At 67.8% G+C, this 55,119-nt stretch carries 57 protein-coding genes (1 of these 57 only partly in view); 35 read left to right on the top strand and 22 right to left on the bottom strand.

Annotated features, from left to right (window positions below; all coding sequences use genetic code 11):
* The 6 genes in view from FHP25_RS22345 to FHP25_RS22320 are tightly spaced (at most 19 nt apart) and all read left to right on the top strand, a layout consistent with a single transcriptional unit that may run on beyond the window.
* Positions 1 to 1,353 carry the 3' portion of an FAD-dependent oxidoreductase gene (locus FHP25_RS22345; RefSeq protein WP_218578515.1) on the top strand. Its footprint begins 147 nt before the window's first position, so only the last 1,353 of its 1,500 coding nucleotides appear in the window; its start codon lies off the left edge, out of view; its stop codon occupies positions 1,351 to 1,353.
* Between the two features lie 19 nt (positions 1,354 to 1,372).
* Positions 1,373 to 3,013, top strand: coding sequence for an AMP-binding protein (locus FHP25_RS22340; protein WP_147849182.1), 1,641 nt, complete (start codon positions 1,373 to 1,375; stop codon positions 3,011 to 3,013).
* Entirely contained in the window at positions 3,010 to 4,188 is a 1,179-nt protein-coding gene (locus FHP25_RS22335) for a thiolase C-terminal domain-containing protein (RefSeq protein ID WP_147849181.1), read from the top strand. The genes FHP25_RS22340 and FHP25_RS22335 overlap by 4 nt, the downstream gene beginning before the upstream one ends.
* Before the next feature lie 3 nt (positions 4,189 to 4,191).
* Positions 4,192 to 4,608, top strand: a complete 417-nt coding sequence (locus tag FHP25_RS22330) for a Zn-ribbon domain-containing OB-fold protein (RefSeq protein ID WP_147849180.1) — start codon at positions 4,192 to 4,194, stop codon at positions 4,606 to 4,608.
* Positions 4,605 to 5,363, top strand: coding sequence for an SDR family oxidoreductase (locus FHP25_RS22325; protein ID WP_178133700.1), 759 nt, complete (start codon positions 4,605 to 4,607; stop codon positions 5,361 to 5,363). The genes FHP25_RS22330 and FHP25_RS22325 overlap by 4 nt, the downstream gene beginning before the upstream one ends.
* A gap of 5 nt (positions 5,364 to 5,368) precedes the next feature.
* Positions 5,369 to 6,427 carry an SDR family oxidoreductase gene (locus tag FHP25_RS22320; protein ID WP_147849178.1) on the top strand — a complete coding sequence of 353 codons (1,059 nt, stop codon included), beginning with the start codon at positions 5,369 to 5,371 and terminating at the stop codon, positions 6,425 to 6,427.
* Positions 6,428 to 6,677: 250 nt separating this feature from the next.
* On the opposite strand, the gene FHP25_RS22315 is transcribed toward FHP25_RS22320, so the two are convergent.
* Together FHP25_RS22315 and FHP25_RS22310 are read right to left on the bottom strand one after the other, a co-directional pair.
* Positions 6,678 to 7,775: a Zn-dependent alcohol dehydrogenase gene (locus FHP25_RS22315; RefSeq protein ID WP_147849177.1), complete on the bottom strand. Its 1,098-nt coding sequence runs from the start codon at positions 7,773 to 7,775 to the stop codon at positions 6,678 to 6,680.
* A gap of 115 nt (positions 7,776 to 7,890) precedes the next feature.
* Complete coding sequence (locus tag FHP25_RS22310) at positions 7,891 to 8,334, bottom strand: MarR family winged helix-turn-helix transcriptional regulator (protein ID WP_178133699.1); 444 nt, start codon at positions 8,332 to 8,334, stop codon at positions 7,891 to 7,893.
* 184 nt (positions 8,335 to 8,518) lie between these two features.
* On the opposite strand from FHP25_RS22310, the gene FHP25_RS22305 reads away from it, so the two are divergent.
* Positions 8,519 to 9,328 (top strand): alpha/beta fold hydrolase, encoded by an 810-nt coding sequence (locus FHP25_RS22305; protein ID WP_178133698.1) that lies wholly within the window; start codon positions 8,519 to 8,521, stop codon positions 9,326 to 9,328.
* A gap of 16 nt (positions 9,329 to 9,344) precedes the next feature.
* On the opposite strand, the gene FHP25_RS22300 is transcribed toward FHP25_RS22305, so the two are convergent.
* The 3 genes from FHP25_RS22300 to FHP25_RS22290 form a co-directional block, all read right to left on the bottom strand.
* The gene (locus FHP25_RS22300) at positions 9,345 to 10,106 is read right to left on the bottom strand and encodes a VOC family protein (RefSeq protein WP_147849174.1); all 762 of its coding nucleotides are present in this window, start codon (positions 10,104 to 10,106) and stop codon (positions 9,345 to 9,347) included.
* 164 nt (positions 10,107 to 10,270) lie between these two features.
* Positions 10,271 to 11,065 (bottom strand): enoyl-CoA hydratase-related protein, encoded by a 795-nt coding sequence (locus FHP25_RS22295; protein ID WP_147849173.1) that lies wholly within the window; start codon positions 11,063 to 11,065, stop codon positions 10,271 to 10,273.
* 98 nt (positions 11,066 to 11,163) lie between these two features.
* Positions 11,164 to 11,763, bottom strand: a complete 600-nt coding sequence (locus FHP25_RS22290) for a TetR/AcrR family transcriptional regulator (RefSeq protein WP_147849172.1) — start codon at positions 11,761 to 11,763, stop codon at positions 11,164 to 11,166.
* A 76-nt stretch (positions 11,764 to 11,839) separates the two neighbouring features.
* Between FHP25_RS22290 and FHP25_RS22285 the strand changes: the two genes are divergently transcribed.
* Together FHP25_RS22285 and FHP25_RS22280 are read left to right on the top strand one after the other, a co-directional pair.
* Entirely contained in the window at positions 11,840 to 13,072 is a 1,233-nt protein-coding gene (locus FHP25_RS22285) for a cytochrome P450 (RefSeq protein ID WP_231712428.1), read from the top strand.
* 12 nt (positions 13,073 to 13,084) lie between these two features.
* Positions 13,085 to 14,089, top strand: a complete 1,005-nt coding sequence (locus tag FHP25_RS22280) for an NADPH:quinone oxidoreductase family protein (protein ID WP_147849171.1) — start codon at positions 13,085 to 13,087, stop codon at positions 14,087 to 14,089.
* A 172-nt stretch (positions 14,090 to 14,261) separates the two neighbouring features.
* Here the strand turns inward: FHP25_RS22280 and FHP25_RS22275 are convergent, their stop codons facing one another.
* On the bottom strand, positions 14,262 to 15,128 hold the full coding sequence (locus FHP25_RS22275; RefSeq protein ID WP_147849170.1) for a LysR family transcriptional regulator: 867 nt from the start codon (positions 15,126 to 15,128) through the stop codon (positions 14,262 to 14,264).
* 109 nt (positions 15,129 to 15,237) lie between these two features.
* On the opposite strand from FHP25_RS22275, the gene FHP25_RS22270 reads away from it, so the two are divergent.
* From FHP25_RS22270 to FHP25_RS22230, 9 genes are all read left to right on the top strand, one after another.
* Positions 15,238 to 15,894, top strand: a complete 657-nt coding sequence (locus FHP25_RS22270; RefSeq protein ID WP_178133697.1) for a VOC family protein — start codon at positions 15,238 to 15,240, stop codon at positions 15,892 to 15,894.
* A gap of 128 nt (positions 15,895 to 16,022) precedes the next feature.
* Entirely contained in the window at positions 16,023 to 16,358 is a 336-nt protein-coding gene (locus tag FHP25_RS22265; protein ID WP_147849168.1) for a RebB family R body protein, read from the top strand.
* A 172-nt stretch (positions 16,359 to 16,530) separates the two neighbouring features.
* Positions 16,531 to 16,866, top strand: a complete 336-nt coding sequence (locus FHP25_RS22260; protein WP_147849167.1) for a RebB family R body protein — start codon at positions 16,531 to 16,533, stop codon at positions 16,864 to 16,866.
* Positions 16,867 to 16,962: 96 nt separating this feature from the next.
* On the top strand, positions 16,963 to 17,367 hold the full coding sequence (locus FHP25_RS22255) for a RebB family R body protein (RefSeq protein WP_147849166.1): 405 nt from the start codon (positions 16,963 to 16,965) through the stop codon (positions 17,365 to 17,367).
* 42 nt (positions 17,368 to 17,409) lie between these two features.
* Positions 17,410 to 17,718 carry a hypothetical protein gene (locus FHP25_RS22250; RefSeq protein WP_147849165.1) on the top strand — a complete coding sequence of 103 codons (309 nt, stop codon included), beginning with the start codon at positions 17,410 to 17,412 and terminating at the stop codon, positions 17,716 to 17,718.
* A 33-nt stretch (positions 17,719 to 17,751) separates the two neighbouring features.
* Positions 17,752 to 17,982, top strand: coding sequence for a RebB family R body protein (locus FHP25_RS22245; protein WP_147849164.1), 231 nt, complete (start codon positions 17,752 to 17,754; stop codon positions 17,980 to 17,982).
* Positions 17,983 to 18,091: 109 nt separating this feature from the next.
* Positions 18,092 to 18,412: a RebB family R body protein gene (locus tag FHP25_RS22240; protein ID WP_147849163.1), complete on the top strand. Its 321-nt coding sequence runs from the start codon at positions 18,092 to 18,094 to the stop codon at positions 18,410 to 18,412.
* Positions 18,413 to 18,473: 61 nt separating this feature from the next.
* A complete protein-coding gene (locus FHP25_RS22235) occupies positions 18,474 to 18,719 on the top strand; it encodes a RebB family R body protein (RefSeq protein WP_147849162.1) in 246 nt (81 codons plus the stop codon).
* Positions 18,720 to 18,780: 61 nt separating this feature from the next.
* Complete coding sequence (locus FHP25_RS22230; RefSeq protein ID WP_147849161.1) at positions 18,781 to 19,239, top strand: hypothetical protein; 459 nt, start codon at positions 18,781 to 18,783, stop codon at positions 19,237 to 19,239.
* A 29-nt stretch (positions 19,240 to 19,268) separates the two neighbouring features.
* Here the strand turns inward: FHP25_RS22230 and FHP25_RS22225 are convergent, their stop codons facing one another.
* The 7 genes from FHP25_RS22225 to FHP25_RS22195 form a co-directional block, all read right to left on the bottom strand.
* A complete protein-coding gene (locus FHP25_RS22225) occupies positions 19,269 to 20,255 on the bottom strand; it encodes an RNA polymerase sigma factor (RefSeq protein WP_147849160.1) in 987 nt (328 codons plus the stop codon).
* A gap of 268 nt (positions 20,256 to 20,523) precedes the next feature.
* Positions 20,524 to 21,012 (bottom strand): hypothetical protein, encoded by a 489-nt coding sequence (locus FHP25_RS22220; protein WP_147849159.1) that lies wholly within the window; start codon positions 21,010 to 21,012, stop codon positions 20,524 to 20,526.
* Entirely contained in the window at positions 21,009 to 21,326 is a 318-nt protein-coding gene (locus tag FHP25_RS22215; RefSeq protein WP_147849158.1) for a hypothetical protein, read from the bottom strand. Before FHP25_RS22215 ends, FHP25_RS22220 begins: the two co-directional genes overlap by 4 nt.
* Before the next feature lie 76 nt (positions 21,327 to 21,402).
* Entirely contained in the window at positions 21,403 to 21,783 is a 381-nt protein-coding gene (locus tag FHP25_RS22210) for a hypothetical protein (protein WP_147849157.1), read from the bottom strand.
* Positions 21,784 to 22,007: 224 nt separating this feature from the next.
* Entirely contained in the window at positions 22,008 to 22,991 is a 984-nt protein-coding gene (locus FHP25_RS22205) for a hypothetical protein (protein WP_147849156.1), read from the bottom strand.
* Positions 22,992 to 23,012: 21 nt separating this feature from the next.
* A complete protein-coding gene (locus FHP25_RS22200; protein WP_178133696.1) occupies positions 23,013 to 26,114 on the bottom strand; it encodes a hypothetical protein in 3,102 nt (1,033 codons plus the stop codon).
* A 256-nt stretch (positions 26,115 to 26,370) separates the two neighbouring features.
* Positions 26,371 to 27,279, bottom strand: coding sequence for a LysR family transcriptional regulator (locus FHP25_RS22195; RefSeq protein WP_147849154.1), 909 nt, complete (start codon positions 27,277 to 27,279; stop codon positions 26,371 to 26,373).
* 93 nt (positions 27,280 to 27,372) lie between these two features.
* On the opposite strand from FHP25_RS22195, the gene FHP25_RS22190 reads away from it, so the two are divergent.
* A complete protein-coding gene (locus FHP25_RS22190; RefSeq protein WP_147849153.1) occupies positions 27,373 to 28,677 on the top strand; it encodes an acyl-CoA dehydrogenase family protein in 1,305 nt (434 codons plus the stop codon).
* Between the two features lie 236 nt (positions 28,678 to 28,913).
* Here the strand turns inward: FHP25_RS22190 and FHP25_RS22185 are convergent, their stop codons facing one another.
* From FHP25_RS22185 to FHP25_RS22155, 5 genes are all read right to left on the bottom strand, one after another.
* Entirely contained in the window at positions 28,914 to 30,614 is a 1,701-nt protein-coding gene (locus FHP25_RS22185) for a Na/Pi cotransporter family protein (protein ID WP_147849152.1), read from the bottom strand.
* 498 nt (positions 30,615 to 31,112) lie between these two features.
* Positions 31,113 to 31,439, bottom strand: coding sequence for a DUF5676 family membrane protein (locus FHP25_RS22170; RefSeq protein WP_231712427.1), 327 nt, complete (start codon positions 31,437 to 31,439; stop codon positions 31,113 to 31,115).
* An 84-nt stretch (positions 31,440 to 31,523) separates the two neighbouring features.
* Complete coding sequence (locus FHP25_RS42655; RefSeq protein WP_218578514.1) at positions 31,524 to 31,691, bottom strand: YHS domain-containing protein; 168 nt, start codon at positions 31,689 to 31,691, stop codon at positions 31,524 to 31,526.
* Between the two features lie 297 nt (positions 31,692 to 31,988).
* The gene (locus tag FHP25_RS22160; protein ID WP_147849149.1) at positions 31,989 to 32,834 is read right to left on the bottom strand and encodes a methyltransferase domain-containing protein; all 846 of its coding nucleotides are present in this window, start codon (positions 32,832 to 32,834) and stop codon (positions 31,989 to 31,991) included.
* Positions 32,831 to 35,101, bottom strand: coding sequence for a heavy metal translocating P-type ATPase (locus FHP25_RS22155; RefSeq protein WP_218578513.1), 2,271 nt, complete (start codon positions 35,099 to 35,101; stop codon positions 32,831 to 32,833). The genes FHP25_RS22160 and FHP25_RS22155 overlap by 4 nt, the downstream gene beginning before the upstream one ends.
* 287 nt (positions 35,102 to 35,388) lie before the next feature.
* On the opposite strand from FHP25_RS22155, the gene FHP25_RS41945 reads away from it, so the two are divergent.
* From FHP25_RS41945 to FHP25_RS22120, 8 genes are all read left to right on the top strand, one after another.
* Positions 35,389 to 35,538, top strand: coding sequence for a hypothetical protein (locus FHP25_RS41945; protein ID WP_231712433.1), 150 nt, complete (start codon positions 35,389 to 35,391; stop codon positions 35,536 to 35,538).
* A complete protein-coding gene (locus FHP25_RS22145; protein ID WP_147849146.1) occupies positions 35,535 to 36,209 on the top strand; it encodes a methyltransferase family protein in 675 nt (224 codons plus the stop codon). The genes FHP25_RS41945 and FHP25_RS22145 overlap by 4 nt, the downstream gene beginning before the upstream one ends.
* Before the next feature lie 168 nt (positions 36,210 to 36,377).
* Positions 36,378 to 37,088 (top strand): ABC transporter ATP-binding protein, encoded by a 711-nt coding sequence (locus FHP25_RS22140; RefSeq protein ID WP_147849145.1) that lies wholly within the window; start codon positions 36,378 to 36,380, stop codon positions 37,086 to 37,088.
* Positions 37,089 to 37,092: 4 nt separating this feature from the next.
* Positions 37,093 to 39,456, top strand: coding sequence for an ABC transporter permease (locus FHP25_RS22135; protein ID WP_147849144.1), 2,364 nt, complete (start codon positions 37,093 to 37,095; stop codon positions 39,454 to 39,456).
* A 3-nt stretch (positions 39,457 to 39,459) separates the two neighbouring features.
* Positions 39,460 to 40,671, top strand: a complete 1,212-nt coding sequence (locus tag FHP25_RS22130; protein WP_147849143.1) for an efflux RND transporter periplasmic adaptor subunit — start codon at positions 39,460 to 39,462, stop codon at positions 40,669 to 40,671.
* Between the two features lie 235 nt (positions 40,672 to 40,906).
* Positions 40,907 to 41,059, top strand: coding sequence for a hypothetical protein (locus tag FHP25_RS40890; RefSeq protein WP_178133695.1), 153 nt, complete (start codon positions 40,907 to 40,909; stop codon positions 41,057 to 41,059).
* Positions 41,056 to 42,510, top strand: a complete 1,455-nt coding sequence (locus tag FHP25_RS22125; protein ID WP_147849142.1) for an amidase — start codon at positions 41,056 to 41,058, stop codon at positions 42,508 to 42,510. The genes FHP25_RS40890 and FHP25_RS22125 overlap by 4 nt, the downstream gene beginning before the upstream one ends.
* Positions 42,511 to 42,581: 71 nt before the next feature.
* Positions 42,582 to 43,490, top strand: a complete 909-nt coding sequence (locus tag FHP25_RS22120; protein ID WP_178133694.1) for a dihydrodipicolinate synthase family protein — start codon at positions 42,582 to 42,584, stop codon at positions 43,488 to 43,490.
* 602 nt (positions 43,491 to 44,092) lie between these two features.
* Here the strand turns inward: FHP25_RS22120 and FHP25_RS22115 are convergent.
* Positions 44,093 to 45,244: an iron-containing alcohol dehydrogenase gene (locus FHP25_RS22115; protein ID WP_147849141.1), complete on the bottom strand. Its 1,152-nt coding sequence runs from the start codon at positions 45,242 to 45,244 to the stop codon at positions 44,093 to 44,095.
* A 153-nt stretch (positions 45,245 to 45,397) separates the two neighbouring features.
* Here FHP25_RS22115 and FHP25_RS22110 point away from each other — a divergent pair, with 153 nt between their 5' ends.
* The 6 genes from FHP25_RS22110 (at position 45,398) to FHP25_RS22085 (ending at position 51,017) form a co-directional block, all read left to right on the top strand.
* Positions 45,398 to 46,852, top strand: a complete 1,455-nt coding sequence (locus FHP25_RS22110) for an alkaline phosphatase family protein (RefSeq protein WP_147849140.1) — start codon at positions 45,398 to 45,400, stop codon at positions 46,850 to 46,852.
* Complete coding sequence (locus tag FHP25_RS22105) at positions 46,845 to 47,354, top strand: GNAT family N-acetyltransferase (RefSeq protein WP_178133693.1); 510 nt, start codon at positions 46,845 to 46,847, stop codon at positions 47,352 to 47,354. The genes FHP25_RS22110 and FHP25_RS22105 overlap by 8 nt, the downstream gene beginning before the upstream one ends.
* Before the next feature lie 63 nt (positions 47,355 to 47,417).
* Positions 47,418 to 47,912 carry a hypothetical protein gene (locus FHP25_RS22100; RefSeq protein WP_147849138.1) on the top strand — a complete coding sequence of 165 codons (495 nt, stop codon included), beginning with the start codon at positions 47,418 to 47,420 and terminating at the stop codon, positions 47,910 to 47,912.
* A gap of 120 nt (positions 47,913 to 48,032) precedes the next feature.
* Complete coding sequence (locus FHP25_RS22095; RefSeq protein ID WP_147849137.1) at positions 48,033 to 48,905, top strand: GNAT family N-acetyltransferase; 873 nt, start codon at positions 48,033 to 48,035, stop codon at positions 48,903 to 48,905.
* A 294-nt stretch (positions 48,906 to 49,199) separates the two neighbouring features.
* Positions 49,200 to 49,655, top strand: a complete 456-nt coding sequence (locus tag FHP25_RS22090; RefSeq protein WP_147849136.1) for an Hsp20 family protein — start codon at positions 49,200 to 49,202, stop codon at positions 49,653 to 49,655.
* Between the two features lie 309 nt (positions 49,656 to 49,964).
* A complete protein-coding gene (locus tag FHP25_RS22085; RefSeq protein ID WP_147849135.1) occupies positions 49,965 to 51,017 on the top strand; it encodes an alcohol dehydrogenase in 1,053 nt (350 codons plus the stop codon).
* 75 nt (positions 51,018 to 51,092) lie between these two features.
* Here FHP25_RS22085 and FHP25_RS22080 read toward each other — a convergent pair whose 3' ends face one another.
* The 3 genes from FHP25_RS22080 to FHP25_RS22070 form a co-directional block, all read right to left on the bottom strand.
* The gene (locus tag FHP25_RS22080; RefSeq protein ID WP_218578512.1) at positions 51,093 to 51,509 is read right to left on the bottom strand and encodes a PaaI family thioesterase; all 417 of its coding nucleotides are present in this window, start codon (positions 51,507 to 51,509) and stop codon (positions 51,093 to 51,095) included.
* Positions 51,510 to 51,667: 158 nt separating this feature from the next.
* A complete protein-coding gene (locus FHP25_RS22075) occupies positions 51,668 to 52,264 on the bottom strand; it encodes a superoxide dismutase (protein ID WP_147849134.1) in 597 nt (198 codons plus the stop codon).
* A 221-nt stretch (positions 52,265 to 52,485) separates the two neighbouring features.
* Positions 52,486 to 53,079: a urate hydroxylase PuuD gene (locus FHP25_RS22070; RefSeq protein WP_147849133.1), complete on the bottom strand. Its 594-nt coding sequence runs from the start codon at positions 53,077 to 53,079 to the stop codon at positions 52,486 to 52,488.
* Between the two features lie 151 nt (positions 53,080 to 53,230).
* On the opposite strand from FHP25_RS22070, the gene FHP25_RS22065 reads away from it, so the two are divergent.
* Positions 53,231 to 54,100, top strand: coding sequence for a phytoene/squalene synthase family protein (locus FHP25_RS22065; protein WP_147849132.1), 870 nt, complete (start codon positions 53,231 to 53,233; stop codon positions 54,098 to 54,100).
* A gap of 52 nt (positions 54,101 to 54,152) precedes the next feature.
* A complete protein-coding gene (locus FHP25_RS22060) occupies positions 54,153 to 55,070 on the top strand; it encodes an alpha/beta fold hydrolase (RefSeq protein WP_147849131.1) in 918 nt (305 codons plus the stop codon).
* The last annotated feature ends 49 nt before the right edge of the window (positions 55,071 to 55,119 follow it).

The following is a 55,119-nucleotide window of genomic DNA, read 5'->3' as shown; positions in this document are numbered from 1 at the left end:
GCCACGCGCACGCCCGATCAGAAGCGGCGCGGAATCGACGACAACGCGGACGATCATTTCACCGACCTGGGATTGCTGGCAGGCCGCCTGGTCGACAAGGACAACCTGGCGCTACGCCGCCTGTTGACGCAGAACGTGACCGAGACCGTCGCCTGGCTGCGCCGGCACGGCGTCGAGTTCTTTGGCCCGATGCCCGAGCAGCCGCATCGCCAGCCGCGCATGCACAACGTCCTGCCGACATCGCGCGCCTATATCTATCACCTCACGCGTGCGGCACGGCGCGCCGGCGTCGACATCCGCCTCAACACGCGCGCCCGGCGCATCCTGCTCGACGGCCCGGCGGCGACCGGCATCGACGCCGACACGCCCGCCGGCTGCCGGCGCTTCCTGGCCCGCCAGGCCGTGATCCTGGCCGGCGGCGACTACAGCGGCAGCAGCCACTTCAAGGCGCTGTACGGCAACCCAGCCCTGGCCGCCGTTCCGGCGATCAATCGCACGAACACCGGCGATTGCCAGCAGATGGTGCTCGACATCGGCGGCGAGGTCCTCAACGGCGACCTGATCCTGGGACCGGTGCTGCGCTTCGTCACGCCCAGGCGCCGGCGCCTCTTCCAGGTCGTGCCGCCCTGGCGCAGCCTCACCTTCCTGATGCGGATGGCCTTGCACCATCTTCCCGCGGCCGCGATCCGGCCGCTGATCATGCGCTTCATGACGACGGTGATGGCGCCGGAGGCGTCATTGCTGCGCGACGGCGCGCTGCTCGTCGGCACGACCGGCGCCGGCATCGACATCGGCGGCGGGCCTCCCGGCCTGGCGGTGGCCGCCCAGCCCGACAACACGGCCTATCTCGTCTTCGATCAGGCCATCGCCGAGCGCTATTCGCGCTGGCCTCATCCGGTCTCGACCGCGCCCGGCGTGGCCTACGCCTATTTCCCGGATTATCGCCGCACCCGCCCCGACCTCGTCCACAGCGCGCAGTCGCTCGCCGCCCTGGCGGCGCGGACCGGCATGAACGGCGACGTGCTGGAGGCCGCGGCCGGCGCCCATCGGCTGGCCCGCGCGTCGGGCGGCAGCGATCTGCCGCCACCTCTGGCACGCCCGCCCTTCCATGCGCTGGGCCCGATCCAGAGCTTCATCGTGCTGACGGATGGCGGCGTGAAGGTGAGCGATGACCTGCGCGTGGTTGTCCACGGGGAGCGACCCGTGGAACGCTTGTTCGCGGCCGGCTCGACGGGACAGGGTGGCGTCCTGCTGGAGGGACATGGGCATCACCTCGGATGGGCTTTCACCTCGGGACGCATCGCTGCCCGCAATGCCACCGCGCTCGCGCGGCGCGTCCCGGCGGACGCCTGAGGCTTGAGGAGGGACGCAGATGATGATTCCCGACATCTCGGCGCAGACGACGCCGGCGGTCCTTGCGATGCAGGCCGACAGGCGCGCCGATCGGCCGTTCGTGCGCATGATGGGGGAGCCGTTCATCTCCTTCGGCGAGATGGAGCTGCGCACGCGCCGGCTTGCCAATGCGCTCGCCGAGCTGGGCGTGGGCCATGGCGACCGCGTCCTGGTCATGATGCGCAACAGCACCGCCTTCGTCGAGACCTGGCTCGCGGTCAATCGGCTGGGCGCGGTGCTGGTCACCGTCAACACCGCCTATAGCGGCGTGTTCCTGGTGCATGTCGCCAACAATTCGGCCGCACGCGTGATGATCATCGACGCGTCGTTCCTGCCGCGACTGCAGGAGGTCGAGGAAAAATGCGGCCATCTGCACACGGTCATCGTGGCACCCCAGGTATCAGGGAGGCACGACAGCCGCCTGACCTTGCTGGCGTTCGACGACGTGCGCCATGGGCGCGAGACCAGCATCGACGTCAAGGTCACCGGCAGCGACATCGGCGCGATCATCTACACGTCGGGCACGACGGGCCCCTCGAAGGGCGTGCTGATCCCCCACGCGCAGATCTACTTCAATCCCCTGATCTATATCGAACAGCTCGGACTGACCGCCGACGATCGCGTGTACACCTGCCTGCCGCTGTTCCATACCAATGCCCTGATCGTGCAGGTGTTCGGCGCCCTCCTGCTGGGCGCGCCGGTCAGCATGGCGGAAACCTTCAGCGCCAGCGGCTGGGTCGATGACATCCGCGCCAGCGACGCCACCGTGACCAACCTGCTGGGGGTGATGACCGAGTTCATCTTCAAGCAGCCCGAGACAACGCGCGACCGCGAGCACAATCTGCAGATCGCGACGGCCGTACCGATATCGCCTATCTTCGGCGAGGCTTTCGAGCAGCGCTTCGGGGTGCAGCTGATCGAGCTCTACGGATCGACCGAGGCCAACTGTCCGCTTTACATGCCGCGCGACATCCCTCGCCGCGACGGCAGCTGCGGCAAGATCGTGGGCGACTGGTTCGAGTGCCGCATCGCCGATCCCGAGACCGATGTCGAGCTGCCGGCCGACTGCGTCGGTGAGCTGCAGATCCGGCCGCGCGCGCCGCACGCCTTCATGGCCGGCTACAACGCCATGCCCGAGGAGACGGTCAAGGCGTGGCGCAACCTCTGGTTCCACACCGGCGACGCCATGAAGCGCGACGCGGACGGGTTCTACTACTTCATCGACCGCCTGAAGGACTGCATCCGCCGCCGCAGCGAGAACATCTCGTCGTACGAGATCGAGCAGGTCATCCTCACCCATCCGGCCGTGCTGGAGGCGGCGGTGGTCGGCATCGCGTCGCCGACCGAGGCCGGCGAGCAGGAGGTGAAGGCCTGCGTCGTGCTGCGGCCCGACAGCGTGCTGTCGCCGCAGGCGCTATTCGCGTTCTGCGAGCCGCTCGTGCCGCGCTTTGCCGTTCCCCGCTTCATCGAGATCTACGGCGAGCTGCCCAAGACCCCGACCCAGAAGGTGCGCAAGCAGGAGCTGCGCGCGCACGGCGTGCGCCAGCAGACATGGCAGGCCCCCGCGCCGCAGCGATCGCGGCCGGACAGCCGGCCGCCGCAAGCAGGAGAGAGGCGATGAACCCGAAACCCATGGCCGCGATCGCCGGCATCGGCTGGACCGAGTACTCGCGCAAGTCAGGGCGCACGGTGGAGGCCCTGGCGCTGGAGGCGTGCTGGAACGCGATCAACGATGCCGGCCTGGATGCGGCGGATATCGACGGGCTGGTAAGCTACAGCCTGGGTGATTCGGTCACCACGGCCGTCATCGCGACCGACCTGGCGCTGCCGCAGCTCAATCACTTCGCGGACTTCGCCGCCGGCGGCAACATGGCGTGCGGCGCCGTGCTGCAAGCGGCCATGGCGGTGGCCACCGGGCAAGCCAGCCACGTCCTCGTCTACCGCGCGCTCAACGGCGCCTCGGGCGTGCGCTACGGCGGCGCCGAGTTCAGCCGGCTGCTGGCCGAGCACGGCGTTCATTCCGACAGCGAGCCGCAGTTCCTGGACACCGCCGGCATCACCATGCCGGCGCAGCATTTCGCGCTGCTCTGCCGGCGCCACATGATCAAGCACGGCACGACCAACCGCGACCTCGCGGCTGTCGCCATGACCTGCCGCCAGCACGCCATCGACAATCCGCGCGCCATGATGCGCAAGCCGATGACCGAGAGCGACTATGACAAGTCGCCCTGGATCGCCGAGCCGTTCCATGTCGTCGATTGCTGCCTGCAGTCGGACGGCGCCTGCGCGCTGTTGATCACCAGTCCCGAACGCGCCCGCGACCTTGCCAAGCCGCCGGTATCGATCCTCGCCGGCATCCTCGGCGCCAGTCCCAGCAACCGCGGCGCGATGTGGGGGAACTTCTCGCCCGACCACGCCGAATGCTACGGCCGGTATCTCGGCGACCGCCTGTTCCGGCAGGCCGGCATCGAGCGCGCCGACCTGAGCTTCGCCCAGATCTACGACTGCTTCACCTACAGCGTGATCGGGCAGATGGAAGGCTTCGGCCTGATTGAGCCGGGCGAGGCCGGCGATTTCTTCCGCTCCGGCCATGGCAGCATCGGCGGCCGGCTGCCGATCAACACCGCCGGCGGCCTGCTTTCCGAGGCCTATATCCACGGCCTGAACCATGTCGTGGAGGCCACAAGCCAGCTGCGCGGCGAAGCCGGCAAGCGCCAGATCCGCGACGCCGAGCTGGGCCTGGTCACGGCGGGCGGCGCGACGTCGACCGGCAGCGCCCTCATCCTGGGACGATAAGCCATGCAGCACGCCACCCTGCCCCACCCTGTCCCGACGCCGCTGAGCCAACCCTTCTGGGACGGCTGCCGGCGCCGGCAGATCACGCTGCAGCGCTGCGACGACTGCGGCCGCTTCCGCTTCTATCCCTGCGAGGCCTGCCCCTATTGCCGGTCGCGCGACTGCACCTGGACCGAAATCGACGCCCGCGGCACGGTCTACAGCTGGATCATCGTGCGCCGCTCGGTCGATGCCGTCTGGCAGGCGCGGGCGCCCTATATCGCCGGCATCATCGAGCTCGATATCCAGAAGGGCCTGCTGATACCGGCCATCGTGATCGACTGCCCGGTCGACAGCGTCCGTGCCGGCATGCCGGTCGAGGTCACCTTCGAGCAGACGGATGCATCGACGGTCGTGCCGCGCTGGCGGCCGGTATCGTGAGCGACACCGGCACCGCGGAGCCATTGACCGGCCGTGTCGCGCTGGTGACCGGCGCGACCAGCGGCATCGGCCGGGCGATCGCAACCGGACTGCTCGCGTACGGCGCGCGGGTGGTGGCGATCGGCCGCCGCCCCGACCGCCTGGCCGCGCTCGCGCAGGTCGGCGGCGGCGACGTGCTCGGCCTGGCGGTCGATCTCGCCGCGCCGGACGCCGCGTCGCAGATCGGCGCGGCGCTGGCCGGCCCGTTCGCCGACGTCGATATCCTGATCAACAATGCCGGTCACGACAGCGGCGGCAATGTCCCTTTCCACGACAGCGATGCCGCGAAGTGGGAAGCGGTCGTGCAGGTGAACTTCCTGGCCTTGATGCGGCTGACCCGGGCCCTGTTGCCCGCCATGGTGCGGCGCGGCCGGGGCGACATCGTCAACATCTCCTCGATCACGACACGGCGCGCGGCCGCGGGCCTGGCCGCCTACGGCGCCACCAAGCACGCGGTCCACGGCTTCTCCGAAGCGCTGCGCGCCGAGTGCGGGCCGCTGGGCATCCGCGTCGTCGAGATCGTTCCCGGCGTGGTGCGCACGGAGTTCGCGGCCACGCGGTGGGCCGGCGACGACGCGCGAGCCGAGGCGTTCTACCGGTCCTTTCCCAGCCACCTCACGGCCGAGGACGTAGCGCGTGCCGTCATCTATGCCCTGCAGCAGCCGGCCGGGGTCACCGTCGCCGAGCTGACCCTGGTGCCGACAAAGGGAGCCTGAGCAGCATGGCCTCCGCCAAGGTCGCCCTCGTGGCCGGCGCACGCGGCATCGTCGGCAGCAATCTCGTCGAGGCGCTCCTGAGCCGCGGCGACTGGAGCGTGATCGGCATCGCCCGCACGGCCGGCTCCGGATCGAGCGGCGGCTACCGTCACCTCGCGGTGGACCTGCTCGATGCCGGGCAATGCCGCGACGCCGCCGATGCCTGCCGCGACGTCACGCATCTCTTCTACGCGGCACGGGCCGGCCGCGCCGACCCGGCCGACGAGGCGCACGTCAACGTCGCCATGCTGCGCAATGTGCTGGAAGGCACCTTGTCGCGCGCGACCGGTCTGATGCATGTCTCGCTGGTCCATGGCACCAAATGGTACGGCAGCCATCTCGGGCGCTATCGCACACCCGCGCGGGAAGACGATCCCCGCCTGCCCCAGGTCAATTTCTACTACGACCAGCATGACTACATCGTGCAGCGACAGCAGGGCCACGCATGGCGCTGGTCCACGGTGCGCCCGCATATCGTCTGCGGCATATCCGTGGGCTATCCCTTCAACTTCATCACGTCGCTGGCCGCCTATGGCAGCCTCTGCCGCGCCCTGGGCAAGCCGTTCGACTTCCCCGGCACCGATGCTTGCTTCAACTCGGTATCGCAGGCCACGGATGCCGGCCTGCTGGCGGATGCCCTGATCTGGACGGCCGAGGACCCGCGTTGCGACGATCAGGACTTCAACATCATCAACGGCGACTATTTCCGCTGGTGCAATGTCTGGCCGCTTCTTGCCGCGTTCTTCGATGTGCCGGCGGGAGGCCCGACCGGCACACCGATCGCCACCGCGATGCCGGATGCGGACGCGACCTGGTCGGCGCTGGTGCGCCGGCACGCGCTGCAGGACCTGCCGCTGGGCGCGCTCGCCAACTGGCCGTTCCTCGACTTCCTGTTCCGCGCCGGCTGGGACGATATGTCCTCGACCGTGAAATCACGCCAGGCCGGCTTCCACGCCGCCCTCGACACCGAGGCCGTGTTTCTGGGCTACCTGCGCCGGCTGCGGGACCAGCGCTTCATTCCCTGACCGTACGCATGACGGCGTTCACCCCTCTCCCCGCGGCAGCGGGGAGAGGGAGGGGCCCATCGCGAAGCGATGGGAAGGTGAGGGGTACGAGCGATCAGTCCCTATTTTTGCTGCATGGCTTGATCGTTCCTACCCCTCACCTTCCCATGCCTTCGGCATGGGCCCCTTCCTCTCCCCGCTCCGCGGGGAGAGGAGATGGCATCGTGGCGTCCGTATGCGATCGCCCTCCCGCTCGCGGGAGAGGGAACACTCAATCGAACACCACGACGCCGCGTGCCACCTCGCCGGCCATCATCGCCTTGAAGCCGTCGTTGATCTCGCCGAGCTTGTAGGTGCGGCTGATCAGGCCGTCGAGGTTGAGCCGCTTGTTCATGTAGTGGTCGACCAGGACGGGGAAATCGACGCTGGGCCGCACCGAGCCGTAGAACGTGCCGCTCACCACCTTCTCGCCGAACACCATGGCGAACGGCGAATAGGTGGCCCGCATGGTGATCGGCGGCACGCCCACCGTCACGGCATGGCCGCCCGGGCAGATCGCATCGATCGCCAGCGCCTGGGTCTTGTCGATGCTGACCGCGTCGAAGGCGTAGTCGACGCCCAGGCCGCCGGTCAGCGCCTTGATCTGGTCGACCACCTTCTCGGTCGTGGTGTTGATGGTGTCGGTGGCGCCGAACTTGCGCGCGATCTCCAGCTTCCGGTCGAGCAGGTCGCAGGCGATGATCTTGCGCGCGCCCGACAGCGCCGCGCCCTGCACGATGTTCAGCCCGACGCCGCCGCAGCCGATCACCAGCACGGTCGAGCCGGCCTCGATCTTGGCGTGCCGGGTGACGGCGCCGACGCCGGTCGCCACGCAGCAGCCGACCAGCGCCGCCTGCGGCCACGGCATGTCCTTGCGGATCGGCACCACCATCTCGGCGGGCACCACGACCTGCTCCGAGAAGGTGCCGATGCGCGCCATCTGGTACAGGCCGGTGCCCTGGTGCTTGAGCCGCAGCGTGCCGTCGAACAATGTCGCGCCCGGCGAATTGTTGCGGCCGATGCACAGCACCGGCCGGCCGGCCGAGCAGTAGCGGCACTGGCCGCACTGCGGCCGGAACGAGAAGATCACGTGATCGCCCGCCTTCACGGACGTGACCCCGGCGCCGACCTCCTCGACGATGCCGGCCGCCTCGTGGCCCGGCACCAGCGGCAGCTGCGTGGGCCAGTCGCCGTTGATCATGTGCCAGTCGCTCTGGCACACGCCGGCCGCCTTCATCTTCACCCGCACCTCGCCCGCCTTGGGCGGATCGAGCTCGACGTCCACGACCTGCAGCGGCTCGTTGACCTTGAACAGAACAGCGGCCTTCATCGGGGCTTCCTCCTTGGGATCGGCATGCACCAGCCATGATACCGCGTGGCGAGTTGGTGTTCACGCCGCGTGGTGCCGCAGTTCCGGCAGCCGGCATTGCTGCCGTGGTGGCGTGTCAGGTCTCGGCGATGGCGCCGGCGGCTTCCGCCAGCTGACGGGCCTTGTCGACGGGAAAGACCGCGGCCAGGGCGTCGTGGGCTGCCCGCCACGTGCCCATCGCCTGCTCCAGCCGACGTGCCCCGCTCTCCGTCAACCACACCATGCGACGGCGCAAATCACCGTTTACGACGGCGATTTCCACCAGGCCGCTGTCGCTCAAGGTCCTGAGATTGCGCGACAGGGTCGATGGATCCAGGTCCATGCGTGCCGCCAGGCCGCTCAACGTGTCGTCCGTCGTCACCGCGATCTGCGCCATCAGACCGAACTGCGCCAGGGTCAGCCCGGTGCCGGCCATCCGGGCCTCGAGAAACTGCGAGATGCGCCGCGCCGCCAGCCGACTGGTCCAGCCGGCACAGGACGCCAGCATGATGCCCGCGTCCGTGCGCAGCGTCTTTTTCATCGCTCGCTTGCTTTCCACCATTTCATGTATATACAATATTTGTAGATACACGAAAAGATCGCTGATCCAGGCGAGAGAGACGGCTGGGCCCACGACAACGCGGTCGCCCTCTCGAGGCCTGACTGGAGAGAGCCCCGTCGCCGCGACCCAATAGATCCCGACTTCGCTCATGGGAGACTCGACGATGCCCGACCTGACGCTGCCCTCCGGGGCTACGGTAGCCTACAGCGAGACCGGTCGCGGCACGCCGGTGATCCTGGTGCACGGCTCGCCGGGAGAGGGTCGATCGTGGAGCCGCGTCATGCGTCACCTCGGCGATGGCCTGCGCGTCGTGACCATCGATCTGCCGGGATACGGCCGCTCGACGCCGCTGCGGCACGCGACGGAGCCGGCAGCGCACACCAGGGCGATGGCCGATGCCGTCGGTGCGGTGATGCAGGCCTATGGCGAGCCCGGCTTCATCTGCGGTCATTCCTACGGCGGCAACGTCGCGCTGCATGCCGCTGCCGCCCATGCCGATCGGATACGGGGCTGCCTGCTGCTCGAACCGGTTTTCTTCCGGGCGCTCGCGCTGAACGGAGACACGGCCACGTTGCAATCAGCAACAGCCTATTTCAGCGGCTACGTGGCCCGAGTCCGCGCCGGCGAACCGGAGGTCATCCGTCACATGGTCGATTTCTGGTTCGGTGATGGCGCCTACGCGCGCCTGCCGCCGCCGGTGCAGCAGTTCCTCGCCGCGGCTGCCGGCAGCAACGCCCGTGATGTCGCGGGCTCCATGGCGGAAACTGTGTCACGCGAGGCGCTGGCCGCGCTCACGGCACCGGTCGTCATCGGCTACGGCAGCGCCAGCCCGGCCGTGGTGCCGGCGATCGCCCGCGCCCTGGCCGCCATCGTGCCCAACGGCCGAATCGAGGCGATCGACCGGGCGACACACGGCATGCTCGATAGTCACCCCGAGCAGGTTGCCGGCCTGATCCGGCAGCTCTGCGCCTGAGCTGCCTCGGGGGTGCCTAGACGAGGTTGATGCGGCAGCCGCACACCTCGACCTGGGTATCCGAGCGCCGCTTGCCATGCTTCTCCGCCGCCGCCAGCACGCGCGCCCTGTCGGCCGCCTTCACATCGTAGGCTGACACACCCGGTCCACGGCCATCCGCGATCGCGACAAACCGGATCTCGCCGCCGTCGATCGCCAAGCGGTGGGCGCCGCCTGACGTGGTGACCGGACGCGCCAGGATGCGTCCCCACAGCGCGGCCGCCTCGACGGGATCGTTGGCCTGGATCTCGACCGCGGCCAGTCCCGAGGTCACGTCGCTGCGGCGGTGCTCGATCCAGCCGGTGCTGGCCGGCGGCCAGAAGAGGGCCGCGTCGGCGTCGGCCGGCGCCACCACCGAGTCGATCGACAGCAGCACACCGGCCGTGTCGCTGGGATGGAAGTGCGTATAGCGGTACTCCGGCATGTTCTTCTGCTCGACGGCGCGGATGCCGAGCCCCGTCACGCGCTCGCGCTCGGCAATGGCATCGGGCACCTGCAGGATCACCATGTAGCCGCCGTCGCCGCCGCGACGATCGATGTAGCGGCCGGCCGACGTGCCCGGCTTCTCGGGCGCCACGATCTCCAGGAAGTCGTTGCCGACAGGGCACACGACGTTGGCCAGGCCCCACTTGCCCACGGCCGGGTCGCGATACGCCACCTCGATGCCCAGGATGTCGCAAAGCTCGGCGCGCGACGCCTCGAGATCGCGCGCCACGAAGACGCATTGCCGCAGCCGCATGGTTTCCTCCTGTCTTCACCTCTCCCGCAAGCGGGAGAGGTCGACGCGCGCACAGCGCGCAGCGGGTGAGGGCCCCAGGACTCGGCCTCGTCCTTGGCCCCTCACCCTCTCATTGCGCTTCGCGCAATGGGCCCCTCCCTCTCCCGCCTGGCGGGAGAGGGCCGCTACCGTCCCACGAACACCGGGGCGCGCTTCTCCACGAAGGCACGCGCCGCTTCCTTGTGGTCCTCGGTCTCGCCGGTGCGGATCATGCGCGCCGCCTCGCTGTCCAGCGCCGCCGACAGGGTGCCCTCTTCCGCCACCTTCATGTTGTGCTTCACATGCCACCATGCCACGCGCGGACCGGCCGCCAGCTTCTTGGCAAGGGCCATGGCCTCGGCCTGCAGCTTGTCGTCATCGACGATCCAGTTGGCCAGCCCCAGCTTCTCGATTTTCTCGGCGTTCAGGATCTCGGCGGTGAAATAGAGCTCGCGCGCCTTGGCTGTGCCGACCAGCTTGTGCAGGAAGAAGTGCGAGCCGAAATCGCCGGAGAAGCCGACCTTCGCGAAGGCCGTCGTCATGCGCGCGCTGCGGGCGGCGAAGCGCATGTCCGCGGCCAGCGCCAGCGACAGGCCGGCGCCGGCAGCCACGCCGTTGACGACCGCGATGGTCGGCTTGGGCATGTCGTGCAGCACTTCCGACACCCGCATGCGGGCGCGCAGGTCGGCGATCTTGGTCTCGTGCGAGGCGCCCTGCATGCGGCCGCCGGCCGCCATCGCCTTCACGTCGCCGCCGGCGCAGAACGCCTTGTCGCCGGCGCCGCGCAGCACGACGCAGCCGACCTCGGGATCCTCGGCGCCGCGGCGCAGGCCCTTCAGCAGGCCATCCATCATGTTCGACGACAGCGCGTTCATCGCTTCCGGCCGGTTCATCACCAGCAGCAGCACGCCGTCTTCCAGCGTCTCGATCAGCTCGGACATCGCCTCTCCTCCAGGGCATCCAAAAGGTGGCCGGCATGGTGCGCCGAAGCAGCATGCAGGCGCAACCCGAGACCGGCGTCGCGCTGCGAAACACCACCTCAGCGGCGCCGCAGTGCGCGCACCAGCGCGCGGGCGATGTCGGCCGGCGTGGCCCCGCCGGGACGATACCAGGTCGGCGTCCAGTTCAGCGCGCCCAGCACATGCAGGCGCAGCAGGCGCCGGTCGGCGCCGTCCGGCAGCTTCAGGTCGGCGATGAGCGCCACGAAAAGCTGCTCATAGGCGTCGCGCTGCGCCACCAGCCGCCGGCGCAGCCGGGCCGGCAGATGCGACAGGTCGGCCGTCATCACCCGCGCGAACGGGCTATGGGCCAGCAGCGCCTCGAGGTGCCCGACACAGGCCGCCTCCAGCCGCGGCCAGGGGCCGCGTGCGTCCTGCAGCGCCCGTTCGACCGAAGCCGTCACCTGGCCGACGCCAAGCGCGTACAGCTCCTCGATCAGCGCGTCCTTGGATGCGAAGTGATAGTACATCGAGCCGGCCAGCATGCCGACCTCCTGCGCGATGTCGCGCATCGATGCCGCCACGAACCCGCCCTGCGCAAACCGTCGCGCCGCCGCCGCCAGCAGGGCGGTGCGGCGGTTGTCGGGACGACGGCCGTTGCTGGCGGCCGCGGCGGCGCGGTGGGAGCGGGAGCCGGACATGGCGCCTGTGTAGCAAACAAACACTTGTTTGGTAAGTGGCATGACGGTAGCCTTTTCCATCCCACTGCGAGCGGTCATGGCCATGTCCTACGTGTTCGACCTCGGCAATCCGGCCACCAACGCCGATCCCTTCCCCGAATTCGCGCGGCTGCGCGAGGTAGATCCCGTGCACTGGTCGCCGGCGATGAAGGCCTGGATCATCACGCGCTACGACGACGTGCGGCGTATCACGCTCAACAACCGCGAGATCTCGGCCGACCGCCTGACGCCTTTCTTCAAGGCCAACGCCGAGTTCCAGCGTGGCGGCATCGAGAACCTCGTGCGCTACCTGAACCACTGGATGGTGTTCCGCGATCCGCCCGACCACACGAGGCTGCGGCGGCTGTTCAACAAGGTGTTCACGCCCACGGCGGTCGAGAACCTGCGCCCCAATATCGAAAGCATCGTGGGCATGCTGTTGGACGGCATGGCGGACAAGGCGGCGCGCGGCGAGGCCGTCGACTATATCGCCGACTTCGCCTACCCGCTGCCGGCGACGGTGATCATGGACATGCTGGGTGTGCCGCGCGCCGATTTGCGCGACGTCAAGGTCTGGTCCGACGACATCGCGCTGTTCATCGGCACTGCCCAGGTCGCCGGCAACAAGTACCTGCGCGCCGAGCAGGGGGCGCGGTCGATGTCCGCCTATTTCCGCGGCCTGGTCGAGGCGCGCACGGCGGTGCCGGCCGACGACATGATCAGCCGGCTGGTGCTGGCCCGCGACGAGAACGATGCGCTCACGACCGACGAGATCATCGGCACCTGCATCCTGCTGCTGTTCGCCGGCCACGAGACGACCACGAACCTGATCGGCAACGGCTTCCTGTATTGCATGCGCAACCGCGACCAGTGGGAGCGGCTGTGCGCGGCGCCGTCGCTGGCGCCGTCCGCGGTCGAGGAGTGGCTGCGCTACGATGGCCCTTCCGGCGCGGTGGCGCGGGTCGCGGCAGCCGATGTCGCGATGCATGGCCATACGATCCGGGCCGGCCAGCGGGTCTTTGCCTTCGTCAACGCCGCCAACCGCGATCCCGACGCCTTCGCCGACGCCGAGGCGTTCGACCTGGCGCGCGATCCCAACCCGCATCTCACCTTCGGGCACGGCATCCATTTCTGCCTCGGCGCGCCGCTGGCGCGGCTGGAGGCGCAGATCGCGGCGGTACGCCTGACGGAACGCTTCCCCAACATTCGCGTGACAAGCGCCGTGCCGGACTGGCACGACTCCCTCATCCTGCGTGGCGTGAAGGCTCTGCCGGTGGCGCTGGCATCATAGGGAAGACAAGACATGCGTGCGATGATCTGCCGCCAGTGGGGCCCACCGGAGTCGCTGCGGCTCGAGGACATGGAGCGGCCGCCGCTGAAGCCGGGCCAGGTGCGCATCGCCGTGCGCGCGGCCGGCGTCAGCTTCGGCACCTCGCTGGTGATCGCCGGCAAGTATCAGCGCAAGCCGCCCTTTCCCTTCGCGCCCGGGACGGAGATCAGCGGCACCGTGATCGAGGCCGCCGCCGATGCCAAGGCCTTCAAGGTGGGCGATGCCGTCTATGCCGTGCTCGACTGGGGCGGCTTCGCCGAGGAGGCCGTGGCGCATGAGGTGAACGTCTTCCCCAAGCCGCCGTCGCTCGACTGGGCGCACGCCGTGCCGCTGTCGACCTCCTATCCGACCGCCGGCGCCGCCCTGCTCTGGCCCCGGTTCATGGACCTGCAGGCCGGCGAATGGCTGCTGGTGCATGCCGCGGCCGGCGGTGTCGGGATGGCAGCGGTCGAGATCGGCAAGATGATGGGTGCCCGGGTCATCGCCACCGCCGGCGGCCCCGACAAATGTGCCTTCGCGCGTGCCCATGGCGCCGACCACGTCATCGACTACCGCGCCGGCGATTTCCGCGACCAGGTGCTGCAGATCACCGGCGGAAGCGGCGCCGACGTGGTCTTCGACCCTGTCGGCGGCGACGTCTTCAACCAGTCGCTGCGCTGCATGGCGCCGGAGGCACGCATCTGTCCGATCGGCTTCGCCGGCGGCACCATCCCGTCGATCCCGGCCAACATCCTGCTGGTCAAGAACCTCACCGTCGTCGGACTGAACCTCGGCTACTATCTCGGCTGGAGTCCGCACGATGCCCGCTTCGAGCAGGCGGCCCGCATGGCCGACCTGCACCGGCGCCTGCATGACGCCGTCGAGGCCGGTGCGCTGCGCCCGCATGTCGACCGCACCTTCGCGCTCGAGGATGTGGCGTCCGCCTTCCGCGCCCTGCTCGACCGCCAGGTGATGGGCCGGATCGTGCTCGCGATGTGATCGCCGGCCATCCGCTATGATCCCGCTGTCATCCCGAGCGCAGCGAGGGATCTCCCGCGTGAGACGCACAGTGCGCCACTCGCAGGAGATCCCTCGCTGCGCTCGGGATGACAGGTGATGCTACAGCACCATCGCACGCCATATCCGAATCCTCCGCCGCGAGCGGGGAGCCTCAGGGCAGGCGCTTCTTCCACATCGCGTCGAACAGGCGGCAGAAGCGTTCCGCCGTGCGCGACAGCGGCCGCGCCGCGTGACGCAGCACGAGCACCTCGATCGCCGGGCTGGGCTGGAACGGCCGCGCCACCAGGCTGGCGTCGCTCTCACCGGCCATGGTGGCGGCATCGACCAGCGCCACGCCGACACCGGCCTGCACGAACCAGCACGCGATCGGCCCCGAGCGCAGCTCCATGCTGACCTCCAGGCCGGCGAAGGCCTGCTCCAGGACGCCCGACGTACGCTCGATCGTGATCAGGCGGTGGCTGTCGAGGTCCGCCTTGCGCACCACGCGACGGCGCGCCAGCTTGTGCCCCGCCGGCATCACGCACACCAGTCCGCACTGGTAGCGCGCCACCTCGATCAGCCCGGGATGCGCCGGTGGCGCCAGCGCGATGCCGATATCGGTGCCGCCCTCGGCGACTTCGGCCACCAGCTCGGACGGCGCCGTCACGGTGACGCGGCAGTTCAATGCCGGGATCTGCGCGTACAGCTCGTTCACGACCGGCGGCACCAGCCGCACGAGGCTGGGCGACACGCTGAGCGACAGGCTGGAAGATGTCGGGTTGGCCAGCGCCTGCAGCGTGTCGCGCACACGCTCCACGCGCTGCCACAGGAAGCCGACCTCCCGGTGCAGGGCACGCGCCTCGGGCGTCGGCACCAGCCGCCCTTTCACGCGGTCGAACAGCCGGATGCCGGCCCGCCGCTCGGCCAGCGCCAGCAGCTTGCTGACCGCCGGCTCAGAGATGCGCAGCAGCTCGGCGGCGCCGCGCACGGTGCCGGCCGTCATCACGGCCCGGAACGCCTCGATCTGACGCAGGTTCATGGCCAAGGATTAACCAAAGGTTAATCCCGGCCCAAGCCTTTTCCGTTGCCGTACCGACGCCGCGGCGCGAAGGCTGGCAACCGCAACAGAGGAGGCGTCCATGTCCGTCATGCACAGACCATCTGCGCCCTTGCTGGCGACGTCGCCAGCCGCCGACCGCCCCGCGGTGGGTCCGCAGCGCCTGCACCACCTGGCCTATGTCACCTGCGACACCGAGGCCACGGCAGACTTCTACACCCGGGTGCTGGGCCTGCCCCTGGTCAATGCCATCCTCGATGGCGAGGTGCCGTCCACCGGCGAGAAGCTCCCGTACTTCCACAGCTTCTTCCGGCTGGGCAGCGGTGAGACCATCGCGTTCTTCGAGTGTCCCGGCACGCCGCCGCCGGCCGCCAAGCCGCATCCCGCCTACCGCACCTTCGAGCACCTGGCCCTGGAGGTGCCGACCCGCAACGACGTCGAGGCCTGGCGCACCTGGCTCACGGCCAACGGCCTGGACGTGAAGAGCGCCGAGCACGGCATCATCTACAGCATCTACTTCTTCGATCCGGTGAACGACATCAGGCTGGAGATCACCACCACGCTCGAGCCTGACTGGAACGCCCGCACGACAGCCGCGCGCGCCGCGCTCGAGGAATGGGCAGCGACCAAGCGCGCCGTCCATGCCACCGGCGGCGACGTGCTGCTGGCGCTTCGCACGCTCGCCGCCCGCCGCAGCCGCAGCGCGCAGGCGCGCGATGCCCAGCCGACGCCCGCGGCGACCTCCTGACAGATATGCGGGACGGGGTTTGCCGGATCGGACTTCACAAGCTGCCATGCCCTGCGTCAAGGAAACGTGCACCGCTTCGCCTGTCGATGATCGCGCGGTGCGTGGCCCAAACGCGAAGGAGATGACGCATGGCCATTCCGACTCCCGTCAACGGGCAGATCACGGATGCGGTGACCCAGGCCAATGTCAAGGTTCTCGGCGACGCGCCGGCGATGGCGATGGGCGCCATCTATCAGTCGCTCGCGCATTCGACCGGCATCCTCTACGAGAACGCCGCCAGCGCCCAGCAGCAGCTCGCCATCGCGGCGCAGGCTGCGACCAACCAGGGCGTCATCCAGATCTACAGCGTCGATACCATGGCGGGCGCGGTCTCGACGGCGAAGCTGGCGCAGAGCGACGTGCCGGACAACATGCTGGCGCTGCTCAGCGCGCTGCGCGCCAGCACCGGGCCGATCCCTTCCTGACGCGGCCCGCACCTCTGCTCCATCAGACAGGCATCCCATCGGATGCCTGTTTTTTCTTGTCGATATGGCGCCCGCGAATGCTCACAACCGGCCTCCGTTCGGCGTCATAGAAGGCGACGGCGATCCGCGATCGGCCGGAGCCGTCGAAAGATCCTGCAAGAGGAGATGACGCATGGCCATTCCAACTCCCGTCAACGGGCAGATCACGGATGCGGTGACCCAGGCCAATGTGAAGGTTCTCGGCGACGCGCCGGCGATGGCGATGGGCGCCATCTACCAGTCGCTCGCGCATTCGACCGGCATCCTCTACGAGAACGCCGCCAGCGCCCAGCAGCAGCTCGCCATCGCGGCGCAGGCTGCGACCAACCAGGGCGTCATCCAGATCTACAGCGTCGATACCATGGCGGGCGCGGTCTCGGCCGCAAAGCTGGCGCAGAGCGACGTGCCGGACAACATGCTGGCGCTGCTCAGCGCGCTGCGCGCCAGCACCGGGCCGATACCGAGTTGATGACGTCTCGCCGGCAACCGCCAGCGGCCGGATATCTCCGACATCGGGTATCCGGCCCGGTCGCCGCCCAACAGCGTGGTCATCAAGGGAGGTCCCATGGGCAAGGAGCCGCAGCCGGAGAATGGCAAGCGACGCACCGGTGGCACCCGGGACGAGCCGCGTGGCCGGGAGCCGCCCGGCGCCGCCTCTTACGACGTGACGTTCCGCGAGCTGCTCAAGCTTTACCGCGAGCTGGCGGCCGACGGCGCCGCGCCGCAGGTTACCGACGCGATCACACAGGCGCTGCTGACCGTGATCGGCTCCGGCCCCTCCTTCGCAGCGCTGGAAAGCCTCGTGTCCGCCAACCAGGCCAACGGACTCATGTATCACAACTCGGTGGCGACCCAGCAAAGGACCAACATCCTCAGCATGGTCGCGACGACGAAATGCGTGAACGCCCTGCTGGGCAATCACGGGCGCTGGCCGGCCACGGAGCTGGACGACGATGACGACGCCCCATGACGGGCGGCGCATGCGCCGGTGAGCCGGATCGAGGAGGATGACATGACCGACCCGACGTCCATGCACGAGGTTGATGAGGCGGTTCGTTTGGCGGCAGCGTCTGCGGCAGCCTTGTCGGCGCTGAGCTTGATGCTGTCTTCCGCCAACGCGGCCGGCGATGCGTTCCGATCGGCCGTGCGCCACAGCGACCTGGCCGCCGCGACCGAGCTTGCCCTGGTCGCGGCCGGCATCATCAAGATCCTCAACGACGAGCCCCGGCCGGCGCCGGCCTCCGTGTCGAAGCGCAGCGAGGCTTATCGATCCGTGAACCTCTATGGCATGGAGTCCGACGGGCGCCCGGTCGTGACGTGAGCAGCCTTCGGCGACAGACAGTGGAGAAAAGCCATGGCGGCGCCGACCGTCAATGCGCAGATCACCGACGCCGTCACTCAGACCAACGTCAAGGTCCTGGGTGAGGCGCCCGCCGAGGCGCTGGCCGCAGCGTCGCAGGCGATGGCCCATGCCATGGGCCTGGCGATGGAGAACGCGACCCAGACGCAAGGCGGCATGCAGCAGATCAACAATACCGCAACGGGTGCGATGATCGCCCTGATCACCCAGGCGGGGGGTGCGTAGGTGGGCACGGAGATGGCCACGCTTCTCACGACCACGCCCACCTCGCGTGTCGGGCAAGGTGCAGCTGGCCAGGCCGGGTACCTGAGCGACAGATGGCGGAGGCGCTGATATGGCATACCCGACCCTCGTCAACAGCCGGATCACCGACGCGGTCACGCAGCAGAACGTCTCGGTCCTGGCGTCCGCCCCGGCCATCGCCATGGGGACGATCTACCAGAGCGCGGCCCATTCCATCGGCGTGCTGTACCAGAATGCGACTTTGGCGCAGCAGCAGGGCGCCATCTGCGGTCAGGCGGCGACCAACCAGGGTGTGATCCAGATCTACGCCGTGAACACGATGGCAAGCGCCGTCGCCGCCAGCAAGCTGGCCCGGTCGAGCAAGGCCAACGAGCTGCTCACGCTGCTGGTGCTGGCTCGGCTGCTGAGGTGAAGCGTGAGGTGCGGAATCGGCGCGACATGGGCACGGCAGAAATGCCAAGGAGCATGCAGCCATGGCTGACCACACACCCGTAAACTCGCAAATCACGGATGCCGTGACGCAATCCAACGTCAAGGTGCTGGGTGAGGCGCCGGCTCAATCCATGGCGCTCATCTACCAGACCATGGCACACTCGATCTCCCTGGCCATGGAAAACGCACAGCAGGCCCAAGGCGGCCTGCAGCAGATCGGCAACGCCGTGACGTCGAGCGCGATAACGATGATCATGAATGCAGCCAAGCAGTTCGAGAAGGGCTGACCGCGCCCACGCCTGCGTGACGATGCCTCTCCACAAGGATCCGAGCTGAAGGGTGATCAACATGACCGATGAGCCCGCCGGAGGAACCAACGCCAGCAACGGCGACGCGACACCGCCCGCCGGCGATCCGCCGCCCTCCTCCTTGCAGGTCAACAGCCAGATCATCGATGCCGTCAGAAAATCCACCGCCTTCGCCTTCGGGCTCGAGAACAAGCTGCAGGCGCCGGTGGACGGCAGCGGCACCCGGCTGTCGAGCGGCGCGGCGATCGCCTATGAAAAGGCCGCCCAGGCCGCGGCGATCGCGATACAGGACGCCGTCGACTATCAACGCAATGTCCTCTCCATCAGCAATGTCGCCCAGGGCAAGGCCCTGGCCACGATGTTCGCCGACGAATCGAAGATACCGCAATGCGCGATCATCCTGGCGCTGGCGCTGGCAAGCTCGCTGGCAGCGGCCATCACGGTTGGCGAGATCGGCACGCAGGTGAACAAGATGATTGACGGCTTCCCGCGCTCCTGACCGACCCGGGATGGCCGACGGCCGAGCGCCTATCCCTGCAGCCGCCGCCTCAGCCAGTCGCGCGCCATTTGCCGGCGCTTGCGGATCACTTCCTTTGTCACGTTCAGATTGCCTGCGATCTCGGCGTCGGGCCGGTTGTCGAGATAGAGCCGCAGCGGTTCAGCCAGCGACCGTGGCAGCTCGTCGAGAGCCCGCTGCAGCTGCGTTGCGAACTGCAGCGCCGACAGCAGCTCCTCCGGCGACCGGTCGGGCTGTGGCGCGACGGCCGGAAACAGATAATCCCCGTCATGCGCCGCGTCCTTGACGATGCGATTCTGCCTCTGATAGCCGCGATGGCGATCCATGCAGGCATTGTGGACCAGGCGCAGCAACCAGGCTCTTTGATTGCGCACCACTGTCGTTCGAAATGCGGCCGCCGCCTTCAGCATCGCATCGCTCAGCGCATCCTCGGCATCCGCGGCGTTGCCGCTGGAGAACCGCAGGCTGCAGCGAAGCAGATAGTCCCGGTTCGACATCCAGATCTGCCAGAACTGCACATCCGAAAAGGCCGGTGGCGGATCCGGCTCGAGCTGCTCTGGCGCGCTTGGGCAACGCTCCGGCCGGGATTGGAGTCCCTTGGGAAACCGTGCAACGCCGTGGTCCAGCGCACGCGCCAGCACCTGCGCCGGGGTCGTCGACACGGAGGATGAGCCGTTGAATCGCCTGCCGGGCTCGATGGCCCGGGCCAGCACATCGGCCGGCGACAGCACCCGCCGAGCTCTTTTCCTCCGCTTGCCCGGCTTGGCCGGCTGCGAGCCTGCTTCCTCCGGTTCCTCTCCGGGCTCGGGCTCGCCGCGATCGCTCCTGGAGGCGAGGAGGCCGTCGCGGCCGTTTGACAGCGCGCACCTCGATCCGGGCGCATAATGTCGAGCAGCTTCGCCGTGGCTTGAGGGCCTGGCTGCGGGTCGTGGAAATAGCGGTACGACCTTCACAACCGCAGCGTACAGGAGCACCTGGTCGACAGACGGCTGCTCCAATCGAGACCACCGCAAGTGCCGCCGGCGCGACAGCAACGAAATCGACTAAAACAGCTCACCTCCATCTCCCATGAACGATCGGCTGGAAGGCTGTCGCGGTCTTGATCGATCGAACGCCCTCCAGGCGCTTTATGAACTTTGTGATATAATTGGTATGACGGATGTCATTGAAGGTTGTGAACGCTCTCTTACCAAAAGTTGTGCGACCATCCGCAGGGCGAACACACGAGGCCGCCGCGATTTCATCGCCCCGGCAGGATGGAGCGGCTCACTCGGGCTGAGGGACCTTGAGGTTGGATGCCGCGTTGGATGGCACGTCGGCGGACGCCTCCGGCACGCGGCTGTCGTGAGGCGGCGTCAGCAGGATCAGAAGCTGTCGGCCGACCTCCTCGGCAATCAGCACCTTCAGGTCGGCGATGATCTGCGCCGCCACGATGGCGCGCTGATCCATGCCCGCCGGCGCGGCGGCGCGCCCGTCACCGGGAAGAATCCCCCGCAGGCTCGGAGGCACCTGCGCCATGCGCGTCCGCACGGCCTGGATCGGTGCGAGCGCCGCCGTGCGCTGATCCGCGACCGCCTTCAGGATCGCCTCGCGTTGCGAGTCGAACGACGACAGGACCCGCGCGCGTTGGCTCTCCGCGGCATCGAACAGATGCACGCGGCGTTCGGGCGGCGGTGATGCCGGCGCCTGCTCCGCGGACGGCCCCGACGAGGTGCCCGGCGGGCTCGGCGGCGGCGCGCCCGATTGCGTCGTCATCGCCCGCTGCCCTCGCCTCCGGATGCCGGCGGCCCTGGATCGGCCGGGTCGGATCCGGCCTTGCCGACTGGCGCGCAGATCCCGTCGACGCGCGCGCGCAGCACCTTGATCATGTCAGTGGTCAGCGCCTGGACGGCATCGTTCAGCGCCGTCGGCGTCTGGTTGGTCTTCATGATCGTTTCGATGTTCTGGCTGAGCGCATCGAAGACCGACGCAAACAGCTTGCCGACGGCCTGGCTGGCCTGCGAGACGATCGGCCCGCCGGACATGATCTGCTGTGCCAGCTCCTCGGGGGTGGGCTTGCTGTCGCTCATCGGGAGGCTCCTTCGCCGGTCGATCGGTAGCGGTCAGCGGCGCATCCGATGCCGGCCCTGCGCCGCCGATGAGCCGCTATTTTCGGGCCCTTCCACCGGCGGGAGCAGCCGGCTCCGCCGGGGTGCTCTGGTCCTCGATCTCCTGGAGGATCCGGCGCACGATCGCCCTCGCCTGCTGATGGATCGTGTCGAGGAAGGCACGCCGTGGCGAATCCGGTGGCAGGTCGACCATCATGCGCTCGCTCAAGGTGACCGGCGCCTGGGCGGCCACGAGCAGTTCTCCCATCGTCGGCGGCTCGGGCGGCATGACCGCGCCGGCCTCGCGCTCGACCGCCAGCGCTTCGCGCTCGACGGCAAAAGCCTCGCGTTCCTCGGCAAGGACCTGCGGGCTGACGCCGCGCGCGTCGATGATCTTCACGTCATGCTGGGTGGTCTTGCTGCTGGCGTCTGCATCCATGGCTGCTGTCTCCTCTCCGTCAGCCGGCGGATTGCGGCAGGGTGTGCCGATCTCAGCGCCGGAGTCCTGCACTGCGATGAAGCGAGCCGAACCGGCCCACGGCGCGATGCCACGACCGCAGGCGGCGCCGGCGCCACGCGGCGAGGATGGCGCAGCTGACCGCCAGCGACAGCGGATCGGGGCGACGCATGCGCACGGCCCTGCAGCGCGCCGCTGTGGCTGCCTCAGGGGACTGCCGAGAGGTCGAGCTGGGCATAGCGAATACCCTTCAAGCCATCGGTCCCGAAATCGAAAAAGGCGATATGGAACACCTTGCCGGTGCCTGCTGCCGCCAGGACCGTGGGATAGGCGATCCATGTGCCGGCCGGTGGATAGCCGCTTGGCCAGGCAACCGGCGTCGTTTGCCCGCTGATCGAATTGCACGCCAGCAGCTGCGGACCGCGATTGGTCGCGGCCAGGACCAGGATCAGGTCGGACCGGATGTCCGCGTCGAAGGCATATGTGACGCCAGGACCAAAGAGCGTCCCTGGCCTTGCCGTGGCCCGGCCGGTGGCAAGATTGATCAGCGACAACGTCCCGAGGAAGTCGCCTGCCGGTGATGGCGGCCCGGCACTGCCGGACTTGGCGAGCAACGCCGCGCCCTGCAGGTGGCCGTTCGGTGGCGTGGTGGCGATCGCCAGGCCGGCCGTGGCGTCCGCGAGCTTCACGAATGGATCGCCTTTGTGCCCGACATCCGCCGGCGCGAGCGGCGCGCCGCTCATGACCACCAAGGCGGCGCCGTTGGCGATCGCGGTCACCATCCGTCCGGGCGCCGCATCACCACGCACAAAGCGTGAGAAGCGATAGTCGTTGAAATCGCTATAGGTCGCGCGCACCACGACCCTCCCTTGGTCGATCGATCCTATGACCAGGGCATTGACCGCCCCTCCGAAGTCTTCGATCGCGAGGGCCAGTTCGCCATCGGCAGCCGCCGCGAGGTCGAAGGACGCAGAGGTCGCAAGGTGCTGCGGCACCACGATGTCCGGCAGTTGCGGGCCAGAGACCGTGATGGGTGTCAGCGTTGTCTGGAAGGGATAGGCGGCGCTCCCGGCCATCGCCGGGGCAACCTTGCCGCAATAGATCGCAACGCTGTCCGCGACGGCGACGAGGCGGATCGGAGCGACGTTCGATGCGGGCAGTGGCGGATCTTTCCAGACGGTGAACGTCATCGTGAGCTCCCTGGCCACCTGTCAGTTCAGGAACACGCCAGCAACCTGATCGTACAGCCTCACCAAGGGGCCTGCCGGCGGCGGCACGCCTGCCGGCGCGAAGCCGGCGCTGTTGGGCGGCACGGGCGGCGCATAGGTCCTGAGCCCACCCACGGCAGCGGCGGTCCAGCCTGCCCACGCCCCATGCGGGCCGCTGCCATAGGACGGGTCGTAGAGGATCCCGGTCGCGGTGTCGCGAACGATGAAATGGTTGCCGAAGGACGGGGGCGGATTGGCGTTGTTCTGGCCAACCAATCCGGGTCCCCACGTCGCGTTGCCGGCATTCAGGGGGCCACCGGGGGCATAGGCGTGCGTGTAGGCATTGCCGGCGGCGGCGGGAGGCGCATGGAAGGTCCAGTTGCGGACAAGGAACTCGTTCGCGATCGGCGAGACGGTCCACGTGTTGGGCACGACGATAACGTTGTTGAGGGTGGCAATGCCGTGAAGGGCGCCCATGCAGATGAAAGCCTCCGCCCAGGCCCGGCAGGTGCCGCTGTCCTGGACGTTGGCCAGCATCGTCTGCAGATCCTGGCCGGCGCCGATGACCGGATTCCAATAGGTCAACGGCGCCCCCGGCAGTGGACGTTTGCGCCGAACGCTGTTGTTGGCGCCGTTGCCGGCGTTGAGCGCAGCGAACGCATCAAAGATGTGACCGACGACCGGGCCAGCGGCGTTATCGCCATTGGCCTGCCGGCAGGAGATGGCGAGCAACGTGAAGTACGGAACGGACGGTGCCGCCGGAACCACCGCCTGCATCGTGTAGGGGACCGGATTGCCGAGGGTCACGTAGAGCATGTGCGACGTGATGTCGAATAGGATCCAATTGCCGCCTGCCACTTGCATCTCCCAGAACATGAACATCGGGTCGGCGTGGACCACCTCGTTCGGGAGCAGCACGTTCGCTGCGATGGTGCCAAGGGCCATGGTCGGCGGCGGTGCGGCGGCAACGGCGTTGCCGGGCCAGCTCCACGCCATCGGGTAGAGCGGGTTGTTGTGGCGCGGCACGAACGCGGTGGCGCGGATGGTGACGTTCACCGGTACGTTGGGCGGCGTCACGATGCCGATCACCGCCGATTCGTTGACATTGGTGTTGCGCGTGTAGGTCAAGGGCGACTGCAGGTCGTGCACGATGCCCGCAACCCAGTCCTGGTTGAAGGCGACGCCGACATTGGCGGGATCGTCATCCACGATCTGCCGGCCGCCCGGCCCGTCGAAAGTGATCTGATTCACCGCCAGCTGCAGTCCGCTTGGCGGCCATAGCTGTGGCGCGCGAATGTCCAGCGTCAGTTGCTGAAGCGGCGCCTGGCCGACCCGCGCGCCGACCTGGATGACCCGAGGGACGTTCAAAGCGATGCGCCGATCGGCCAAGGTCGGCCCGGCGCCGCTGGTATTCTGCCATGCCAGGTGTGCCCACGCCTGGGGCGTGTTCGGCGCGGTCTGGGCGGTCACGAGCATCGCGAGGGCGGCCGGCAGATTGAACAAGCCGGCGACGGCATAGCTATGCCAGCTTCCGCCGCCGTCATCAAAGGCATAGCCGGAGAAGTCGATGCTGGTGATGGTGGGCTGAACCAGCACGTTGATCGTGAGGCTGCGCAGCGTGACACCCTGACGCTGCACGCGGACCGAATAGGCCGTCGGCATGCCCGGATTGTCGATCGGCGAGCGATTGATCTGAATCTGCTGTCCGGGGGGTGCTCCCGTGCTCCAGCTCACGGCCTGGTAGGCAAGCGGAATGTCCGGGAAGGTCGTGGCCCTGATCGTGTAGGTCCCTGCCGGATGGTAGTCGACCTCGTAGTGCCCGCCTCCCAGATTGTAGATGCCCGGACCGGCCACGACGTCCAGCTGGCTCAGCCGCGGCAGGACATAGAGAATGAAATCCCACCATGGATTGACGGCGGCGCGCACGCGAACCGGATCCTCGGCGCCTGCAAGGCGATCGCGCGGGACGACGCGGCAGTTCCGTCGGCCTTCCGGATCGGGAGAGCCGCCGGTCCATTGCAGGTGCTCATGGGCCTCCGCGGTGTCCGGCGTGGTGGTGATGGCGATGCGGATCGGCGCCTCGTCCTCGCTGTACTCGGCCACCCAGACGCCGCCGCTTGGCCCCACGTCCGGACTGCGTTCGGCGTTGGCGACCTGGAAGCGCTCCAGCAGCGGCCGGATGATCAGACTCATGCCCCGGCTGCTTGTCCCGATTGCCGCGGAAACCGCAATCGGATGCCCGAACCTGGAGACCTGGCCGAGAGGAACGACCCGGCTGTCGGCGCGCCCCGACGGGTCGGGCTCGCCACCCTCCCACGCGATGCTCGCTGCCGCGTTCTTCGGCTCGACAATGGCGCGGATGGTGACGACGGCGCCGGGGTGATAGTTCGCCGCGTAAAGATTCTTGGCGTCGTCGACGCTCTGCGCGTTCTCCACCTCCAGTCCCACCACCCGCGGGACGACGGGCCGTGCGCCTCCTGGCAGATTCTGCAAGGCAATACGATAGAGATCGTCCGAGGCGCGGCTGCGCTTGGCGATCTGCTGCACCAATTTCGGATAGACCGTATCGAGCGCGCCGGGTGCCTGGGTGCCGTAGTAGTTCCTCAGGATGAAAGCAGACCATCCGTCTTGTGGTGCCGGAATCGGTCCAATCTGGACCAGTGCTTGCGAGAGCCGGACGACCTGCGCATCCGAATAGACTCCGTCGACCAGCCGGGATGGCTCGTCGAGGTTCGCTTCGACCTGGCCGGCGAGCGCGTCGAGGCCTTCCGGCGTGGCGCGGACATAGTAGACGGTCAAAGGCGTGTACTTTGGGTCCTGCAGCTTTTCGATCTTGGGCTCCGACAGGCTGTACCGATCCCTGATGTCCGGATCTGCCAGGTCGATTCCCGTGCGCTCGCGAAAAAGTGTGCATGCGACGCTTTCGGCGCTCGCCGACGCAGAAGCCGCGCCTTCCACCAGGGTCCACTGGCCGGCATGCTTGGGGATCTGGCCGCGGATCTTCTTGCTGCGCACCCGCGTCTGAATCAGTTGCACCTTGGTGAGAAGAACCCGAGGCGCGACATCAGCCAGGGCGTACGGAACGACCAGGTATCTGACTTCCATCGCAGCGTCCTTGATGCGGGAAACTTCCGCTTTAGGACGCACGGCGATCAACGCTGTGAAGGCCTGCGCGTGCGATTGCCGGTCACGCCGTCGCGAGCCGCGCGAAGCAGCGCAAGCGCACGACATGACAAAGCGGCAGGCAGCTGTCCATCCGGCGACAGCCCTTCCGACAGGCACGCGTGGATCTGCCGCGCCGGGAACTTTCCGCCACCGGCAAGTTCCGCGCGCCGGTTGTCCCGACGCGCCGTCGAGCCCTTCACGACCGCGCGTCGAGCGCCTGCAGCATCTGCGCACGCAGCCATCGATTGGCCGGATCCTCCTCGGCATGCCGATGCCAATAAAGGAATGTATCGAACGTCGGCATCTTCAGCGGGAACGGCAGGATCTGCACCGGTGCGAGCCGCACGAGGATGCGCGCCAGCGGTTCGGTCATCGTGCACAGCAGGTCGGTCTCGCCCACCACGCGCGCTGCCGCGAAATAGTGCTGGCAGCGCAGCCTTACGTGCCGATGCTGTCCCCGACGACTCAGCTCATGGTCTTCCACGGGCTGCCCGCGCCGGCGCGAGCTGACCACGATGTGCTCCTGCGCCAGGTAGGTCTTGAGGTCGAGCTTGCCGCGCAGCCTTGGATGGCCCTTGCGGGCCAGCACCGCCAGCGGCTGGGCCGGGATCCGAGCGCGATGCACGACATCCGGCAGCGGCAGCAGCACGTCGACCGCGACGTCGACGGTGCCCGCCGCCAGCTCCACCTCCAGCCCGCGCCGGCTGTTCTTGACGACGGCAATGTCGACGAACGGCGCCTGCCGCGTGATGCTCCGCATCAGGGCCGGCAGCACCACCGATTCGAGCACGTCGCGCATGCCGATCGTGAATCGCATCCGGGCCGTGGCCGGGTCGAAGCCGCTGACCTGCGTGAGGGTCGCCTTGAGGCCCTGCAGCGACTGGCGCACGGGGCCGATCATCTGCCGCGCCACGGGGGTGGGTATGATCGACTGGCCCTGGCGCACGAACAGCGGATCGTTGACGGCGTGGCGCAGGCGGCCCAGCGCATGGCTGATCGCCGGCTGGGTCAGGTTGAGGCGGCGGCCGGCCTGGGTGACGCCGCCCTCGGCATAGATCGCTTCGAACACCACCAGCAGGTTGAGGTCGATCCGTGATGGATGCATCGGATTCATCTCCGGGCATTCGATCAATTCATTATTTTTATGCTAGTCGCCTTCCTATGATCCGACAACCACGCTCGCTTGAAAGGATCAGTCATGGATTTCCGGCCCTCCGACCGCGTCGCCGACCTGCAGGGCAGGATCGAGCGCTTCATGACGGAGCACATCTACCCTAGCGAAGAGGCGCTGTTCCGCGACGCCTTCAGCCAGCCCGACGATTTCCGGCAGTGGCGGCCGCTGGCGCTGCTCGAGGACCTGAAGGCGCAGGCGCGCCGGCAAGGCCTCTGGAATTTATTTCTGCCGGAAAGCGCCAGCGGCGCCGGGCTCACGAACCTCGAATACGCGCCGCTGGCCGAGATCATGGGGCGCTCGTGGTGGGCGCCCGAAGTGTTCAACTGCGACGCGCCCAACACCGGCAACATGGAGGTGCTGGAGCGCTACGGCACCGAGGCACAGAAGCAGCAGTGGCTGGAGCCCCTGCTCGACGGCCGCATCCGGTCGGCCTTCGCCATGACCGAGCCGGCGGTGGCGTCCTCGGACGCCACCAACATCGCGACCGAAATCCGCCGCGACGGCACGGACTACGTCATCAACGGCCGGAAGTGGTGGACCTCGGGGGCCGGCGATCCGCGCTGCAAGCTGCTGATCACGATGGGTGTCAGCAACCGGGACGCGACCGCCCGCCACGGCCGGCAGTCGATGATCCTGGTGCCCGCCGACGCACCCGGCGTACGCATCCGTCGCTACCTGCCGATCCTGGGCGTCAGCGATGCGCCGCACGGGCACATGGAGACGATCTTTGACAACGTGCGCGTGCCCGCCGAGAACATGCTGCTGGGTGAAGGCCGCGGCTTCGAGATCGCGCAGGGCCGCCTGGGCCCCGGCCGCATCCATCATTGCATGCGCATGATCGGCATCGCCGAGCGCGCGCTGGAACGCGTCTGCCGGCGCCTCGGCAACCGGGTGGCGTTCGGGCGCCCGATCGCGGAGCAATCGGTCTGGCGCCAGCGCATCGCCCGGGCGCGGTGTGATCTCGAGCAGGCCCGGCTGCTGACCTTGAAGGCGGCATGGATGATGGACACCGCGGGCAACCGTGTCGCCAAGGCCGAGATCGCGATGATCAAGATCGTGGCGCCGCGCGTGGCCAGCGAGATCATCGACATGGCGATCCAGGCCTTCGGCGGCGGCGGCTTTGCCGACACGGTGATGACCATGGCCTACGTCTATGCCCGCACCACGCGCGTCGCGGACGGCCCCGACGAGGTGCATGCCGACCAGCTGGCGCGGTTCGAGCTGGCACGTCACGCCGGGCGCGACCCGGCCCACACCGGCGGCACCCCCGCCGTGATGGTGGCCCAGGGCAAGGACTACGAGCGGTCCTTCCCGATGGCCGCGGAATGACCTTCTACGCAGGCGCAGGGCGATCGCATGTGGGTTTTCGACTACCTTCCCCCGCTCGCGGGGGAAGGTGGCGCGAAGCGCCGGATGGGGGATGCTTCAACGCAAATGGTGTATCCCATCGAGCACCCGCGTCGTTGCAACGCCCCCCATCCCCGACGTTTCGACGCTTCGCGTCGAAACGTCGTATTCGGGCACCTTCCCCCACAAGCGGGGGAAGGTAGAGGACATCGTTGAAATCACGACACCGCCGGCTTGCCCCGATCGATCGCGTCGCTGACGCCATTCTCCTCTCCCGACCGCAGGCGCGTGTCGGCGAGCTCGCCGGCAGCCTCGAGGATCGGATAGGCCACGGAGGCGAGATGGCCGTTGATGCGCTTGAGGTCGCGCACGACGTCCATGTGGACCGAGCTGGTCTCGATCGATTCGGGCCGCCCCTCGCGCAGGCGCGCGAAATGGCTTTCGGCGGCGCGATGCTCGGCCTCGCGCAACGCCGTCTTGCCGGCCATCAGGCGGCGCGCCAGCGCCAGATCGCGGGTGGCGAAGACGTTGAAGGCGAGCCTGAGGTTGTCCAGCACCAGGCCGTGGAAGGCGCGCAGCTCGGCCATGCCCTCGCTGGAGAACGTCCAGCGGTTCTTGATCTTCTTGGCCGCCAGCTCCATCAGGTTCTTGTCGATGATGTCGCCGACATGCTCCAGGTTGGTGACGAAGGTCAGGATCTCGGCCGCGCGGCTGCTTTCCTCCATCGACAGCTCGGCGCGCGAGGTGCCGATCAGGTACAGCTTGATCGCCTCGTACAGCCGGTCGACCGCATCGTCGGCGCGCTCCACCTCCTTCATCATCCGTGCGTCGTCGCGCTCGAAGACGTCGATGCTCTGGCGCAGCATGACCTCGATGTGATCGCCCAGGCGCAATGTCTCGCGCATGGCGCAGGCCAGCGCTTCGCCCGGCGTGTCGAGCGCGTGCGGATCGAGGTAGCGCGGCAGGCCGGGATCGGCGGCAACCGGCGCGTCGGGCAGCAGGCGCATGCAGGCCCATGACACGACCCCGATCAGCGGCAAACCGACGATCGACGCGGCGATGTTGAACACCAGGTGGAAATTCACGATGAGGCGCGCCGGCGACGGCTCCACCATCGCCAGCAGCGGCACCAGGAGCGGCGTCACGAACAGCACGGCCAGCGCCGACAGGAAACGCATGGCGAGATTTCCCAGCGCGACGCGTCGCGCCGCCGGCTGGCCGCCGGCCTGATCGATATAGGGGCCCACCGCGCCGCCGACATTGGCGCCCAGCACCATGGCCAGGGCCACCGGCAAGGCGATCACCCCGGCAGCGGCCAGCGACATCACCAGCAGGATCATCGACAGGCTGGAATGGACCAGCCAGGTCACCGCCGCCGCGATCAGGAATGCCAGGACCGGCTGGTCGTGCAGCGCCCCCAGCACCGACAGGAACACTGGCGACTGCTGGATCGGGGCGATGGCGGCGCCGAGAAGCTGCAGCGACAGCAGCATCAGCCCCAGGCCGATCGCGATGCGGCCCAGATGCCTCACACGATCGCCGCTGCCCGCCATGAAGGCGAAGACACCGACCGCGAGCGCCGCTGAGGCCAGCCAGTAGACGTCGAACGAGAACACCTGCGCCGTCACCGCGGTGCCGACATTGGCGCCCAGCATCACCGCCAGCGCCACCGGCAGCGCCACCAGCCCGCGGCCGGCGAACGACGACAGCAGCAGCGCCGTGGCCGTGCTGCTCTGCAACAGGCCGGTGATGAACACGCCGGCGCCGAATGCCGTGAACCGGTTGCGCGAGCAGGCCGTGAGCGCGCGCCGCAGCACGGCGCCGAAGGCGCGCGTCATGCCGGTGCGCACCATGCGCACGCCCCACAGCAGCAGCGCCACGGCGCCGACGAACTCGACAATCAGATGGAAGCCACTCATCGCTAGCCCGGATTTCTCAAAGGTCAACGCGTGAAGCTGACGTTGTGCGCCCAGTGCGGGCAGGAAGCAGACGTCGACTGGCGGCCTGGGCCGGCGGCTGACAGATGCCGGCCACAGAACACGTACAGCGGCATGTAGCAGTGGCAGTCATAGTAGCCGTGGAAGAAGCGCCCCTCCAGCTCGCCGTCATGTATATTCTGACGGCAGCGAGGTCGTGATCGCAAGCCTGGCAGCACGAGAGCGACAGATGGTCGGAATGGTCGAGATGGGCATGCGTGCGCACGACGGCGTGGATGCCCGCCGGATCGATCGGAAAACGTCCCAGTTTCGCAGCCGAAGCTGCTTGAAGCCCTGGAACAGACCACAATCGATCAGGATACGACGGCCCTGCGCCCCGACGAGATGCTTGGAGCCGGTAACGGTCCCGACTCCCCCAAGGAAGGAAATATGAGTCACATTGGCTTCGTGGTCGTCTCCGCAGGTGTCATAGCGATTTCCTCATCCCCACCGGCTCACAAGAAAATTGTACAGCGGTGCGAACACCAGGGCGACGTACCAGCCGTATCCGAAGCTCTCTGCCAGCCCGAGAAGGAAGCTCGGCCAACTCAGGAGATTGAAGCCCGGCAAGAAGAGCGCCAGCACGGCATGATTCAGAACAGCCTGTGGGAAAAGCAGATAGAACAGCACGCAGCCGACATAGGAGATGACGAGGAACAGACCCAGGGCGATGCCGAGCGGCACGACGGGGATTAGGAGAGCGCCGGCGCCGGCCGGCGCCATGCCGGAGCGGTCCCCGGCCGCGCGCGGTTCAGTGGTGCGAGCCATGTTGTTGCTCCATCGCTTCGAATGGCGGGTCGGGTACTGCCAGACTTCGCTTCCGTCACGCATAGGCCGTCGGCAGCCAGCGGATCAATGGTGTAGTCCCTGCTGATGTGCCACAGGCTGCGGTGGCGCATTTCGTGCCTTCACGTAGGCACCCGGAGACGCCTCGAACTTGTCGCGGCAGTCGGCTGAGCAGAAGTAATGAATGTTGCCGTCGTAGACTGTGGCCTTTGCCTTGGCCGTCTCCACGGTCATTCCGCACACTGGATCGGTATCCTTCTCCGGCGGTGTCCAGCGGAGGTTACTCGCCGGGGAGGTCCCGGTTCGTTGCGCGTCGAGCGTCCGTGGCCGTGACCATGACCTGCTACATGCGCGCCGCAGCCAAATCGCATCATGAGGAAGATCACAACGCCCCAAAGCAGGAAGTAGAGAAGAGACTCCATGGGCGGCTCCTCCGATGAACCCTCGTTGCTCCAACCTGGCCGCCAGCATCCACGCCGATTGTCCTGTCCGCATCGCCCTCTGAAGAGGAGTACTGTGCGGGTCAGAAGGTCATGCTGGCTTCGCTGCGATCCAGAATCCCACGAGCCCGCGCCACGATGACCTCCGCGCGACGGCCGAGAAGCCGGCGGCACGCAGCAGGTCGATCGTCCGCCCTTCAAGATGCATCGCCATGTAGGGATGGCGCAGGCACAGACGCGCAAGGAACCGGGGCAGAAGGCCGACGGGCTGGTCCAGATCAACAACAACCAGGCGGCCGCCGGGCCGAAGCACCCGGCGGATTTCGCGCAAGCCGGCTTCCTTCAGGTCAGGCGGCAGGCAATGCAGCACAAAGCTGAGAAAGACAACGTCAAAACTCGAAGCCTCGAAGGCAAGTTCCTCCACCACGCCGAGACTGAAGCGAACTGGGTTCACACCTGCCTGCTTGCTCTGTTGCGCCATTCGGACCATATCGGGCGCCACGTCAATGCCGCAGCAGCTTCCTGTGACACCAACCATGTCAGCGGCTCGACGCGCGAGCACACCCGTGCCACAGCCAACATCCAGGACATGCTCACCAGGCCGCAGCGCCGCGAGCTGAAGGGTGAGGTCGCGAAAGCGCTTGTTGACGCCGACGGCGCGACACACGACATCATACCAAGGCGCGAGCCAGTCGAGCGACACTCCCCGGGTCTGCGGCACGGGGCCCAGGGGCACCGGCAGCGGCCGGCGACCTAGGGCATAGATCCATAGGGCGACAACTGGACATGCTAGGGCAATCGCCATGACGACGATCGACCACAGCGACACATCCAGCCACAGCGCGACACCGGCGATGAAGGCCAATGCAACGGCAGCGCACAGCCATGCCAACACATGGCGCGTGGTGCTGGGATGGTCAGCCGCGGTCGCGGTCATGAGACGGCCAACCGCACGCGCTTGAGCAACGCCGAGTTGGTGATTACCGACAGCGAGCTCAGCGCCATCGCAGCGGCGGCGATGATCGGGTTCAGCAGACCCAGCGCTGCGACCGGGATGCCAATACCATTATAGACGAAGGCCCAGAACAGATTCTGCTTGATCTTGCGCAGGGTCGCGCGCGACAGGCGGATCGCCAGCACCACCTCGCGCACATCGTCCTTGATCAGAATGATGCCGCCGGTCTCCTTGGCGACATCCGAGCCCGAGCCAATGGCGATGCCGATGTCCGCTGTGGCCAGCGCCGGCGCATCGTTTACGCCGTCTCCCACCATCGCCACGATACGGCCCTGTTCCTGGAACTGCCGAATGACCTTGGCCTTGTCGCCGGGCAGCACCTCAGCCGTAATGTGGTCGATGCCAAGTTCTCGGCCGATGGCGTTGGCTGTGCGCTCGTTGTCACCCGTCAGCATCACGACGTCTATTCCCTCGCTGCGCAATGCCGCGATCGCCTCCTTCGACTCCGGCTTCAGCGTGTCGGCGACCGCGATGATGCCGATCGCCTCGGCGCCGGCTCCCAACAACATCGCTGTCTTGCCTTCGCGCTCGAGCCGAATCATCGTTTCTTCAGCCCCCGCTGTATCGATGCCCTCGCGCCGGAACAGGCGGCGGTTGCCTAGCAGCACGCGTGTTCCCTCGACAGTGCCGACGATGCCGTGACCGGCGATGGCCTCAAAGCCGGTCACCGGCGGTAAGGCCAGATCGCGGTGGCGCGCACCGCGGACGATCGCCTCACCCAACGGATGCTCCGAGCCCACCTCGACCGCTGCGGCCAGCCGCAGGACCTCAGCGTCACTTACCGGTCCCAGCGATACGACATCGGTGACGTTCGGTTCGCCACGTGTCAGGGTCCCGGTCTTGTCGAACACCACGACGTTGAGCTTGCGCGCGCGTTCCAGCACCTCGGCGCCACGGATAAGAATGCCGGCCTCGGCGCCCTTGCCGACACCGACCATCAGTGCTGCCGGCGTCGCGATTCCCAGCGCGCAGGGGCAAGAGATGATCAGCACGGCGATGAAGGCGAGCAGCGCCTGCGGGAAATTGCCGGCGACCCACCAGCCGGCGAAAGCCAGGACTGCGACGCCGATCACCGCCGGTACGAAATAGCGCGTCACCTCGTCGGCCAAACGCTGGACCTGGGCCGTGCTGGCCTGTGCTTCCTCCACCAGCTTGATGATCTGGGACAGGGCGGTGTCCTTGCCGACTCGTGTGGCGCGGCAACGCAGTAGGCCGCTGCGGTTCAGTGTGCCGCCGATCACGCGTGCGCCGGGCGCCTTGCCGACCGGCATGGACTCGCCGGTCAGCATCGACTCATCGACAGATGACTCACCCTCGAGCACCTCGCCGTCCGTGGGGATGCGTTCGCCGGGCCGCACCACGACAATCTCGCCCGCCATGACCGCTTCGGCGGGAATCTCGGTCTCGCTGCCATCGCGCAGGACGTGGGCCACCGCCGGCCGCAGATCCATCAGCTTGCGTACCGCCGCCGACGAGCGCTTCTTGATGATCTCCTCCATGTAGCGGCCGAGGAGCACAAAGGCGATGATGACGGCAGAGACTTCGAAATAGACGTCGCGCTCATCGATCTTTACCGGGAGCAGGCCGGGCGCAAACACCACGGCGACGCTATAGAGATAGGCGACGGTCGTCCCGAGCGCGATCAGGAAGTCCATGTTGATCGTGCGCGTGCCGATCGCGGTCCAGGCGCCCTTGTAGAAGCCCCAGCCACCGATGAACTGCACGGGCGTTACCAGGATGAACAGCCAGACGCCCCAGGTGAACCATGGCAGTGCCGGGATCGGCACCCAGGTCACAATCGTGGCGCCGGCGGCCAGCGCAATGAAGGCGCCGGCGCGCAGGATCGCCAGCGCCAGCACGCCGGTGAGCGCGATCGTGACCCGCGTGCGCATCGACTTCAGCTCGCGTTCGGGATCGTCGAAGGTGCTCTTGCAGGCGGGGCTGCAGAAATAGAACGTACGGCCGCTACGCTGCGACGTTAGCGCCGTCGTCTTGTCGACCATCATGCCGCAGACGGGATCCTTGGCCATGTCGCGACCAAGGGCGCTTGTCGCCGCGGCCATGTGGTGGTGGACCATCGTCATATCCCTGTGTCTCTCGGCGCGCCTGGACCAGGAAACTCCGGCCAGATCCTCATAGCCGGTTCGCGTGACAACGGCCTTGACCTGAATCAACAGCACCGTAGGCACGCAAGGCCAGCCCCCTCGTCCCGCACGCAGAATCCCGCTTGAGCCGGCCCGGGGATGATCCATGTCAAGCTGCGCTCGGGCCGTTGGGCGTATTTTTGTAGCGCCTTCGTTTCCGCTCCGAGGGGGCGCCATCGCGTTCAAGCCTGACCTGAGGCGGCGCATGGGAGGTCATGATGAACCATGAAGAGCACGCGCGGCGTCCGTTCCTGAAATCCCCATTCGGGGTTGTCTTGATCGGGTTCCTGGTCGTGGGCGCTTTTCTCATGCTCGCTGAGCACCGGGCACACATCTTCACAGGCAACTGGTTCATCTGGTTGCTGCCCCTCGGATGTCTCGTCATGCACTTGTTCCACGGTCATGGCGGTCACGGCGGTGGCTCGAGGGACCACGATCACGGCGGCCCGCACCACAAGGATGGCCGAGGAGACGTCGCATGACCCACAACGATGCGCCGGCCTACGGGCTGTGGACCTTGGTGGCGATCAATTCGGCTGTCTTCCTGCTGTTCGCATTCAGCTTCTTCAAGCCGCAGACAGGGCGCGACTGGCGCTCGTTCGGCGCCTTCAGCGCCTTCGTGGTGGCGTTGTTCGCCGAAATGTACGGCTTCCCGCTCACCATCTATTTCCTGTCGGGATGGCTGCAGAGCCGCTACCCGGGGGTGGACTGGTTCTCGCATGACGCCGGTCATCTGCCCGAGATGCTGTTCGGCTGGAAGACCAATCCGCACTTCGGCCCCTTCCATGTGCTGAGCTTCATCTTCATCGGCGGCGGCTTTTGGCTGATCGCCGCCGCGTGGCGCATGCTCTATGAAGCGCAGAAGCGGCAGCAGCTGGCGACGAGCGGCGCCTATGCACATGTCCGTCATCCGCAGTATGTCGGCTTCGTGCTGGTGATGTTCGGATTCCTGCTGCAATGGCCGACCCTGCTGACCCTGGCGATGTTCCCGGTCCTGGTGGTGATGTACGCGTTCCTGGCGCGACAGGAGGAGCGTGAGGCCGTGCGGCAATTCGGTGATGACTACCGCCGGTACATGGATCGGGTGCCTGCTTTCATCCCCCGCATCAGCAGCTTGTTCTCGGGCCGGGGGAATCTGACCGAACGACAGTGACGAAAGGGCCAATCTTGGGAGCAATCGGCGGGAGGGGTCCGTGATCCGAGCTGTCGGCGTGGAAGTCGCGCGGTCCGCATCGCTTCGGGTGATCGCGCGTCCGCCGCCGCAATGTATCCTGAGCGGCGCCATGATCGCCCCCGTGCCTCTGTCCGTGGCGCCAGGCCCATGACCGACCAGAAGATTTTCTCGGCGCAAGGCTTGACGAAGGTCTACACCGCGGGCGAGGTGCAGGTGCACGCGCTGCGCGGGCTGGATCTCGACGTCTACGCGGGTGAGGTGGTTGTTCTGCTGGGGCCGTCGGGAAGCGGCAAGTCGACGCTGCTCAACATCATGGGCGGCCTCGATCATGCGAGCGGCGGCCGACTGTTCTTCAAGGATCTTGAGCTCACGGCGCTCGATGATCGAGCGCTCACCGCGTATCGCCGGCAGCATGTCGGGTTTGTCTTCCAGTTCTACAACCTCGTGCCCAGCCTCACGGCCTACGAGAACGTCGCCCTGGTGACGGAGATCGCCGAGCGCCCCATGCGCCCTGACGAGGCACTGGCGCTCGTCGGCCTGGAGGCGCGGATGGACCATTTTCCGGCCCAGCTCTCCGGTGGCGAGCAACAGAGGGTGGCCATCGCGCGCGCCATCGCCAAGCGACCGGAAGTGCTGCTCTGTGACGAGCCGACCGGCGCCCTGGATTCCAGGACGGGTGTGCGGGTGATCGAGGCACTGACGGGCATCAACACTCAGCTGGGCACGACGACGCTCATCATCACCCACAATGCCACCATCCGGGACGTCGCCGACCGGGTGCTCTACTTCGCCGACGGGCGGATTTCGCGGATCCAAAAGAACGAAACCCGCCGCGCCGCGGCCGAACTCGCGTGGTGATGCCGTGCGGGCCCTCGACATCAAGCTCTTCCGCGACCTGCGGCGCCTGTGGGCCCAGGCGCTCGCCATCGCTCTCGTGATCGCCGGTGGCGTGGCCACGCTCGTGCTGGCGGTCGGCTCGCACCGCTCCCTCGACGAGACGCGCATCGCCTACTACGAGCGCTACCGGTTTGCCGACGTCTTTGCCGTGCTGCGGCGGGCGCCCATGACCCTTGTCGATCGCATCGCGGAGATCCCCGGCGTCGCGACCGTGGATGCCCGGATCGCGAAACTCGCCTTGCTCGACCTGGCGGACTTTCGCGAGCCTGCCACCGGGCAGCTCATCTCGTTGCCGCAGAGCGGACAACCGGCGCTGAACCGGCTGCACCTCCGGGTGGGTCGCCTGCCCGAGCCCGGCCGAACCGACGAGGTCGTCGTCAACGACAGCTTTGCCCAGGCGCATGGGCTCACCCCCGGCGCCCGCTTCTCGGCGATCCTGAACGGTCGCAAGCGCGAGCTGGTGGTCGTCGGCACCGCGCTCTCCCCCGAATTCATCTACGCGCGCGGGCCGGGCGATATCATGCCTGACGACCGCCGGTTCGGCATCGTCTGGATGCCCGAAAAGGCCCTGGCCAGCGCCTACGATCTCGATGGCGCCTTTTCGTCGGTCAATCTCAAGCTCCTGCCGGGCGCGTCCGAACGCGAGGTGACTCAGCGTCTCGACGCACTCCTCGAGCGGTATGGCGGACGCGCCGCATACGGGCGAAGGGACCAGGGCTCGCACGCTTTCCTCGACCACGAGCTCGACATGCTCAGCAACATGAGCCGGACGCTGCCGCCGATCTTCCTGCTGGTGGCGGCATTCCTGGTCAACCTGACGCTCAGCCGGCTCGTTGCGCTCGAACGCGAGCAGGTCGGCCTGCTCAAGGCGCTCGGCTACCGCAATCACACGATCGCCCTGCACTACGTGAAGCTCGTGGTCATCATCGCGGTGGTCGGCATCGTGATCGGCAGTGTCGCCGGGACATGGCTCGGCATGTACGTGACCAGGCTGTTCGGCGACTATTTCCGGTTCCCGTTCCTCGTCTTCATCAAAACTCCGGATCTCTATGTTGCGGCCGCAGCCGTCAGCGTGGTTGCCGCCGTCGTCGGCGGCCTGCGCGCGGCGCGCGACGTTGTCATGCTGCCGCCGGCGGTCGCGATGCAGCCACTGGCGCCGCCGCGCTTCCGCCGCCTGCTGCCAGCGCGCTTCGCCATCGAGAGGGTCGTCTCGCAACCGACCATGATGATGCTGCGCAACATCACGCGCCATTCGTTGCGGACGGGGTTCACGACGCTGGGCATGGCGCTGGCGACGGCGATCCTGGTCGTGTCGCTGTTCACCAGCGGCACCATGGAGCACCTGATCGATGTGACGTATTTCATGGCCGACCGACAGGATGTCCGGATCGTCTTCACCGAGAAGCGCCCACGGGATGTCGTCAATCAGGTCGCAAGATTGCCCGGTGTTCTGACGGTCGAGCCGTTGCGCGAGGTTTCCGCCCGCATTCGCAACGGGAGCGTCGAACGGCGGTTCATGATCACCGGCCGGCCGCGTGATGCCGATCTCAGCCGGATCATCGACGTCGACCTGCGCCCGGTCACGCTGCCCGAGAGCGGGCTGGCGATCTCGGACATGCTGGCCCAGATCCTGGGTGTGCAGGTCGGCGATATTGTCGAGGTCGACCTCCTGGAGGACGAGCACAGGACAGCAACCCTGCCTGTCACAGCGCGCATCGAGGATTATTTCGGCATCAAGGGGATGATGGATGCCGAGGCGCTGTCGCGGCTGATGCGCGAGGCGCCTGCCGTCAACAACATCAACATCAGTGTCGACCCAAACGACCTCGACCTTCTCTACGAGGCCATCAAGCGCATGCCGACCGTCGCCGGGATGGCGCTGCAACGCGCGTCGCTGGCGAACTTCCGCCACACGCTGGCCGTGTTCGTGACGGCGATGGGCGGCATCTACACCGGCCTGGCCGCCATCATCGCTTTCGGGGTGGTCTACAACAGCGCCCGGATCTCGCTGTCAGAGCGTGCGCGGGAACTGGCGAGCCTGCGGGTCCTCGGTTTCACCCGGGGCGAAGTGCTGCGCATCCTGCTCCTCGAGCTGGCGCTGTTGACCCTGCTGGCGCAGCCCCCGGGATGGGTGATCGGCTATGGCCTGGCCTGGATCATGAGGACGAACCTGGCTGGCGAGCTGATGCGCGTGCGTCTGATTGTCGACAATGCCACCTACGTTGTTGCCAGCCTGATCGTGCTCGCCGCGGCCATGGCCTCGGCTTTCGCCGTGCGCCAACGCGTTGGGCGCCTGGACCTTGTCGCCGTACTCAAGACCCGGGATTGAGCCATGCGCGGAATCTGGCTGAAGAGGGCTGCAGGCCTGCCGATCCTGGGCGCAGCCGTCGCCGGCGGGGTCTGGTTCGCCTGGCCGCCGCCGGTTCCGGTGGACATCGCGACGGCGAAGCTCGGCCCCATGGAAGTGACCGTCGACGACGAGGCCAAGACTCGCGTGCGCCATATCTACACCGTCTCAGCGCCGGTCGTCGGAAAGGTCCTGCGAACGCCGCGCCACGTCGGCGATCCGGTCACGGCGGATGAAACGATCGTCGCCATCATGCAGCCGACGGCACCCAGCTTCATCGATGTTCGTTCGCGCGGCGAACTCGAGTCGGCGGTTGCCGCCGCAGAGGCCGCCGTCAAGCTCGCGGGAGCCGAGATACGGCGTTCCGAGGCTGCTCTCGAATTCTCGCTAGGCGAGCTTCGCCGGGCCCAGGCGCTCGCCCGCACCGACACGATCGCCGCCAAGGCGCTCGACAAGGCCAAGCTCGATGTCCAGACCAATGAAGCCGCCCTGGCAAGCGCCAAGGCCCAGCTCGACGTAAGGCGGAGCGAACGCGCCGCCATCGCTGCCCGCCTGATTGACCCGTCAAGCCCAGGTTCCTCGCCAGGTCCGACCTGTTGCATCCAGATCCGCGCGCCCGTGACGGGCCGCGTTCTCCGGATCATCCAGGAAAGCGAAGCGTCGGTGCCGGCGGGAGCGCCCCTGATCGAGATTGGCGACCCCGTCGATCTCGAGATCGCGGCCGAGTTGCTGTCAACCGAGGCGGTCCTGATCCCGGCCGGCGCCAGCGTACGGATCGACGGCTGGGGCGGGCCGGCCCTTCGGGGCCGTGTGGCGCGGGTCGATCCCGCTGGCTTTACCAAGGTGTCGGCACTCGGCATTGAGGAGCAGCGGGTGCGCACCGTCATCGATTTCGTCGATCCGTCAGACGCCTGGGCGCGGCTTGGACACGAATACCGCGTGCTGGTGCATGTCACGATCTGGAGTGCCGACAATGCACTTTCGGTCCCGGTGAGTGCGCTGTTCCGCAAGGAAGAGAGCTGGGCGGTTTTCGCGGTCGTTGAGGGTCGCGCGCGGACGACCTTCGTCCAGGTCGGCCGGCGAAACAACAGGATGGCGGAGATCCTCGCAGGTCTCTCGGCGGGTGAAAACGTTGTGCTGCATCCCAGCGACAGAATCAGGGAGGGCGTACGTGTAGCGAGGCGCGAAGAGCAATGAGTGCGGCGAAGGGCCCGGCCAACCCGATCGCACGGTCCGTCGCTCCCAGCAGCAGGCCGCCACGTCCGAGCTGATCATCCCGCCGTCAAACGACGCCGCAACCTCTTGCTTCTCCACACGTGCAAAGCCGAACAAATCTCCGCTACACTCTGCCGGCATTGGGAGTTCCTCTGTTTCTTCGAAAGTCGTTGCCACACAACAACTTTCTCGGAGCCGGCGCTCCGATGCGCCCATCATGCTTGAGAAATTCGGGCTGGAAAATCACCGCCTCTCGCTACAAATTTTCGCTGCCTCGTTGCCACGATTACGTCCACGCAGCATCGACGACAAGCAGTTGTCGCCGTCCGCCGCCATGGTTGCCGCCTTCGGAGGAGAACACCGCGCATGACAGCCTTGCCGTTCCGCACCGCCCAGCAGCTTGCCGCCGCCGTGCGGTCGAAAAAGATCGGCTGCCTTGAGCTGCTCGACCTATATCTGAAGCGCGTCGAGCGCCACAACCCGCGTCTCAACGCCATCATCGCGCTCGATATCGCCGGCGCCCGCAAGCGCGCCAAGGCCGCCGACAAGGCGCTGGCCAAGGGCGATGTGTGGGGTCCGCTGCACGGCGTGCCGATGACGATCAAGGAGAGCTACGACGTCGCCGGCATGCCCACGACCTGGGGCGACCCGGCGCTGCGCGCCAACATCGCGACCCGCGATGCGCTGTCGGTGGCGCGCCTGAAGGCTGCCGGCGTGACCCTGTTCGGCAAGACCAACGTGCCGCTCATGCTCGCGGACTGGCAGAGCTACAACGCCGTCTACGGCACGACCAACAATCCCTGGGACGTCACCCGCTCTCCCGGCGGCTCCTCGGGCGGCTCGGCCGCGGCGCTCGCAGCCGGCCTGACCGGGATCGAAGCGGGCAGCGATATCGGCGCCTCGATCCGCAACCCGGCCCATTACTGCGGCGTCTACGGCCACAAGCCGACCTGGGGCATCGTGAGCCCGCGTGGCCATGCCCTGCCCGGCCGGGTCGCGCAGGGCGACATCTCGGTCATCGGTCCGCTGGCGCGCGGCGCCGAGGACCTCGAGATCGCGTTCGAGGCGATGGCCGGGCCGGATGACATCGATGGCGACGGCCTGCGGCTCAAGCTGCCCAAGCCGGCGCACAAGAAGCTGCGCGATTTCAAGGTCGCGGTGATGCTCGAGGATCCGAACTCGGCCGTCGACGACACGGTGAAGACCCTGCTGCAGGAGCTGGCCCACTTCCTCGGCCGGCGCAAGGTGACGGTCAGCGACACGGCCCGTCCGGACATCGACACCGGCGAGCTGCACCGCCTCTACATCAAGCTCCTGCGCTCGGCCACGTCGGGCCGCCAGAGCGACGCGGCCTTCGCGCACAACCAGGCCGAGGCCGGCCGCCTGCCAGCAGAAGACCAGAGCTACTATGCCCAGATGACGCGGGCCAACGTCCTCAGCCATCGCGACTGGCTGGCCGTCAACGAGCGCCGCCACCAGCTGCGGCTGCGCTGGGCCGAGTTCTTCAGGGAGTACGACCTTCTTCTGTGCCCGGTTGCCGCCTCGGCCGCCTTCCCGCACGACCACGCCGGCGAGCGCCACGAGCGCACAATCGAGGTCAACGGCAAGCGCGTGCCGACGACCGACCAGCTGTTCTGGGCCGGCATCAACGGCGTCTGCTACCTGCCGGGCACCGTGGCGCCGATCGGACGCACGCCGGACGGCCTGCCGGTCGGCGTGCAGATCATCGGCCCGCAATATGGCGACCGCACCTGCCTGCGCTTCGCCCGCCTGCTCGAGCGGGAGCACTATGCTTTCGAGCCGCCGCCGGGCTACGATTGACCTGTTCCACCAGCCGCCGTTCCGATCAGCGTTGGGAGCGGTGGCCTGAGCTTTGGGGGAAATGGCAGCACATGACATCCCGGCCGCTTGGCATCTGGCCGATGCTCTATGCCTTCTTCGACCAGGCCGGCGCGCTCGACCGGCCGGCCATGCGCCGCCAGGTCGAAGCCTGCGTCCGTGAAGGCGCGCATGGCCTGGCGGTGCTGGGCCTGGCCACCGAGGTCAACAAGCTCAGCGACGCCGAGAAGCGCACGCTGGTGTCCTGGGTGGCCGAGGATCTCGATGGCCGGCGTCCCTTCGCGGTGACCGTCACCGGCAGCACGCCCGACGAGCAGATCACCTTCGCCCGCCTCGCGGCCGATGCCGGGGCCGCCTATGTCATCCTGCAGCCGCCGCGCGGCGAGACACCCGACGAGCCGACGCTGACGCGGTTCTTCGGCGCGGTCGCCGATGCCAGCCCGATCCCGGTCGGCATCCAGAACGCACCGGAGTATCTCGGTGTCGGCCTCGGCCCGACAGCGATCAGGACACTGCACCGCAACCACCCCAACGTCGTGATGGTGAAGGGCGAGGCCTCGGTCACCGCCATCCGCCAGATCGTCGAGGCGACCGACGGCGGCATTGCCGTGTTCAACGGCCGCGGCGGGCTGGAGCTGCCGGACAATCTGCGCGCCGGCTGTGACGGCATGATCCCGGCGCCCGACTTCTTCGACCGCCAGGTGCGCATCTTCGGGTTGATGCGCACCCGCGACGATGCCGAGAACGAGGAGGTCGCGGAGAACCTCTACCGCGAGATCCTGCCCGGCATCGTGTTCGTGATGCAGTCGCTCGACGCGCTGGTGTGCTACGGCAAGCGCATCGCCGCCTGGCGCCTGGGGCTGCGCGGCGAGATCCACGACCGCGCCCCGGGTCTCGCCCCGACCGCCTTCGGCCTCGAATGCGCCCGCCGCTTCGCCACGGCGCTGGGACCGCTGGCATAGGGCTCACACCGGCGCGCTCGAGGCGTCGACTTTGACCCTGGCGCGTCGGGTCGCATACGGGCGGAAGTGCCGATTTTCGACTACCTTCCCCCGCAAGCGTAGGGCAATCGCATGTGGGCGGGAGCGTCGGCTTTCGATTACCTTCCCTCGCTTGCGGGGGAAGGTGGCGCGAAGCGCCGGATGGGGGGCGCTTCAACGCAAATGGTGCATCCCATCGAGCACCTCCGTTGCTGCAGCATCCCCCATCCGCCCTTCGGGCACCTTCCCCCGCAAGCGGGGGAAGGTAGAAGACGTCGCTGAGCTTCGGCAGACTGACCTCATATGCGATCGCCCTGCCGAGCGAGCAGAAAGGCGAGCGCCTGTTTTCGTTCCGCTTGTCGTGCGGTTGACAGCCCCCAATATCCCCCGACCAGGATCGCCACCGTCGAGGTCGCCCAATGATGGGGATCGCACCGAAGGAGTCAGGCGGTCGTGCCGCAACGCAGCGTCCCGGCACGACCGGGACTTGTTGTCGTTGTTGTCGTTGTTGTCACGCGTTTCGCCGAGGGCGGCGTGCCCCCGGGGAGACCGCACAGCCCTTCACGCGCCTCGCGCGGCAGCGCTCACGCCCCGTACGACGCTTCCATCAGGCCGATATACTCCGCCTTCGTCGGCTGGCGCGGCGTCGTCAGGTGGCAGTGGTCACCCAGCGCGCCTTCGGCGACCGTCAGGAAAGCCGACTCCGGCACGCCCATCGCCTTCAGGCCGGCGGGGATGCCGATGCGCTCGTTCATGGCCGCGACGGCATCGGCGAGCCCCTCCGCGGTCGCCTCGCGCTCGGGCAGGCCGATCACCTGCGCCATGCGCGCGATCTTGTCGCCCACCGCCGGCGCGTTGTAGCGGATCACCGCCGGCATGTAGACGGCGTTCAGGGTGCCATGATGCAGGCGCAGGCCTTTCAGGGCGCCGCTGGGGTGCGACAGCGCATGCACGGCGCCAAGGCCCTTCTGGAAGCACATCGCGCCTTCCATCGCCGCCATTGCCAGGTTCCAGCGGGCCTCGCGATCGCCGCCGGTCCTCACGGCGCGCTCGAGATGGCGCCAGGCCTTGTCGAGGCCGTCCAGCGCGATCGCCTCGGCCGGCGGATTGACCGACGGCGCCATGAACGTCTCCATGCAGTGGGCGATGGCGTCCATGCCGGTGCCGGCGGTGAGATGCGGCGGCAGGCCCAAGGTCAGCTCGGGATCGACCAGCGCCAGGCGCGGAATGAGGTTGGGGCTGCCGATCGCCAGCTTGCGGCCGCTGTCCATGATGATCACGCCGCCGCGGCTGACCTCGCTGCCGGTGCCCGATGTGGTCGGGATGGCGACGATCGGCGCCACCTTGGGCGTGATCTTCGCCGTGCCGCCCTCGACCATGGCATAAGGCTGCAGCGAGTCGCCGGGATGGGTCGCCATCAGGCCGACGGCCTTGGCGAGATCCATCGGCGAGCCGCCGCCGATGGCGATGATGCCGTCGCAGCCCTCGCTCATGTACAGCGCCAGCGCATCGCGCATGGCCGGCTCGGTCGGGTTTTCCGGCGTGCCGTCATAGACCGTCACCGGCATGTTGCCGGGCAGGCTGGCCTTGACCTTGTCCCAGATGCCGGCGGCGATCACACCCTTGTCCGTGATCACCAGCGGTCGGCGCATGCCCAGCAGCTGCAGCTCGGCGTCGAGCAGCTTCAGCGCGCCGAAGTCGAACTGGATGCGGGTCAGGTACGTGATCAATGCCATGGCTTCCTCCCGAAGCTTGGCAGCATAGCGGCCACGGCACGCCATACAACATTCATGGCACGGGCATCGCCGCGGCCGTTGCTGCTGGCCATTGCTGCCGGCATCCCGCTTCGCCCATAGTGCGCGACTGGCGTGGCAGGAGGCGCCGACGCGATGTCGACCAGAAGCCTGATCGTGGTGTTTGACGGCTTGCGGCCGGACATGGTGACGCCCGCGTTGATGCCGAACCTGCATGCGTTCCAATTGGCGCATTGCCGTTTCCCGCGCAGCCGCTGTGTCTTTCCCAGCGAGACGCGGGTGAACGCCGCTTCCCTGGTGACCGGCTGCCACGCCGGCCGGCACGGTGTGGTCGGCAACCAGTTCCATGCTGCCGCCGTGTTCGCCGACCGCTGGATCCGAACCTCGGAGCGTGCCGATCTGCAGGCTGCCGATGCCGTCTTCGCCGGCGGGCTGATTTCGGTGCCGTCCCTGGGCGAACGCCTGTCGGCTGCCGGGCGGACGCTCGCCGTCGTCTCGACCGGCTCGACCGGCTCGGGCTGGCTGCTGCATCACCGCGCCGAAGCGCTGCGACAGCTCCGCTGGTCGGCGCACGGACCGGCGCACAGCACGCCCGTCGATGCCTGGACAGAGATCGCGCAGCGTTTCGGCCTGCCGCCCGCGGCCGGCACGCCGCAGACCGCACGCATCGATCACGCCACCACGGTGCTGCTCGAGCATGTCCTGCCTGTCGTCGACCCCGATGTCGCCATCATCTGGTTCACCGACCCGGACTACACGTACCACTACCGCGGCATCGGGTCGGTCGAGGCCATGGCCGCGTTGCAAGGGGTCGATGCCGCGTTCGGACGCGTGGTCGATGCCTGGCGCCGCGCGCCCAACCATGACCGGCGCGCCATCTTCGTGGTGTCCGACCACGGGCACATCACCAACCGCGAGCGGATCGACCTGCTGGGGGCGATGACGGCGGGCGGCTTCTCCGTCGACAAGCGCGCTTCAGGCGATGCCGATCTGGGCCTGGTGCCCGGCTCCGCGTCGGCGGTGCTGCTGCGCCGGCGCGATGACGGGCTGGGGCGCGCGGTCGTCGACTGGCTGGCCGGGCAGCCCTGGTGTGGCGCCCTGTTCAGCAACGGACCGGACGAGACCGCCGGCGCGATACCCGGAACTTTCAACCGGACGCTGCTGGGCCTCGACAGCGCCCGCGCCGCCGACCTGCTGTTCACCCTGGCCCATGACGACGCGCCCGGGAACGGCGGCTGGCCGGGCGGCGGCCTGCATGACAGCGATCTGCCGCCGGCCGGCGGCAACCATGGCGGCCTGCATCCGCGCGAGATGAGCAACATGCTGGTGGCGGGCGGCGCCGGCCTGCGCACGCAATTCGTCTCGCCCGGCCCCGCCGGCATCATCGATGTCATGCCCACCGTCCTGCACTTGCTGGGCCTGCCCGCGGCAGGATGCGATGGCCGCGTGCTCGGCGAGGCCCTTGTCGACGGCGCCATGGCGCCGCACGACACCAGGCGGCTCGCCATGACGGCCGGCCGTCATGCGCATCACATCGTGGTCTCGCATGCGGGCGCGACCCGCTATGTCGACGGAGGCGGCCGTGGCTGACACCAGCAGCACGCTCGTGGTGCGCCGTGCGACCGAAGCCGACGCAGCACGCGTCGCCGCCATGATCAATACGGCTTTCGCCGAGTACCATGGCAAGCTGGCGCCGCCGCCCAGCGCGCTGGCCGAGACGGCGCAGTCGATCGCGCCGCAGCTTGCATCGCCGGCCGGTGGCGCCGTCGCGGCACGGCTCGGCGCCCCGGCCGTGATCGTGGGCGCCGTCCTGTTCAGGCCGGAAGACCACGACCTCTATTTCGGCCGCCTGTCCGTGCCGCTTGACCAGCGCCGGCACGGCGTGGCCGGCGCGCTGATCCGCTTCGTCGAGGATGAGGCCCGGCGCCGGGAATGTGCCGGTATCGTCCTGGGCGTGCGGCTCGCCCTGCCGGAGAACCAGCGCCTCTTCGCGCGCCACGGCTTTGCCGAGGTGTCGCGCCACGCCCATGACGGCTATGCTGAGCCGACCTGGATCAAGATGCGCAAGCATTTGCACTGGCAGCGTCCCTAGCCGCGCCGCTTCTGGCGTGGGGCTTGTCGCGGCGCGGAGCTTGCGCCATGTCAAAGACCTGTCGTGCAAATGCGCTTTAATGGGCATGTGTGGTTCCAGGCAACAAGCCAACGGGAGGACACCATGGCAGACAGCACGATCAGTCCAGCCGGTACGCCGCTCGATCGCCAGGCCGAGCAGCTACGCGGCCAGCTCCGAACGCAAAGCGAAGCCTTCTGGGAGTTCCAGGATCGACTACTGGATCACATGGAAGGCATCAGCCGCGCCTGGTTCCTGCGCCGCCATGAGGGCACCCACGCCGCGCTGAAGACCGCCAGCCGCATGTGGGCGAGCGCCTCGCCGGCCGATGCGATGCAGGAATATGCCGGCTGGGCGAATGGCAGCATCGAGCGGCTGACCCGCGACGCGCTCGACGCGCAGACGCACGTCGCCATTGTCGCGGACCTGCTCCTGAACGCGACCCACAAGGTGATGGGCGGCCCTTCCGAAGCAGGACAGGCCGATATCATGACGCCGACCGACGCCGATCCGCCGGTGGCCATGAGGAACGCCGCATAGCGGCCTGCCAGGACCGCGCCTGCGCGTCGTGATGCGCGCGGCCCGAAGGCACGCAAATACGGCCTTGCGTCCATCGCCGATTCACGCGTCAATCCGCGCGGGCTGGCGGAGGGAGATCATATGGCCGAAGTGACCGTGCGCGTGCTGCGCGAGGACCATCGCGGGGCGCTGGCGGCGTTTCTCGACAGCCGCCCCGACACGCACCTCTTCCTGCGCGCCAACCTTGCCCATGGCCGCATGGAGGATGACGGCAAGCGCCATGACGGGACCTGGGTGGGCACCATCCGCGACGACGGCACGATCACATCGATCGCGGCGCTGTTCTGGAACGGTGTCTGCATGCTGCAGACGCCGGCTCATATCGACGAGATCCTCGACATGCTGGCGGCCGCCGCGCCGCGCGAGCTCATCGAGATGAGCGGTCCCACGGCCCAGGTCGAGCGGGCGCTGCTGCACGGCCTGGTTCGCGACCGCTCGCTCAAGGGCCGGCACGATTCCAGTGTCATGACCCTGGCCCTGGCGCAGCTTGGCGTGCCGCAACCGCTCGATTCGGGCGCGGTCGCCGTCCGGCCGCCGATGGGCGAGGAGCTGGGCCTGGTGAGCGAGTGGCATGCCGCCTTCAACGAGGAGGTGTTCGGCGATCCACGGTCGGCCGAATCAGACCTCAAGGCCCGGCAATGGATCCGTTCCATCCATGACGCGCGCCGCGGCGGCGTCGCCACGGTCGACGACAAGCCGGTGTCCTATGGCGCCATCACCGGCAGCCTCGACGACACGGTCAACATCGGCGCCGTCTACACACCGCCCGAGCTGCGCGGCCGCAAATACGCGCAATGCGTCGTTGCCGGCCTGCTGCGCGACGCAGCCGGCGACGGCGCCAGGCAAGCCTGCCTGGCCGTCTCGAAGGAGGACGCCATGGCCCAGCGGGTCTACACGGCGCTGGGCTTCAGGCCAGCCTTCGACTGGACCATCGCCCGCTTCTTCCCCGGCTGATCCCTCTCCCGCCTGCGCTACGGAGTTCACACACAGGCACTGTCATCCCGAGCGCAGCGAGGGATCTCCTGCGAATGGCGTACCGCGCGTCTTTCGCAGGAGATCCCTCGCTGCGCTCGGGATGACAGTGAAAATGTACGAAACCGCAACCCGCAGGCTGGAGAGGTAGGGCCCCCTTGAACCCTCCGGAAGTGATCCCATCTCAGAGTTGTCGCCGATGCCCATCCGGGGCGGCGACGATCGGCCCGCCACAAGGGGCTACACCAGATGCATCGCTCACAGGAGGGTGTCACTATGCGTACGTTCGATTTTTCGCCGTTGTTCCGTTCGACCGTCGGCTTTGACCGGGTCTTCCAGCTCCTGGACACCGTGTCCAACGAGAGCGGCGGCAACGGCTATCCGCCCTACAACATCGAGAAGTCAGGCGAGAGCGGCTACCGCATCACGCTGGCCGTGGCCGGCTTCACGGACAAGGACATCGAGATCGTCCAGCAGGAGAACGCCTTGCGCATCGTCGGCAAGATCGCCGAGCGTGAAGTCAATGGCAGCTACCTGCATCGCGGCATCGCCACCCGCGCCTTCGAGCGCCGTTTCGAGCTTGCCGACCATGTCCGCGTGAGCGGCGCGTCGCTGGAGAACGGCCTGCTCCATGTCGACCTCGTGCGCGAGGTGCCGGAGGAGAAGAAGCCGCGCGTCGTGCCCATCGCCAGCGCCGCGGCCAGCCGGCCGCAGCTCCAGGCGGCCGAGTAGCCGCGACAGCCGGCCGGCGTCAGGCCAGATCAGCCACCGCATCGAGGCCCTGCCTGCGCCGTTGCAGGCAGGGCGCGCATGACGCCGGGCCCGGCCTTTCACAGGGCAGCCCGGGTCCCCTCCCCCACCGCTCGGGCCGCCCCAGGGGGCGTCGCGATCATCGCGACGCCCTCGCTTGCTTTTCCGTGTCTTTCCGCGCCGGCCACACCGTTCGCGCCGCGATGCGAGCGAAACAACAGGGTGGCGCGCGGCGCCGTGCATCTCCTACACTTCGCGGCAATCGAACGCGCGTTGCGAGGAGGCACGTCCATGAAGAGCTACAAGGTCGTCGAGTTCGGTCAGCCGCTGCAGCGGATCGAGGAGCCGACGCCAACCCCGACCGGCACGCAGGTCCTCGTGCGCATCACCGCAGCCGGCGTCTGCCACAGCGACGTGCACCTGTGGGAAGGCTACTTCGACATGGGGGGCGGCAACAAATACTCCACCCAGAAGACGATGAACCCGCCGCGCACGATGGGCCACGAAATCGTGGGCGAGGTGGTGGCGCTGGGTCCTGACGCCAAAGGCGCCACGGTCGGCCAGAAGGCGGTCGTCTATCCCTGGATCGGCTGCGGCTCCTGCTGGTACTGCAACAGCGGCATCGAGCATCTCTGCCCGTCGCCGCGGGCGCTGGGTGTCAACGCCGATGGCGGCTATGCCGACCATGTGCTGGTGCCGCATGCCAAGTACCTGTTCGACTACACCGGCGTGCCGACCGAGCTTGCCTGCCTCTACGCCTGCTCGGGCATCACCGCCTTCGGCGCGGTGAAGAAGGCGCAGGGCAATGACGGCGGCAAGCCGGTGCTGGTGATCGGCGCCGGTGGCGTCGGCCTGATGGGCGTGCAGTTCGCCCGCGTCGTGCTGGGCCGCGATCCCATCGTCGCCGACATCGACCCCAGGAAGCGCGAGCTCGCCCTGCAGCAGGGCGCCTGCGCCGCGATCGATCCGCGCGATGCCAATGCCCGCAAGCAGGTCATGGAGCTGACCGGCGGGACCGGCGTCGGCGCCGCCCTCGACTTCGTGGGCGCCGAGTCGACGGCGCAGTTCGGCCAGCGCGTGCTGGCGCGCGGCGGACGGTTGATCATCGTCGGCCTGTTCGGCGGCACCTTCTCGACACCGCTGCCGATGTTCGCCTTCACCGGCGCCCAGTTCATCGGCTCCGTGACCGGCAGTCCGGCGGAGATGGCCGAGATGATGGCGCTGGTGCGCGCCGGCAAGGTCACCCCCGTTCCGCTCACCACGCGCAAGCTCGATGATGCCGACGCCGCCCTTCAGGACCTGCGCAAGGGCGTGATCATGGGCCGCGCGGTGCTCGTGCCGTAGGAGGCGGTCCGCCCCCGCGCGCAGCGCCGGTCGGATCCGCGCATCCGGCGCTGCGCCCGGGTCGAGCCCCGTGCGTCATCCCTGTTTCGGGAGCAGCACCAGCTGGGTCTGCAGTGTCTGGCTGAGCAGCTTGCCGGCCTCGTCATAGAGACGCGTCTGCCAGACGCTGGTGCGGCCGCCGACATGCAGCGGCGTCGCCTCGGCCCGCACCTTGCCGGCCTTGCAGCCGGCGAAGAAATTGGTCTTCGACTCGAGCGTGGTGGTGCCGGCGCCGGCCGGCAGGTTCAGGAACGCCGCAGTGGCGCCGACCTGGTCGGCGACCGCCATCAGCGCGCCGCCATGCAGCGTGCCGCCGACCGTGCACAGGTCGGGGCGCCAGTCGAACTCGGCCACGACCTTGTCCTTGCGCGCCTCGACCACCTTCAGGCCGAGCAGCGTGCCGAGCAGGCCCTGCATGCGCTCGTTGATCGAGTCGGCGGCATTGTCGGTCATCTCATTCCCTCCACGTCTGCTTGCTGCCGTTCCTCGGTAGCGGTCGGCAGCGCTGCCGGCAATTACGTCAGACGTCATTTCTGTGGACGCGCCGGAGTCCAGAATCAGAAACGGGGCCGTGGCGGCCCCGTCTCCCGTCGCCTGCAGAGAGAGGCTGCTCAGCCCTCGAGATTGGCGTTCACGAAATCCCAGTTCACGAGATGCTCCATGAAGGTCTCGATGTACTTGGGCCGGGCATTGCGATAGTCGATGTAATAGGCGTGCTCCCACACATCGATCGTCAGCAGCGCCTTCAGGCCGCGCGCCAGGGGCAGGTCGGCGTTGCCGGTCTTGATGACGGAGAGCTTGCCGTTGTCGAGCACCAGCCAGGCCCAGCCGGAGCCGAACTGGGTGGTGGCCGCATCCTTGAAGGCGGCGAGGAACTTGTCGTAGCCGCCGAGGTCGCTGGCGATCTTGCGCGAGACCGCGCCGGTGGGCTTGCCGCCGCCGCCGGGCTTCATCCCGTTCCAATAGAAGGTGTGGTTCCAGACCTGCGCGGCGTTGTTGAAGATGCCGGCCTTGGCCGCATCCTTCGATGCCGCCATGATGACGTCCTCGAGCGACATCGAGGCCATCGGCGTGTCGGCAACCAGGCGGTTCAGGTTGTCGACATAGGTCTTGTGGTGCTTCCCGTGGTGGAACTCGAGCGTCTCGGCCGAGATATGCGGCGCAAGGGCATCCTGGGCGTATGGCAGGGGCGGCAACTCGAATGGCATCTTGAACTCCGTTATCGCTGAATGGGTGTCCGTCATCGCTGAATGCGTGGAAGCGTCGATCCCACGGCACCAACGCCCCATTCCCCATGAGGCTGCATGGGGGCAACAGGAAACCGACGATGCGGAAGGCCTGCAATGCGAATGCCGCAGATGCGGCAAAACGCGCATGACCAATGAAACGAAGCCTCCGCAGCGTCTCGCTTCCAGCTGTGGCGGCTACCTTACAGACCACCGTTCTGCTGCGCCACCATGCAGAACAGCATGGGGATCGACAGCATGGTGTTGATGCGCGACGTCATGCCGGCAAGCCGCGCTGCCGGCGCCTTCTGGTCAGCCGGCACATCGACCAGGCCCAGCGCCTTCTGCTGGTTCGGCCAGATGATGAACCAGACGTTGAAGGCCATGATCAGGGCCAGCCACATGCCGATGCCGATGACATGCGCGCCCTTCTGGAACGTGAGCGCCTGCACGATGTAGCCGTTCATCGCCGCCAGCAGCAGGCCGGTGAGCACCGTGGCCGCGGCGCCCCAACGGAACCAGAACAGCGTCGCCGGCGCGATCACCTTGGTGACCGCCGGCTTCTGGTCGTCAGGAATCTTGGGCATTGACGGGGTCTGCACGAAGTTGAAGTACCAGAGCAGGCCGACCCACATCACGCCGCTCAGCACGTGCAGCCAGCGCATGAAGAACGCGAACCAGGCATGATCGGGCTTGATCATCTGGCCGGAGAGGATACCGACGATGATCACGATCACGATCAGCAGCACGATGCCGGCAATGATCGTGCGCTGGAGAGACTGGAAGAACGCAGCCATGGGATTTCCCCCTTTTGTTATGCCATCAGGCCGCGACAAACTACCACACCCGCATCGCCCTGAATAGCCTTGCACGGGAAATTGCGTTCCTGATCAACGATCTATCGGTCAGTGCTCATAGAATCCCGGGCGGCAGTGAAGACGGCACAATATGACTTTACAAACCCCTCCTGACTCGCTCGCCGAGGCGCGGCTTGCCTGCAGCGACCAGGTCCGCGCGGGCGATCGTGAACGTTTCCTGTGCAGCCTGTTCGCTCCCGAGCCCGCGCGCGGCGACCTCTGGGCCCTGCTGGCCTTCAACCTCGAGATCGCCCGCACGCGCGAGACGGTGAGCGAGCCGACCCTCGGTGAAATCCGCCTGCAGTGGTGGCGCGAGGCCATCGACGCCGCCTATGACGGCAGCGCCCGGCCGCACCCGGTGGTGCGGGCGCTGACCGCCGCCATCACCCGGGCGCAGCCGTCGCGCGCCCGTTTCGAGCGCCTCCTGCATGTCCGCACCCATGACCTCTACGACGACCCGATGCCCGATATGGCGGCGCTCGAGGACTACGCCGATGCGACCTCGGGCGAGGTGTCGGTGCTGGAGCTGGAGCTGCTGGGCATCAAGGACGCGCCGGCGCAGCAGGCCGCACGCCAGGTCGGGACCGCCTGGGCCTTGATCGGCCTGATCCGCGCCACGCCGTTCCTGGCCGCCCACCGGCGCCTGAAGCTGCCGGCCGACCTGCTGGAAGCCGAGGCCGTCAGTGCCGAGGCTGTCTTCGCCGGCAAGCCCGAAGCCGGCCTGCGTCCAGTGCTGCGGGCCGTTGCCGATCGCGCCCGGCAGCTTCTGGCGGAGGCCCGTGCCGCTCGCGCCGGCATCACGCGCCCGGCCCTGCCGGCGCTGCTGCCGGCAGCCCTCGCGCAACGGCATCTTGCGCGGCTCGAGGCCATCGACTTCGACGTCTTCACCGGCGTTCCGGCACCCAATCCCGGCGTCACGCCGCTGCTTCTGTGGTGGTCCCATGCCTGGGGACGGTATTAGACATGGTCCTGCGTCCGCCGCTAGCATGGCCCGTTCTGCAGCGGAGAGATTGATGCCCATCGCCCATGTCAATGGAATCGATATCGCCTACGAGACCACCGGCAACCCCGATCACCCCACGATCCTGCTGGTGATGGGGCTGGGCGCGCAGCTGACCCTGTGGAATGAGCGCTTCGTGACGGCATTGGCCGGCCATGGCCTGCGCGTCGTGACCTACGACAACCGCGACACGGGGCTGTCGACCGATTTCGGATCGTGGGGTCCCGCCGACCTCCCCGGCGCGATCGCCACCGCCGCCGCCGGCAAGCCGGTCACCGCGCCCTACACCCTGACAGACATGGCGCGCGACGGCATCGGCCTGCTCGATGCCCTGGGCGTCGCCAAGGCGCATATCCTGGGCCTGTCGATGGGCGGCATGATCGTGCAGCTGATCGCAGGCTGGCACCACGCCCGTGTCACGTCGATGACCGTGGTGATGTCGACCAGCTCGCGTCGCGGCCTGCCGCCCGGCAAGCCCGAGGCGATGAAGGCGTTGCTGACGCGCCCGCAGAGCGGCGACCGCGCGGAGATCGTGCGCCACGCGATGGCGTTGCGCCGCATCATCGGCAGCCCGGCCTACCCGCCCGGCGATGCCAGCCTGAGGGCCTTCGTCGAGAAGAACGTCGATCGGCGCTACTACCCCGAAGGCATCGGCCGCCAGTACCTGGCGATCATGGCCAGCGGCGATCGCGTCGACCTGCTCAAGACGATCACCGCGCCGACCCTGGTCATCCACGGCGCCGAGGATCCGCTGCTGCCACCCGACTGCGGCCGCGATGTCGCCGCTCTGGTCCCGGGCGCGCGCTTCGACCTGATCCCGGGCATGGGCCACGATCTGCCGGACGAGCTCTGCGACGACCTCGCCGCCCGCGTGGCCGCGCATTGCCATGCCGCCATTCCGCCGCTGGAGCAGCCCAGGGCGGCGGGTTGACCGGCCGGGCCGCGGCGCTCCAGCGCCGCTCATGATGCGGCGCTGGAGC

The organism is Vineibacter terrae (assembly GCF_008039615.1).
GTDB classification, from domain to species: Bacteria; Pseudomonadota; Alphaproteobacteria; order Reyranellales; family Reyranellaceae; genus Vineibacter; species Vineibacter terrae.
This window is presented reverse-complemented; position numbering and strand designations above follow the sequence as displayed.

Excerpts from the sequence above, each read along its gene's own strand:
- FHP25_RS22340 (WP_147849182.1), top strand. The coding sequence starts at position 1,373 with ATGATGATTCCCGACATCTCGGCGCAGACGACGCCGGCGGTCCTTGCG.
- FHP25_RS22335 (WP_147849181.1), top strand. The coding sequence starts at position 3,010 with ATGAACCCGAAACCCATGGCCGCGATCGCCGGCATCGGCTGGACCGAG.
- FHP25_RS22330 (WP_147849180.1), top strand. The coding sequence starts at position 4,192 with ATGCAGCACGCCACCCTGCCCCACCCTGTCCCGACGCCGCTGAGCCAA.
- FHP25_RS22320 (WP_147849178.1), top strand. The coding sequence starts at position 5,369 with ATGGCCTCCGCCAAGGTCGCCCTCGTGGCCGGCGCACGCGGCATCGTC.
- FHP25_RS22315 (WP_147849177.1), bottom strand. The coding sequence starts at position 7,775 with ATGAAGGCCGCTGTTCTGTTCAAGGTCAACGAGCCGCTGCAGGTCGTG.
- FHP25_RS22310 (WP_178133699.1), bottom strand. The coding sequence starts at position 8,334 with ATGAAAAAGACGCTGCGCACGGACGCGGGCATCATGCTGGCGTCCTGT.
- FHP25_RS22305 (WP_178133698.1), top strand. The coding sequence starts at position 8,519 with ATGCCCGACCTGACGCTGCCCTCCGGGGCTACGGTAGCCTACAGCGAG.
- FHP25_RS22300 (WP_147849174.1), bottom strand. The coding sequence starts at position 10,106 with ATGCGGCTGCGGCAATGCGTCTTCGTGGCGCGCGATCTCGAGGCGTCG.
- FHP25_RS22295 (WP_147849173.1), bottom strand. The coding sequence starts at position 11,065 with ATGTCCGAGCTGATCGAGACGCTGGAAGACGGCGTGCTGCTGCTGGTG.
- FHP25_RS22290 (WP_147849172.1), bottom strand. The coding sequence starts at position 11,763 with ATGTCCGGCTCCCGCTCCCACCGCGCCGCCGCGGCCGCCAGCAACGGC.
- FHP25_RS22285 (WP_231712428.1), top strand. The coding sequence starts at position 11,840 with ATGGCCATGTCCTACGTGTTCGACCTCGGCAATCCGGCCACCAACGCC.
- FHP25_RS22280 (WP_147849171.1), top strand. The coding sequence starts at position 13,085 with ATGCGTGCGATGATCTGCCGCCAGTGGGGCCCACCGGAGTCGCTGCGG.
- FHP25_RS22275 (WP_147849170.1), bottom strand. The coding sequence starts at position 15,128 with ATGAACCTGCGTCAGATCGAGGCGTTCCGGGCCGTGATGACGGCCGGC.
- FHP25_RS22270 (WP_178133697.1), top strand. The coding sequence starts at position 15,238 with ATGCACAGACCATCTGCGCCCTTGCTGGCGACGTCGCCAGCCGCCGAC.
- FHP25_RS22265 (WP_147849168.1), top strand. The coding sequence starts at position 16,023 with ATGGCCATTCCGACTCCCGTCAACGGGCAGATCACGGATGCGGTGACC.
- FHP25_RS22260 (WP_147849167.1), top strand. The coding sequence starts at position 16,531 with ATGGCCATTCCAACTCCCGTCAACGGGCAGATCACGGATGCGGTGACC.
- FHP25_RS22255 (WP_147849166.1), top strand. The coding sequence starts at position 16,963 with ATGGGCAAGGAGCCGCAGCCGGAGAATGGCAAGCGACGCACCGGTGGC.
- FHP25_RS22250 (WP_147849165.1), top strand. The coding sequence starts at position 17,410 with ATGACCGACCCGACGTCCATGCACGAGGTTGATGAGGCGGTTCGTTTG.
- FHP25_RS22245 (WP_147849164.1), top strand. The coding sequence starts at position 17,752 with ATGGCGGCGCCGACCGTCAATGCGCAGATCACCGACGCCGTCACTCAG.
- FHP25_RS22240 (WP_147849163.1), top strand. The coding sequence starts at position 18,092 with ATGGCATACCCGACCCTCGTCAACAGCCGGATCACCGACGCGGTCACG.
- FHP25_RS22235 (WP_147849162.1), top strand. The coding sequence starts at position 18,474 with ATGGCTGACCACACACCCGTAAACTCGCAAATCACGGATGCCGTGACG.
- FHP25_RS22230 (WP_147849161.1), top strand. The coding sequence starts at position 18,781 with ATGACCGATGAGCCCGCCGGAGGAACCAACGCCAGCAACGGCGACGCG.
- FHP25_RS22220 (WP_147849159.1), bottom strand. The coding sequence starts at position 21,012 with ATGACGACGCAATCGGGCGCGCCGCCGCCGAGCCCGCCGGGCACCTCG.
- FHP25_RS22215 (WP_147849158.1), bottom strand. The coding sequence starts at position 21,326 with ATGAGCGACAGCAAGCCCACCCCCGAGGAGCTGGCACAGCAGATCATG.
- FHP25_RS22210 (WP_147849157.1), bottom strand. The coding sequence starts at position 21,783 with ATGGATGCAGACGCCAGCAGCAAGACCACCCAGCATGACGTGAAGATC.
- FHP25_RS22205 (WP_147849156.1), bottom strand. The coding sequence starts at position 22,991 with ATGACGTTCACCGTCTGGAAAGATCCGCCACTGCCCGCATCGAACGTC.
- FHP25_RS22200 (WP_178133696.1), bottom strand. The coding sequence starts at position 26,114 with ATGGAAGTCAGATACCTGGTCGTTCCGTACGCCCTGGCTGATGTCGCG.
- FHP25_RS22195 (WP_147849154.1), bottom strand. The coding sequence starts at position 27,279 with ATGCATCCATCACGGATCGACCTCAACCTGCTGGTGGTGTTCGAAGCG.
- FHP25_RS22190 (WP_147849153.1), top strand. The coding sequence starts at position 27,373 with ATGGATTTCCGGCCCTCCGACCGCGTCGCCGACCTGCAGGGCAGGATC.
- FHP25_RS22185 (WP_147849152.1), bottom strand. The coding sequence starts at position 30,614 with ATGAGTGGCTTCCATCTGATTGTCGAGTTCGTCGGCGCCGTGGCGCTG.
- FHP25_RS22170 (WP_231712427.1), bottom strand. The coding sequence starts at position 31,439 with ATGGCTCGCACCACTGAACCGCGCGCGGCCGGGGACCGCTCCGGCATG.
- FHP25_RS42655 (WP_218578514.1), bottom strand. The coding sequence starts at position 31,691 with ATGACCGTGGAGACGGCCAAGGCAAAGGCCACAGTCTACGACGGCAAC.
- FHP25_RS22160 (WP_147849149.1), bottom strand. The coding sequence starts at position 32,834 with ATGACCGCGACCGCGGCTGACCATCCCAGCACCACGCGCCATGTGTTG.
- FHP25_RS22145 (WP_147849146.1), top strand. The coding sequence starts at position 35,535 with ATGACCCACAACGATGCGCCGGCCTACGGGCTGTGGACCTTGGTGGCG.
- FHP25_RS22140 (WP_147849145.1), top strand. The coding sequence starts at position 36,378 with ATGACCGACCAGAAGATTTTCTCGGCGCAAGGCTTGACGAAGGTCTAC.
- FHP25_RS22130 (WP_147849143.1), top strand. The coding sequence starts at position 39,460 with ATGCGCGGAATCTGGCTGAAGAGGGCTGCAGGCCTGCCGATCCTGGGC.
- FHP25_RS40890 (WP_178133695.1), top strand. The coding sequence starts at position 40,907 with ATGCTTGAGAAATTCGGGCTGGAAAATCACCGCCTCTCGCTACAAATT.
- FHP25_RS22125 (WP_147849142.1), top strand. The coding sequence starts at position 41,056 with ATGACAGCCTTGCCGTTCCGCACCGCCCAGCAGCTTGCCGCCGCCGTG.
- FHP25_RS22120 (WP_178133694.1), top strand. The coding sequence starts at position 42,582 with ATGACATCCCGGCCGCTTGGCATCTGGCCGATGCTCTATGCCTTCTTC.
- FHP25_RS22115 (WP_147849141.1), bottom strand. The coding sequence starts at position 45,244 with ATGGCATTGATCACGTACCTGACCCGCATCCAGTTCGACTTCGGCGCG.
- FHP25_RS22110 (WP_147849140.1), top strand. The coding sequence starts at position 45,398 with ATGTCGACCAGAAGCCTGATCGTGGTGTTTGACGGCTTGCGGCCGGAC.
- FHP25_RS22095 (WP_147849137.1), top strand. The coding sequence starts at position 48,033 with ATGGCCGAAGTGACCGTGCGCGTGCTGCGCGAGGACCATCGCGGGGCG.
- FHP25_RS22090 (WP_147849136.1), top strand. The coding sequence starts at position 49,200 with ATGCGTACGTTCGATTTTTCGCCGTTGTTCCGTTCGACCGTCGGCTTT.
- FHP25_RS22085 (WP_147849135.1), top strand. The coding sequence starts at position 49,965 with ATGAAGAGCTACAAGGTCGTCGAGTTCGGTCAGCCGCTGCAGCGGATC.
- FHP25_RS22080 (WP_218578512.1), bottom strand. The coding sequence starts at position 51,509 with ATGACCGACAATGCCGCCGACTCGATCAACGAGCGCATGCAGGGCCTG.
- FHP25_RS22075 (WP_147849134.1), bottom strand. The coding sequence starts at position 52,264 with ATGCCATTCGAGTTGCCGCCCCTGCCATACGCCCAGGATGCCCTTGCG.
- FHP25_RS22070 (WP_147849133.1), bottom strand. The coding sequence starts at position 53,079 with ATGGCTGCGTTCTTCCAGTCTCTCCAGCGCACGATCATTGCCGGCATC.
- FHP25_RS22065 (WP_147849132.1), top strand. The coding sequence starts at position 53,231 with ATGACTTTACAAACCCCTCCTGACTCGCTCGCCGAGGCGCGGCTTGCC.
- FHP25_RS22060 (WP_147849131.1), top strand. The coding sequence starts at position 54,153 with ATGCCCATCGCCCATGTCAATGGAATCGATATCGCCTACGAGACCACC.